Origin of the sequence: Streptomyces sp. NPDC060031 (assembly GCF_042736805.1) — a bacterium.
GTDB lineage: Bacteria > Actinomycetota > Actinomycetes > Streptomycetales > Streptomycetaceae > Streptomyces.
Map to the genome: position 1 here is coordinate 1 of NZ_JBHWVM010000031.1, position 57,671 is coordinate 57,671.

The 57,671-nt window shown below is 72.5% G+C and carries 42 protein-coding genes and 2 pseudogenes (1 of these 44 running past the window's edge); 24 read left to right on the forward strand and 20 right to left on the reverse strand.

From position 1 onward, the window contains the following. The 9 genes and pseudogenes from ACFWB8_RS16255 to ACFWB8_RS16295 all read left to right on the forward strand — a co-directional run. A pseudogene (locus ACFWB8_RS16255) lies at positions 1–760 on the forward strand (hypothetical protein); the annotation flags it as partial. Positions 761–922: 162 nt separating this feature from the next. Further along, complete coding sequence (locus tag ACFWB8_RS16260) at positions 923–1,765, forward strand: nitrilase-related carbon-nitrogen hydrolase (protein ID WP_385226484.1); 843 nt, start codon at positions 923–925, stop codon at positions 1,763–1,765. Further along, positions 1,762–3,057 carry an aspartate aminotransferase family protein gene (locus ACFWB8_RS16265; protein ID WP_385226486.1) on the forward strand — a complete coding sequence of 432 codons (1,296 nt, stop codon included), beginning with the start codon at positions 1,762–1,764 and terminating at the stop codon, positions 3,055–3,057. The genes ACFWB8_RS16260 and ACFWB8_RS16265 overlap by 4 nt, the downstream gene beginning before the upstream one ends. Before the next feature lie 17 nt (positions 3,058–3,074). Beyond that, complete coding sequence (gene hydA, locus ACFWB8_RS16270) at positions 3,075–4,475, forward strand: dihydropyrimidinase (RefSeq protein ID WP_385226488.1); 1,401 nt, start codon at positions 3,075–3,077, stop codon at positions 4,473–4,475. 24 nt (positions 4,476–4,499) lie between these two features. Then, the gene (locus ACFWB8_RS16275) at positions 4,500–5,501 is read left to right on the forward strand and encodes a TIGR03842 family LLM class F420-dependent oxidoreductase (protein ID WP_385226490.1); all 1,002 of its coding nucleotides are present in this window, start codon (positions 4,500–4,502) and stop codon (positions 5,499–5,501) included. 173 nt (positions 5,502–5,674) lie between these two features. After that, a complete protein-coding gene (locus tag ACFWB8_RS16280; protein WP_385226492.1) occupies positions 5,675–6,499 on the forward strand; it encodes an inositol monophosphatase family protein in 825 nt (274 codons plus the stop codon). A gap of 101 nt (positions 6,500–6,600) precedes the next feature. Further along, on the forward strand, positions 6,601–8,016 hold the full coding sequence (locus ACFWB8_RS16285) for a phytoene desaturase family protein (protein ID WP_385226494.1): 1,416 nt from the start codon (positions 6,601–6,603) through the stop codon (positions 8,014–8,016). A gap of 54 nt (positions 8,017–8,070) precedes the next feature. Then, positions 8,071–11,304: a DUF3376 domain-containing protein gene (locus ACFWB8_RS16290; protein ID WP_385226496.1), complete on the forward strand. Its 3,234-nt coding sequence runs from the start codon at positions 8,071–8,073 to the stop codon at positions 11,302–11,304. A 79-nt stretch (positions 11,305–11,383) separates the two neighbouring features. Next, positions 11,384–13,414, forward strand: coding sequence for a SpoIIE family protein phosphatase (locus ACFWB8_RS16295; RefSeq protein WP_385226498.1), 2,031 nt, complete (start codon positions 11,384–11,386; stop codon positions 13,412–13,414). 33 nt (positions 13,415–13,447) lie between these two features. Here ACFWB8_RS16295 and ACFWB8_RS16300 read toward each other — a convergent pair whose 3' ends face one another. Further along, positions 13,448–16,204 carry a SpoIIE family protein phosphatase gene (locus tag ACFWB8_RS16300; RefSeq protein ID WP_385226500.1) on the reverse strand — a complete coding sequence of 919 codons (2,757 nt, stop codon included), beginning with the start codon at positions 16,202–16,204 and terminating at the stop codon, positions 13,448–13,450. Further along, positions 16,201–17,184, reverse strand: a complete 984-nt coding sequence (locus ACFWB8_RS16305) for a GlxA family transcriptional regulator (protein WP_385226502.1) — start codon at positions 17,182–17,184, stop codon at positions 16,201–16,203. Before ACFWB8_RS16305 ends, ACFWB8_RS16300 begins: the two co-directional genes overlap by 4 nt. 111 nt (positions 17,185–17,295) lie before the next feature. Here ACFWB8_RS16305 and ACFWB8_RS16310 point away from each other — a divergent pair, with 111 nt between their 5' ends. Then, positions 17,296–17,901, forward strand: a complete 606-nt coding sequence (locus tag ACFWB8_RS16310) for a cysteine hydrolase family protein (protein WP_385226504.1) — start codon at positions 17,296–17,298, stop codon at positions 17,899–17,901. Positions 17,902–18,625: 724 nt separating this feature from the next. Here the strand turns inward: ACFWB8_RS16310 and ACFWB8_RS16315 are convergent. Next, on the reverse strand, positions 18,626–19,774 hold the full coding sequence (locus tag ACFWB8_RS16315) for a glycerate kinase (protein ID WP_385226506.1): 1,149 nt from the start codon (positions 19,772–19,774) through the stop codon (positions 18,626–18,628). A 143-nt stretch (positions 19,775–19,917) separates the two neighbouring features. Between ACFWB8_RS16315 and ACFWB8_RS16320 the strand changes: the two genes are divergently transcribed. From ACFWB8_RS16320 to ACFWB8_RS16330, 3 genes are all read left to right on the forward strand, one after another. Beyond that, on the forward strand, positions 19,918–21,648 hold the full coding sequence (locus ACFWB8_RS16320; RefSeq protein ID WP_385226508.1) for a BCCT family transporter: 1,731 nt from the start codon (positions 19,918–19,920) through the stop codon (positions 21,646–21,648). 37 nt (positions 21,649–21,685) lie between these two features. Then, positions 21,686–22,186, forward strand: a complete 501-nt coding sequence (locus tag ACFWB8_RS16325; protein WP_385226510.1) for an NUDIX domain-containing protein — start codon at positions 21,686–21,688, stop codon at positions 22,184–22,186. Between the two features lie 88 nt (positions 22,187–22,274). Next, complete coding sequence (locus ACFWB8_RS16330; protein WP_385226511.1) at positions 22,275–22,703, forward strand: hypothetical protein; 429 nt, start codon at positions 22,275–22,277, stop codon at positions 22,701–22,703. A 6-nt stretch (positions 22,704–22,709) separates the two neighbouring features. Here ACFWB8_RS16330 and ACFWB8_RS16335 read toward each other — a convergent pair whose 3' ends face one another. From ACFWB8_RS16335 to ACFWB8_RS16385, 11 genes are all read right to left on the reverse strand, one after another. Next, positions 22,710–23,210: a methylated-DNA--[protein]-cysteine S-methyltransferase gene (locus ACFWB8_RS16335; RefSeq protein ID WP_385226513.1), complete on the reverse strand. Its 501-nt coding sequence runs from the start codon at positions 23,208–23,210 to the stop codon at positions 22,710–22,712. A 15-nt stretch (positions 23,211–23,225) separates the two neighbouring features. Next, positions 23,226–24,707, reverse strand: coding sequence for an AlkA N-terminal domain-containing protein (locus tag ACFWB8_RS16340; RefSeq protein ID WP_385226515.1), 1,482 nt, complete (start codon positions 24,705–24,707; stop codon positions 23,226–23,228). 244 nt (positions 24,708–24,951) lie between these two features. Further along, complete coding sequence (gene pssA, locus ACFWB8_RS16345) at positions 24,952–25,773, reverse strand: CDP-diacylglycerol--serine O-phosphatidyltransferase (protein WP_385226595.1); 822 nt, start codon at positions 25,771–25,773, stop codon at positions 24,952–24,954. Positions 25,774–25,798: 25 nt separating this feature from the next. Continuing rightward, positions 25,799–26,455 (reverse strand): phosphatidylserine decarboxylase, encoded by a 657-nt coding sequence (locus ACFWB8_RS16350; RefSeq protein ID WP_030010161.1) that lies wholly within the window; start codon positions 26,453–26,455, stop codon positions 25,799–25,801. A 185-nt stretch (positions 26,456–26,640) separates the two neighbouring features. After that, on the reverse strand, positions 26,641–27,846 hold the full coding sequence (locus tag ACFWB8_RS16355) for an acyl-CoA dehydrogenase family protein (protein WP_385226517.1): 1,206 nt from the start codon (positions 27,844–27,846) through the stop codon (positions 26,641–26,643). 2 nt (positions 27,847–27,848) lie between these two features. Next, entirely contained in the window at positions 27,849–28,361 is a 513-nt protein-coding gene (locus tag ACFWB8_RS16360) for a MaoC family dehydratase (RefSeq protein WP_112450492.1), read from the reverse strand. A 5-nt stretch (positions 28,362–28,366) separates the two neighbouring features. Beyond that, positions 28,367–29,341, reverse strand: a complete 975-nt coding sequence (locus ACFWB8_RS16365; RefSeq protein WP_385226520.1) for an HpcH/HpaI aldolase/citrate lyase family protein — start codon at positions 29,339–29,341, stop codon at positions 28,367–28,369. Then, the gene (locus ACFWB8_RS16370) at positions 29,338–31,416 is read right to left on the reverse strand and encodes a protein meaA (protein ID WP_385226522.1); all 2,079 of its coding nucleotides are present in this window, start codon (positions 31,414–31,416) and stop codon (positions 29,338–29,340) included. The genes ACFWB8_RS16365 and ACFWB8_RS16370 overlap by 4 nt, the downstream gene beginning before the upstream one ends. 40 nt (positions 31,417–31,456) lie before the next feature. After that, positions 31,457–32,794: a crotonyl-CoA carboxylase/reductase gene (gene ccrA / locus ACFWB8_RS16375; protein WP_385226523.1), complete on the reverse strand. Its 1,338-nt coding sequence runs from the start codon at positions 32,792–32,794 to the stop codon at positions 31,457–31,459. A 381-nt stretch (positions 32,795–33,175) separates the two neighbouring features. Continuing rightward, on the reverse strand, positions 33,176–33,988 hold the full coding sequence (locus ACFWB8_RS16380; RefSeq protein ID WP_385226525.1) for a TetR family transcriptional regulator: 813 nt from the start codon (positions 33,986–33,988) through the stop codon (positions 33,176–33,178). A gap of 163 nt (positions 33,989–34,151) precedes the next feature. Further along, on the reverse strand, positions 34,152–35,954 hold the full coding sequence (locus tag ACFWB8_RS16385; protein ID WP_385226527.1) for a 3-hydroxyacyl-CoA dehydrogenase family protein: 1,803 nt from the start codon (positions 35,952–35,954) through the stop codon (positions 34,152–34,154). A gap of 388 nt (positions 35,955–36,342) precedes the next feature. Here ACFWB8_RS16385 and ACFWB8_RS16390 point away from each other — a divergent pair, with 388 nt between their 5' ends. Then, entirely contained in the window at positions 36,343–36,900 is a 558-nt protein-coding gene (locus ACFWB8_RS16390) for an adenylosuccinate lyase (RefSeq protein ID WP_385226529.1), read from the forward strand. A 311-nt stretch (positions 36,901–37,211) separates the two neighbouring features. On the opposite strand, the gene ACFWB8_RS16395 is transcribed toward ACFWB8_RS16390, so the two are convergent. Then, positions 37,212–41,180 (reverse strand): polymorphic toxin-type HINT domain-containing protein, encoded by a 3,969-nt coding sequence (locus ACFWB8_RS16395; RefSeq protein WP_385226531.1) that lies wholly within the window; start codon positions 41,178–41,180, stop codon positions 37,212–37,214. 565 nt (positions 41,181–41,745) lie between these two features. On the opposite strand from ACFWB8_RS16395, the gene ACFWB8_RS16400 reads away from it, so the two are divergent. The 3 genes from ACFWB8_RS16400 (at position 41,746) to ACFWB8_RS16410 (ending at position 45,608) form a co-directional block, all read left to right on the forward strand. Further along, complete coding sequence (locus tag ACFWB8_RS16400) at positions 41,746–42,258, forward strand: hypothetical protein (protein ID WP_385226533.1); 513 nt, start codon at positions 41,746–41,748, stop codon at positions 42,256–42,258. Between the two features lie 51 nt (positions 42,259–42,309). Continuing rightward, entirely contained in the window at positions 42,310–43,875 is a 1,566-nt protein-coding gene (locus tag ACFWB8_RS16405; RefSeq protein WP_385226535.1) for an FG-GAP-like repeat-containing protein, read from the forward strand. 173 nt (positions 43,876–44,048) lie between these two features. Beyond that, entirely contained in the window at positions 44,049–45,608 is a 1,560-nt protein-coding gene (locus tag ACFWB8_RS16410; RefSeq protein ID WP_385226537.1) for an FG-GAP-like repeat-containing protein, read from the forward strand. Here ACFWB8_RS16410 and ACFWB8_RS16415 read toward each other — a convergent pair. From ACFWB8_RS16415 to ACFWB8_RS16425, 3 genes and pseudogenes are all read right to left on the reverse strand, one after another. Then, complete coding sequence (locus ACFWB8_RS16415) at positions 45,605–46,036, reverse strand: RidA family protein (RefSeq protein ID WP_385226539.1); 432 nt, start codon at positions 46,034–46,036, stop codon at positions 45,605–45,607. The genes ACFWB8_RS16410 and ACFWB8_RS16415 overlap by 4 nt on opposite strands. Positions 46,037–46,060: 24 nt before the next feature. Then, on the reverse strand, positions 46,061–47,650 hold the full coding sequence (locus ACFWB8_RS16420; protein WP_385226541.1) for an alpha/beta hydrolase: 1,590 nt from the start codon (positions 47,648–47,650) through the stop codon (positions 46,061–46,063). A 115-nt stretch (positions 47,651–47,765) separates the two neighbouring features. Next, positions 47,766–48,080, reverse strand: a pseudogene (locus ACFWB8_RS16425) (radical SAM protein); the annotation flags it as partial. A gap of 357 nt (positions 48,081–48,437) precedes the next feature. Here ACFWB8_RS16425 and ACFWB8_RS16430 point away from each other — a divergent pair. The 4 genes from ACFWB8_RS16430 to ACFWB8_RS16445 all read left to right on the forward strand — a co-directional run bounded on the left by ACFWB8_RS16430 (position 48,438) and on the right by ACFWB8_RS16445 (position 53,313). Further along, positions 48,438–48,881, forward strand: coding sequence for an SRPBCC family protein (locus ACFWB8_RS16430; RefSeq protein ID WP_385226544.1), 444 nt, complete (start codon positions 48,438–48,440; stop codon positions 48,879–48,881). A 194-nt stretch (positions 48,882–49,075) separates the two neighbouring features. Further along, positions 49,076–49,909 (forward strand): M55 family metallopeptidase, encoded by an 834-nt coding sequence (locus tag ACFWB8_RS16435; RefSeq protein ID WP_385226546.1) that lies wholly within the window; start codon positions 49,076–49,078, stop codon positions 49,907–49,909. After that, on the forward strand, positions 49,902–51,245 hold the full coding sequence (locus tag ACFWB8_RS16440) for a M20/M25/M40 family metallo-hydrolase (RefSeq protein WP_385226548.1): 1,344 nt from the start codon (positions 49,902–49,904) through the stop codon (positions 51,243–51,245). The genes ACFWB8_RS16435 and ACFWB8_RS16440 overlap by 8 nt, the downstream gene beginning before the upstream one ends. A 10-nt stretch (positions 51,246–51,255) precedes the next feature. After that, the gene (locus tag ACFWB8_RS16445) at positions 51,256–53,313 is read left to right on the forward strand and encodes a prolyl oligopeptidase family serine peptidase (RefSeq protein WP_385226550.1); all 2,058 of its coding nucleotides are present in this window, start codon (positions 51,256–51,258) and stop codon (positions 53,311–53,313) included. 30 nt (positions 53,314–53,343) lie between these two features. Here ACFWB8_RS16445 and ACFWB8_RS16450 read toward each other — a convergent pair whose 3' ends face one another. Beyond that, a complete protein-coding gene (locus ACFWB8_RS16450) occupies positions 53,344–54,060 on the reverse strand; it encodes a hypothetical protein (protein WP_385226551.1) in 717 nt (238 codons plus the stop codon). Positions 54,061–54,093: 33 nt separating this feature from the next. Between ACFWB8_RS16450 and ACFWB8_RS16455 the strand changes: the two genes are divergently transcribed. Together ACFWB8_RS16455 and ACFWB8_RS16460 are read left to right on the forward strand one after the other, a co-directional pair. Beyond that, positions 54,094–54,651, forward strand: a complete 558-nt coding sequence (locus tag ACFWB8_RS16455) for a GNAT family N-acetyltransferase (protein WP_385226553.1) — start codon at positions 54,094–54,096, stop codon at positions 54,649–54,651. Positions 54,652–54,696: 45 nt separating this feature from the next. Continuing rightward, positions 54,697–55,596 (forward strand): arginase family protein, encoded by a 900-nt coding sequence (locus tag ACFWB8_RS16460; protein ID WP_385226555.1) that lies wholly within the window; start codon positions 54,697–54,699, stop codon positions 55,594–55,596. Here ACFWB8_RS16460 and ACFWB8_RS16465 read toward each other — a convergent pair. Then, on the reverse strand, positions 55,489–56,034 hold the full coding sequence (locus ACFWB8_RS16465; protein ID WP_385226557.1) for a DUF664 domain-containing protein: 546 nt from the start codon (positions 56,032–56,034) through the stop codon (positions 55,489–55,491). The two genes, ACFWB8_RS16460 and ACFWB8_RS16465, sit on opposite strands and share 108 nt — an antisense overlap. Positions 56,035–56,127: 93 nt before the next feature. Between ACFWB8_RS16465 and ACFWB8_RS16470 the strand changes: the two genes are divergently transcribed. Then, positions 56,128–57,671 carry the 5' portion of a DUF5107 domain-containing protein gene (locus ACFWB8_RS16470; protein ID WP_385226559.1) on the forward strand. 424 nt of this gene lie beyond the right edge of the window, so only the first 1,544 of its 1,968 coding nucleotides appear in the window; it begins with the start codon at positions 56,128–56,130; the stop codon falls past the right edge of the window.

A 57,671-nucleotide genomic window follows, 5' to 3' on the forward strand; every position in this document is an offset into this window, starting at 1 on the left:
GCTGCGTGGGGCGCGGCGGGCCGGCGGCGCCCGGGATGCGGGAGCAGCGGCGCCGGCTCGGACCCCGCCGCGGGGCGGAGGCGCCCGGTACGCGGGAGCGGCGGTGCCCCAGGCTCCGGCCGAGACCGTGCCGCCGGGCCACCCGGACGGTGACCCCGCCCCGCGCGGGGCCCGCTTCGGCCGGCCCCGGCCGGAGCCCGAGGCCGCACCCGTCGCGCCGGAGGCACCCGCGCCGCGCGCCGCCGTCGGGGAGTTCATCGCCCGGCTGATCACGCTGCGGGCCCAGGGACGCGGCGGCGAGGCGCACGCGCTGCTCTGCGAGGCGGCCGCCTGGCCCGCGGCCCGACTGCCGGCCCTGGCCGGGGAGCTGGGCCGCGCCGGGCTCGCGGCCGACTGGGCCACCCTGCTCTGGGAGGCGGCCTCGCTGCCGCCCGAGCGGCTCGCCGCGGCCGCCGCCGCGCTCGGGGAGGCGGGCCGCGCCGCCGACTGCGAGACCCTGCTGCGCCAGGGCGCGGCCCGCCCCGCCGCCGAGATCGCCGAAGCCGCCCTCGCGCTCGGTGCGGCCGGCCGCACCCGGGAGGCCGACGCCCTGCTCGGCGCCTTCGTCCGGCTGCGCACCGCCGAGGAGTCCGCCCGCCTCGCCCGCCGCGACCCGCAGTGGTTCGGGCCCCGGCTGCTGCGGGCCGCCGAAGCGCTCTCGAGCACGCACCACCGGGACCTGGTGCACGCCCTGCGGGTCGCGAAACCGCCCGCCTCCTGACCGGAAACGACCACGTTCCGACGTAACGCAGTCGTATCTTGATCGACTACTCCAACCGCGCAAGGCGCTCTTGCCCCAGGCGTTGACGCGGCCTACGTTCTACTCCCTACGCACACCATCTACGTGCGTAGAAGTCGGCGTTCCCGTCGCGAGGAGCAGCTCATGGCCCATGTCGTCCGCGCCGCACTCGTCCAGGCCACCTGGACCGGAGACACCGAGTCGATGATCGCCAAACACGAGGAGCACGCCCGCCGGGCGGCCGCCCAGGGCGCGAAGATCATCGGTTTCCAGGAGGTGTTCAACGCCCCCTACTTCTGCCAGGTCCAGGAGCCCGAGCACTACCGCTGGGCCGAGGCCGTCCCCGACGGCCCCACCGTCCGGCGGATGCAGGAACTGGCCCGCGAGACCGGCATGGTGATCGTCGTCCCGGTCTTCGAGCTGGAGTCCGAGGGCTTCTACTACAACACCGCCGCCGTCATCGACGCCGACGGCAGCTACCTCGGCAAGTACCGCAAGCACCACATCCCCCAGGTCAAGGGGTTCTGGGAGAAGTACTACTTCCGCCCCGGCAACCTCGGCTGGCCCGTCTTCGACACCGCCGTCGGCCGGATCGGCGTGTACATCTGCTACGACCGCCACTTCCCCGAGGGATGGCGCCAGCTGGGCCTGGCCGGAGCCCAGCTCGTCTACAACCCCTCCGCCACGCACCGCGGCCTCTCCGCCTACCTCTGGCAGCTGGAACAGCCCGCCGCGGCCGTCGCCAACGAGTACTTCATCGCCGCCATCAACCGCATCGGCCAGGAGGAGTACGGCGACAACGACTTCTACGGGACGAGCTACTTCGTGGACCCGCGGGGCCGGTTCGTCGGGGAGACCGCCAGCGACAAGGAGGAGGAACTCCTCGTCCGCGACCTCGACTTCGACCTGATCAAGGAGGTCCGCGACCAGTGGGCCTTCTACCGCGACCGCCGCCCCGACGCCTACGGAGGGCTCGTACAGCCGTGACCAACCCGACCCCCCTGCACAGCCGCCACCACAGCGTCCTGCCCGACTGGCTCGCGCTCTACTACGACCGTCCCATCGAGCTCACCCACGGCGAGGGCCGCCACGTGTGGGACGCCGACGGCAACCGCTACCTCGACTTCTTCGGCGGCATCCTCACCACGATGACCGCGCACGCGCTGCCCGAGGTCACCAAGGCCGTCTCCGAGCAGGCCGGCCGGATCATCCACTCCTCGACCCTCTACCTCAACCGGCCGATGATCGAGCTGGCCGAGCGGGTCGCCGCGCTGTCCGGGATCCCGGACGCCCGGGTCTTCTTCACCACCTCCGGCACCGAGGCGAACGACACCGCCCTGCTGCTCGCGACGACGTACCGCCGCTCCAACCAGATCCTGGCGATGCGCAACAGCTACCACGGCCGCTCCTTCTCCACCGTCTCCGTCACCGGCAACCGCGGTTGGTCCCCGACGAGCCTCTCGCCGCTGCAGACGTACTACGTCCACGGCGCGGTGCGCAGCCGCGGCCCCTTCGCGCACCTGTCCGACGCGGACTTCACCGCCGCCGCCGTCGAGGACCTCCAGGACGTCCTCGGCCAGGCCCGCGGCGGGGTCGCCGCGCTGATCGCCGAGCCGATCCAGGGCGTCGGCGGCTTCACCGCGCCGCCCGACGGGCTGTACGGCGCCTTCCGCGAGGTGCTCGACCGGCACGGCATCCTCTGGATCAGCGACGAGGTGCAGACCGGCTGGGGACGTACGGGGGAGCACTTCTGGGGCTGGCAGGCGCACGCCCAGAACGGCCCGCCGGACATCCTCACCTTCGCCAAGGGCATCGGCAACGGCATGTCCGTCGGCGGGGTCGTGGCCCGCGCCGACGTGATGAACTGCCTGGACTCCAACTCCATCTCCACCTTCGGCGGCTCCCCGGTCACCATGGCGGCCGGCGTCGCGAACCTGGCGTACCTGCTGGAGCACGACCTCCAGGGCAACGCGCGCCGCGTCGGCGGCCTGCTCCTGGAGCGGCTGCGCGCGATCGCCGTGCACGTGCCCGCCGTACGGGAGGTCCGCGGCCGGGGCCTGATGGCCGGACTGGAGCTGGTCAGGCCCGGCACCGACCAGGCCGACCCGGACGCGGCCGCCGCCGTCCTGGAGGCCGCCCGCGAGGGCGGCCTGCTGCTCGGCAAGGGCGGCGGCCACAACACCAGCGTGCTGCGCATCGCGCCGCCGCTCTCCCTCACCGTCGCCGAGGCGGAAGAGGGCGCCGAAATCCTCGAACAGGCCCTGCGCGTCCTCAACTAGTCCCGAGGGAGCCGTACATGAGCATCCGCACCCTGATCAGCGGCGGCCTCGTCATCACCGCCGCCGACGAACTGCACGCCGACGTCCTGATCGAGGACGGCCGCGTGGCCGCCCTCGCCGCACACGGCTCGGCCGCCGCCGAGGCCTGGACGGCCGACCGCACGATCGACGCGAGCGGGAAGTACGTCATCCCCGGCGGGGTCGACGCGCACACCCACATGGAGCTCCCCTTCGGGGGCACCGCCGCCTCGGACACCTTCGAGACGGGCACCCGGGCCGCCGCCTGGGGCGGCACCACCACCATCGTGGACTTCGCCGTGCAGAGCGTGGGCCGCTCGCTGCGCGAGGGACTCGACACCTGGTACGACAAGGCCGACGGCAAGTGCGCCGTCGACTACGCCTTCCACATGATCCTCTCCGACGTCAACGAGGGCACCCTCAAGGAGATGGACCACCTGGTGGGGGAGGGGGTCACCTCCTTCAAGCTGTTCATGGCCTACCCCGGCGTCTTCTACAGCGACGACGGCCAGATCCTGCGCGCCATGCAGCGGGCCTCCGGCAACGGCGGGCTGATCATGATGCACGCGGAGAACGGCATCGCGATCGACGTCCTCGTCGAACAGGCCCTGGCGCGCGGGGAGACCGACCCCCGCCACCACGGCGAGGTGCGCAAGGTCCTCCTCGAAGCCGAGGCGACCCACCGGGCGATCCAGCTCGCGCGGGTGGCCGGCTCCCCGCTGTACGTGGTCCACGTCTCGGCCGAGGAAGCGGTGGCAGAGCTGGCGGCCGCCCGGGACAAGGGACTGCCCGTCTTCGGGGAGACCTGCCCGCAGTACCTGTTCCTGTCCACCGACAACCTGGCGGAGCCCGACTTCCAGGGCGCCAAGTACGTCTGCTCCACTCCGCTGCGGCCCCGCGAGCACCAGGAGGCGCTCTGGCGGGGGCTGCGGACCAATGACCTCCAGGTGGTCTCCACCGACCACTGCCCGTTCTGCTTCCGCGGCCAGAAGGAGCTCGGCCGCGGCGACTTCTCGAAGATCCCGAACGGGCTGCCGGGAGTGGAGAACCGGATGGACCTCCTCCACCAGGCCGTCCTGGACGGGCACATCACCCGCCGCCGCTGGATCGAGATCGCCTGCGCGAGCCCGGCCCGGATGTTCGGCCTCTACCCGCAGAAGGGCACCATCGCGCCGGGCTCCGACGCCGACATCGTCCTCTACGATCCGCACGCCGAGCAGGTCATCTCCGCCGAGACGCACCACATGAACGTGGACTACTCGGCGTACGAGGGCAAGCGGATCACCGGACGCGTCGACACCGTGCTCTCACGCGGCGAGCTCGTCATCGACCGGCTCGAATACACCGGCCGGGCCGGCCACGGGGCCTTCATCCACCGCTCCACCTGCCAGTACCTGTAAGCGCCCCGCGTAAGGAGCAGCCCCATGGACTTCGGCCTCGTCCTGCAGACCGACCCGCCCGCCTCGGCGGTCGTCAGCCTCATGAAGCGCGCCGAACGCAACGGCTTCCGCTACGGCTGGACCTTCGACTCGGCCGTGCTGTGGCAGGAGCCGTTCGTCATCTACAGCCAGATCCTGGCCAACACGCAGAAACTGCACATCGGCCCGATGGTCACCAACCCCGGCACCCGCACCTGGGAGGTGACCGCCTCCACCTTCGCCACGCTCAACGACATGTACGGCAACCGGACCGTGTGCGGGATCGGGCGCGGGGACTCCGCGATGAGGGTGGCCGGACGGGCGCCGAACACCCTGGCCCGGCTCGGCGAGGCCATCGACGTCATCCGCGACCTCGCGGAGGGCCGCGAGGCGGAGGTGGACGGCAACCCGATCCGCATCCCCTGGATCAGGGACGGGAAGCTCCCCGTCTGGATGGCCGCGTACGGGCCGAAGGCGCTGGCCCTGGCCGGACAGAAGGCGGACGGCTTCATCCTCCAGCTCGCCGACCTCTACCTCACGGAGTGGATGGTCAAGTCGGTCCGGGAGGCCGCGGAGGCGGCCGGCCGCGACCCGGCTTCGATCACCATCTGCGTGGCGGCTCCCGCGTACGTGGGCGAGGACCTCGCCCACGCCCGCGACCAGTGCCGGTGGTTCGGCGGCATGGTCGGCAACCACGTCGCCGACCTGGTCGGCCGTTACGGAGAGCACTCCTCGCTGGTCCCGGACGAGCTCACCGAGTACGTCAAGGCCCGCCAGGGCTACGACTACAGTCACCACGGCCGCGCCGGGAACCCGTCCGCGGACTTCGTCCCGGACGAGATCGTGGACCGGTTCTGCCTGCTGGGCCCGCCGGAGGCCCACATCGCGAAACTGCGGGCGCTGCGCGACCTGGGAGTGGACCAGTTCGCGGTCTACGACATGCACGACGCCCAGGAGGCCACGATCGACGCGTACGGCCAGCACGTCATCCCGGCGCTGAACGGCTGAACGGCTGAACGGCTGAACGGGTGACCTCGTGATCCCTTGCCGGGGGCGGGGCCGGGCTGACAGCCTGCCCCGGTACCGACCCCGGCATCGGTTCACCGGGAGTGCATCCGGTGGCCGAGCACAGGACGCGACGGACGGTGGGGTTTGTCAGTCGGTCGTGCTTTGCTGGGGGCATGATCGATGACTTTCTCGCCAGTGACCTGTCCGCCGTCGAAGAGGCCGTCCGCAAGGCCGCGGCGGTGGAGATCATGCCGAGATTCCGCCAGCTCGCCGACCACGAGGTGGTCGAGAAGAACGGCCCGCACGACCTGGTGACCGTCGCCGACCGCAAGGCCGAGGAGCACCTCACCGCCGCCCTCACCCGCCTGCTGCCCGGCTCGGCCGTGGTCGGCGAGGAAGCGGTGCACGCCGATCCCACCGTGTACGGGGCCCTGCGCGCCGACGCGCCGGTGTGGATCGTGGACCCGGTCGACGGCACCCGCCAGTTCGTGGAGGGCGACCCCAATTTCTGCACCCTGGTGGCGCTGGCCCACCGCGGGGAGATCCTCGCGTCCTGGACCTTCGCCCCGGCGCTGGAAGAGATCGCGACCGCCGTGCGCGGGCAGGGCGCCTTCGTCAACGGCGAGCGCATATCCAGCGGTGCGCCTGAGCCGGGCGCCGAGCTCCGGGTGGCCACCGCCCACCCGCTCTACACCTCCGAGCAGGACAAGCGGGCCCTGGCCCGGCTGGACGTGCCGGGGGTCGCCGCCCGGGCGTGCGGGTCGGCGGGCCTGGAGTACCTGAAGGTGGCCCGCGGCGAAATGGACGCCCTGGCCTTCACCTGGCCCTCCGCCTGGGACCACGCGGCGGGGCTGCTGCTGGTCGCCGAGGCGGGCGGCGCGCAGAGCACGGTCGACGGTGTCCCCTTCCGGGTGGACCGGGACAATGCGCTGCCGTTCGCCGTGGGCCGCGACGAGGCCACGGCGGTACGGATCCGCGAGCTGCTGCGGGGGGAGTGAGGGGCGCGAGGGACGCGGGCGTGCGAGCCCGCGTGTAGACGGGCGCAATAGGCTGGGGGCGGCGCCGTCGCCGGAGCCGTCGCCGGACTAAGGAGTCACAAGTGCCGTCGATTCTCGATGCGGTCGTGGTGGGGGCGGGGCCCAACGGGCTGACGGCCGCCGTCGAGCTGGCCCGGCGCGGTTTCTCGGTGGCCGTCTTCGAGGCCGCCGACACCGTAGGCGGCGGGGCGCGGACCGAGGAGCTCACCCTCCCGGGCTTCCGGCACGACCCCTGCTCGGCCGTGCACCCGCTCGGCATCGGCTCGCCGGTCTTCGCCACCATGCCGCTCAAGCGGTACGGACTGCAGTGGCTGCACGCCCCGCTGCCCATGGCGCACCCCTTCGACGACGGCACGGCCGCCGTGCTCTCCCGGTCGGTCGCGGAGACGGCCGCGTCCTTCGGGCCGCGCGACGCGGGCGCGTACCGGCGGCTGGTGAAGCCGTTCCTCGGCAGATGGGACACCCTGGTCCGGGACTTCATGTCGCTGCCGTCGACGGCGCTGCCCCGGGACCCGCTCACCCTGGCCCGGTTCGGCCTCGCCGGGCTTCCGCCGTCGACCTGGCTGCTGCGCCGCTTCCGGGACGACCGCGCGCGCTCCCTCTTCGCGGGGCTCGTCGCGCACGTCATCGCGCCCCTGAACGGGATCGCCACCGGCGCCGTCGGGCTGGTCTTCGCCCTCGCCGCGCACGCGGGAGGCTGGCCCATGCCGCGCGGCGGCTCGCAGTCCATCTCCGACGCGCTCGCCGCGTACCTGTGGGACCTCGGCGGCACCATCCACACCGGCTTCGAGGTCAAGCGGCTCGACGACCTCCCGCCGGCCCGGGCGTACGTGTTCGACACCTCGCCGACCGCGCTGGCCCGCATCGCCCGGCTGGGCCACGCGTACGACAACTACAAGTACGGCGCCGCCGTGTTCAAGATCGACTACGCGCTCTCCGGCCCCGTGCCCTGGACCGCCGAGGCGCCGCGCCGCGCCGGCACCGTCCAGATCGGCCCGACCACCCGCGACATCGACGCCGCCCTGCAACTCGCCTCCGGCGGCCGCGCCCCCCGCAACCCCTTCCTCATCACCGCACAGCCCAGCCTCGTCGACCCCGGCCGGGCGCCCGAGGGCAAGCACGTGTTCTGGGCGTACGGGCACGTCCCCGCGGGCTGGCGCGGCGACCTCACCGACGCCGTCGAGCGCCAACTGGAGCGCTTCGCACCCGGCTTCCGCGACCTGGTCCTCGCCCGCGCCACGGCCGGGCCGCCGGAGCTCGCCGCCCGCAACGCCAACTACGTCGGCGGCGACATCGCCTGCGGCGCGGCATCGGGAATCCAACTCCTGCTGCGCCCCAAGCTCTCCCTCTCCCCGTACACGACGGCCCACCCGGCGGTCTTCCTGTGCTCCTCCGCCACCCCGCCGGGCCCGGGCGTCCACGGCATGTCGGGCCACAACGCGGCCAAGGCCGTCTGGCGCCACCTGCGCCACGCGTAGCCCGGCGGGCGGGCGCGGGGTGCGGGACGGCTGATTCGGGGTGAAGCTGGAGGCATGAGCAGCTCCGAGCTGCGGCTGGCCCTCGCCATGCGGGGTGGCGTGAGCCTTGCCGTCTGGATGGGCGGGGCCTGTTGTGAGACGGCCCGGCTCCGGGAGGCGGCGCCGGACGCGGCCGATCCGCCGACCGCCCCGGTGACCCCCGTCTACCGCGAACTGCTGGACTGCTGCGGCTACCGGACCGTCGGCATCGACGTCCTCGCGGGGACCAGCGCCGGCGGACTGAACGGCGTACTCCTCGCCTGCCACCTCGTGTACGGGATGCCCTTCGGCGACGGGGTCCGCAACGTGTGGCTGCACCTCGGCGACGTGGAAGGGCTGTTGCGCCGCCGACAGCTCTTCCAGGTGCCGAACTCGCTGATGCGCGGCGACGAGGTCTTCTACGGGGAACTGCGCGAGGCACTGCGCACCCTCATCGAGCAGGCCCCGGAGGGCCGCCGGCCCGTGGAGTCGCTGCGGCTGATCCTGACGGCGACCAGGCTGCGGCCCCGCCGGGACTGGGTGCGGCCCACGCTCGGTCAGCCACTGCTGGTCGGCCGCTCCAACGCGTACTTCCGCTTCCGTCACCGCGGCGGCTTCACCGACTTCCCGCCGGCCGGCGAGGACCGGGAAGCCGCCCTGGACCGGCTCGCCTACGCGGCACGCACCACGTCCTCCTTCCCCGGAGCCTTCGAACCCGGCCGCCTGTTCGTCGGGAACGAGACTCCGCAGCCGGTGGAGGACCCGCCGCGGGTGAACATGCGCGGGGTGAGCAGCGAGACCGGCTACCCGGACGAGAACCAGGACGGCTGCGCCGAGTTCATCGACGGCGGGCTGCTCGACAACATCCCGGTGGCCTGGGCGGTCCGCGCCATCGCCGGGGTCCCGGTGATCCGCAAGGTCGACCGGTGGCTGCTGTTCCTCCAGCCCGTGCCGCCCCTGCAGCCCGAACCCGAGCCCGAGCCCATCGGCAGGCGCCGCGTCACCCGGCTCGTGGGCATCGCCACGAAGTCCCTGGCCGTGAAGTCGGGTTCGGAGTCCCTGCGCGACGACGCCCTCGAACTGCGCGACGCCGACGCCGCCACCCAGCTCAAACAGGGCATCAGCGGCGTACTGCCCTCGAAGTTCGCCACCCTGCGGGGCACGGCGCGGGACCGCGAGGACCCGTACCCCCGGACCGTCCGGTACTCCCGGACCGTCGGCCTGGCGGAAGCCACGCGGCTCATCCGGCTGCTGGCCGACCCGGCGGACGTCACCGGCCCCGACCCGCTCCCGCTGCCCTCCGGCCCCGGCCCGCTCGAGCCGCTCGACGAGGGCCGCGGGGAGGCCTCGGCCCTCTTCGCGCAGCTCCGCGACTGCGCCGAGCGGCTGGCGCCCACCCCGAAGAGCTCGCCGCTGGCCCTGGCCCGCGCGGTACGGCTGCTGATGGACTGGCTGTGGGCCTACGAGGACAGCCGCGCGGCCCACGACAACGCACAACTCGTAGCGGACTGCCGGGAACTGCTGTACGCCTGCCGGCTCGCCGTCTCCACCCTCATCGCCGCCCGGGACCGGATGCTCCTCGACGCGTACCGCACCTCGCTCGCCGACGGCGGCATCCCCACCGACGCCGTCCGCCCGCTCGCCACGGCCAACGGCCGCCTGCGCGACGCCCTGCCCGCGGTACCCCCCGCCGGGGCGGAGGTGACCGCCTGGCACCGCTGGTCGGTGGACCTCGCCGCCGAGGTCGCCCAACCGCCCTGGCCGTCCACCGCCGTCGACGCGTCCGAACCCCTCTACGCGGACCTCTGGGACCGGCTCGCCGTACTCGGCCGCCACATCGGGCGGGTCCTGCAGCCGCCCCCGGCCGGCTACACGGCCCTGGGCGAGGCCGCGCTCCTCGGCAAGGCCGCGATGCTCGAGGCGCTGGTCGCCGCCGAGGTGCTGCTCGGCCCGCTGCGCCCCGACCCGCTGGCCGAGGCCACCGACATCAAGTTCCACACCGTTTCCGCCGCCAACGGCAGTTGGGCCACCGACCGGGTGCTGGGCAGGGGGCGCACCCCGGAGGCGATGGTCGAGGCCAAGCTCAGCGGCAACCAGCTGAGCAACTTCGCCGCCTTCCTCAGTGTCCGCTGGCGGCTCGGAGACTGGACCTGGGGCCGGCTCGACGCGGCCGCTTCCCTCGTCGCCGTGGCCGCCACCGACGAACGCCTGTCCGCCAAGTTCGGGCACGTCAGGGGCCATCCGGCGCTCGGGCAGCTGGTCGCCGCCGAGATGCACCTCGGACCGCGCTTCACCGAGTACTGGAACCAGGACCTGGAGAACGAGCCGAACCGGGACCGCTGGGACCGGGTGCGGTACGTACTCACCGCCGTGCGCCAGCGCGAGATCCTCGACGAGGAACTCCCGCTGATCGCCGCGATGCACAAGGACGGCATCGTGTCCGGGAACCGGCCCCAGGAGATCCCCGCGCGGACGCCGAACCTGGACCTGAACGCACCCGAAGTCTTCGACGGGGCCGTGGAGTCCTTCGCCCAGATCGGCGCCGAAGGCGTCAACCAACTGGTCCGCGCCCCCGATCCGCGCCGCGCGGCCCTCCGTACGGGACTGGTCGCCTGGCCCGCGATCCAGCCCTCCGGACGGCTCTGGGCCCGCCCGGTACGGGTGCTGATGGACGCGGTGGCGCCGCTGTTCTGGCTTCCGACGCTGGCCGCCCTCCTGGCGCCCGCGACGGCCCTGATCGCGTTCGTGCTGATGTGGATCGGGGTCGCCTTCGCCAGCGACCACTGGTCCTCGCTGCTCGCCCACATCCCCCTGTGCTGCTACGCCATGATCGCCCTGGGAGCGGGCATCCGGCAGCAGAGCCGCCTCGGCTGGCTGAGAGTGCCGCTGTACCTCCTCGTGCTCGGTCCGCCCGTCGCCCTCTGGCAGCTGCGCGGACTGCACCCGACGGACGACGACACCAGCTCCTGGGAACGCACCCTGGTCGTCGCGGCCGCCTTCGCGATCGCCGCCGCGGCCCTGCTCTACCTCGGCTCGAACCGCTGGTGGCAGGTGCTCTGCGCGTTCCTGGCCGCCGGCCTCATCGCCGGCCTCGTCGTCGGAGTCCTCCAGTACCTGGGCGGCGAGCCCAGCGGCTGGTGGGGAGCCCTGGTCCTGTACGCCGTCCTCGCCTGGACCAGCTGGATCCTGCCCTGGCTCTACCCCAGGCCGCGGAGGGGAGACGCCGGCAGCCCGACGCAGCGCCCTGCGCCGAGCCCTCGGCTAGGGTGAATCGGTAGGAATCAGCCCCCCGGGGTGAGGTCGTGCGTTGGACACTTACCAGGAGACGAGCGAGGTACCGGATCAGCCGATGGCGGCTGTCGGGTACGCGGGCGTGCTCCGCGAGCTGCTGCCGATCGCCCTGTGGCGGGAGGACGCCGAAGGCCGCGTCGTGGAGTGGTCGCTGGCTGCCCAGGACCTGCTCGGACACCGGCCCGAGGACATCCTCGGCCGCCCCGGCACCTCCGTGCTCGTCCCCGGCGCCAACCGCGAGCTCGCCGACGACCTGACCCGCCGCGTCCAGGCCGGCGAGACCGTCGTCGGCACCCTGCCCGTACGGCACCGCGACGGCCACACCCTCCCGATGGAGATGTGGATCGTCCCGGCCGCCGACCCCCAGGGGCGCACGGGCGCCTTGCTGATCGCCGTGGAGACCTCCGAGGTCCTGCGCATGCGGGACTCCCTCGCCGCGCTCCAGAGCCTCTTCACGCAGTCGCCCATCGGCCTCGGCACCCTCGGCCCCGACCTGCGCTTCCTGCGCGTCAACGACGCACTGGCCCGGATGAACGGCGTCAGCGCCGCCGAGCACATCGGCAAACGGCTCACCGAGGTCGTGCCCGGGGTCAATGCCGACGCGCTGGAGCGTTTGATGCAGCAGGTCCTGGACCGGGGCACCGCCGTCGTCGACGTCCGCCGCACCGGGCGGACCGCCTCCGACCCGGAGAACGACCGGACCTGGTCCTGCTCATACGCCCCGCTGCTCGACGGCTCCGGCCGGCCGCTCGGCCTGATCGCCTCCCTCATCGACATCACCGACGGGCAGCGGGCGCAGGCCGAGGCCGAGCGGGCCCGGCGCCGCTTCGCCCTGCTCGCCGAGGCCGGCACCCGGATCGGTACGACCCTGGACCTGCGGCAGACCGCCCAGGAGATCGTGGAGGTGCTGGTACCGCAGCTCGCGGACTCGGCCGACGTACAGCTGCTCGCGGCGGTGCTGGAACCCGACGACGCCGGAGCCTCCACGCGCGGGGTGCTGCGGCGCCTCGCGGCCGTCTTCCCGGACCCGGGGGCGCCCACCGCCAAACTGGTCGCGGGACAGACCTTCCAGATCCCCGAGGGCACCGTCTACGAGCGGGTCATCGCCGACGGGCGGCCCCTGAACCTGTACGTGTCCGACATCCCGGCGCTGATCACGGAGCCGGGGGCGAGCGCCGAGGCGCTGCGCGCCTACCTCGCCACCCTCGGCTCCGCCCGCATGGTCCCGCTCGTCGCGCGCGGCCGGGTGCTCGGCGCGGTCGTGGTGACCCGGGTGAAGGGGCGCGAGCCCTTCGACGAGCAGGACTGCGTCCTCGTGGACGAACTGGCCGCCCGGGCGGCGCTCAACATCGACAACGCCCGGTTGTACACCACCCAGCGCGCGGCGGCGCTGACCCTGCAGCGCAGCCTCACCAACAGCGAGCTGCCCGAGGTCGCCGGACTGGAGCTGACCGGCCGCTACCTGCCCGCCAGCGACCACGACGTGGGCGGCGACTGGTTCGACGCCATCCAGCTGTCCGGCGGCCGGACCGGCCTGGTCATCGGGGACGTGATGGGGCACGGGATCCACGCGGCCGCCGTCATGGGGCAGCTGCGCACGGCCGTACGGACCCTCGCGCGGCACGACGTGCCCCCGGCGCGGATGCTGCGCTCGCTGGACGCGGTGGTGGCCGACCTGGGCGAGGACGAGATGGCGACCTGCGTGTACGCCGTCCACGACCCGGCGACGGGCAGCTGCGTGATCGCCCGCGCGGGGCACCCGCCGCCGGCCGTCGTGGGCGCCGACGGGTCGATCACCTTCCTCGACGGGCCGCCCGGGACCCCGCTCGGCACCGGCGGACACGATTTCCGTACCGAGGAGGTACAGCTGCCGCCGGGGAGCCTGCTCGTGCTCTACACCGACGGCCTGATCGAGGCCCGCGACCGGGACCTGGACCAGGGCATGGCCGAGCTGGCCGGGGCGCTGCGGGGGGCCGGGCAGCCGCTGGAGAGGCTGTGCGACGGCATCCTGGCCCGGCTGCTGCCGGGTGATCCCCAGGACGACGTGGCGGTGCTGCTGGCCCGCACGGTGGCGCCGCAGACGCCGTAGACGCCGCCCTCGGGCCCCGGGGGCCAGGGCGTATCACCAGGCCAGGTCCTCCAGCGCGTCCAGGTCCGGCACGGTCTCCGACGGCTCCTCGCCGCCGGTCAGCGCAAGCTCGGCCCAGATCACCTTGCCGCGCTCGGTGTAGCGGGTGCCCCACCGTTCGGCGTACTGCGCGACCAGGAACAGTCCGCGCCCTCCCTCGTCGGTGGTGGCCGCGTACCGCAGGTGCGGCGAGGTGCTGCTGCCGTCGGAGACCTCGCAGATCAGGCTGCGGTCGCGCAGCAGCCGGACCCGGATGGGCGCGGTCCCGTACCGGATGGCGTTGGTGATCAGCTCGCTGAGGATGAGCTCGGCGGTGAAGGAGATGTTCCCCAGCCCCCAGTCGGCCAGCTGTGCCGCGCCGGCGCCCCGCACCCGCGAGACGGCCGCCGGATCGGCGGGCACGTCCCATTCGGCGATGTGGCCCCGGTCCAGGCGGCGGGTGTCGGCGATCAGCAGCGCGATGTCATCGCTCGGCGACGGGAACAGCAGAGCGGCCAGGACGTCGGCGCAGGCCTGCTCCGGGCTGCGGCCCGGTCTGGACAGGGTGTCGCTCAGCATCTCCAGGCCGGTGTCGAAGTCCCGGTCGCGGTCTTCGAGCAGGCCGTCGGTGAACAGGACGAGCCGGCTCGCCTCCGGCAGGTGCAGCTCGGCGGCCTCGAAGGGCATGCCGCCGACGCCCAGCGGCAGCCCCACCGGCAGCTCGGGGTACTCCACGCGCCCGTCGGGGCCGACCAGCGCGGGTCCGGGGTGTCCGGCGCTGGCCATCGAGCAGCGCCCGGAGACGGGGTCGTAGACCGCGTACAGGCAGGTGGCGCCGGTGACGCCGGCGGACTCGGAGGCTCCGGGCCCGCCCGCCCCGGTGTCCGGGTCGGCGCCGGACTCGTCCTGGTCGATCCGGTTGATCAGCTCGTCCAGGTGTCCCAGCAGCTCGTCGGGCGGCAGGTCCAGGGTGGAGAAGTTGTGCACGGCCGTCCGCAGCCGGCCCATCGTGGCCGCCGCGTGCACGCCGTGACCGACGACGTCGCCGACGACCAGGGCGACCCGCGCGCCCGGCAGCGGGATCACGTCGAACCAGTCGCCGCCCACCCCGGCCTTCGCGGGCAGATAGCGGAAGGCGACGTCCACGGCGCTCAGGTCGGGCAGCACCCGCGGCAGCAGGCTGCGCTGGAGGGTCACGGCCACCGCGTGCTCGCGGGTGAAGCGGCGGGCGTTGTCGATGGAGACGGCGGCCCGTGTCGCCAGCTCCTCGGCGAAGGACAGGTCCTCCTCGCCGAAGGCCTCGGGGGTGTCCGCCCGCCAGAAGTTCGCCATGCCCAGGACCACGCCACGGGCCTGGAGCGGTACGGAGATCAGCGAGTGCAGCCCGTAATCCAGGGCCACCCGGGTCCCCTCGTTGTCCTGCGCCCGCCAGCCGAAGGCGGCGTTCAGATCCGCGGCGAGCACCGCCCGCCCGGCGTCCAGCGCGGCCGCCATCGGCGCCGTCGGCACGATGAACCGGATGATGTCGCCGACCGGCTGCAGCGGCTGGTCGGTGCGGATCCCGCTCATGGCCGCCCGGCGCATCTCGGTGTACGCGCCGGACACGACCGAGGGCTCCTCGCCGCGCAGCACCGGCTCCAGCAGCTCGACGGTGACGAAGTCGGCGAAGCGCGGGACCGCCACCTCCGACAGCTCCTCGGCGGTGCGCACCACGTCCAGGGTGGTGCCGATCCGCACGCCCGCGTCGTAGAGCAGCTGCAGGCGGCTGCGGGCGACCTCGGCCCGGCCCGACAGCGCGGCGAGCTCGGTGGAGTCGCGCAGCGTCATGACGGTGCCCGAGGGCCGGCCCGCGTAGGTCTTGGTCGGCCGCACGTTGACGGCGAGCAGCCGGTCGCCCGCCAGGTGGACCTCGTCGGTCGCGACCCGCCCGGAGGAGAGCAGGGCGGCGGTGCGCGGGTCGAGGCCCAGATCGCCTACGTGCCGCTGCTCGGCATCGGGCGGCAGGTCCAGGAGGCGGCGGGCCTCGTCATTGGCGAGGACGAGCCGGCCGTCGGAGCCGATGATGAGCACACCCTCGCGGACCGCGTGCAGAACGGCCTCGTGGTGCTCGTTCATCCGGGTCATCTCGTCCTCGCCGAGACCGCGGGTCTGGCGCCGCAGCCGGCGGCTGACCAGCGCGGCGCCGCCGGTGCCGAGCAGCAGGGCGCCGACCGCGGCGCCGAGGAGCAGGGGGAGCTGGCCCTCGACCGCGTCGCCCACGTCGGCGACGTCGATGCCGGTGGAGACCAGTCCGACGACGGCGCCCGTGGAGTCCTGTACGGGCACGACGGAGCGGACCACGTCGCTGGGCTGCCCCGTGAAGGTCTCGGTGAAGGCCTGGCCGGCCCTGGCGCGCGAGAGGTCGCCGGTGGCGCGCTTGCCGATCAGCTCGGGGCGGGAATCGGTGTACCGGACGCCGTCGGTGCTCAGGACGGCGATGAAGTCCACCCCGGAGGCCCTCCGGGCGCCCTCGGCCAGCGGCTGGAGCTCGGCGCCGGGGTCGGGGGACTTCAAAGAGGCCGGGAGGCCCGGCGCGTGCGCGAAGGCCTCCGCGGCCGCGAGCGAGCGGTGGCGGGCGTCGCGCTCGCTGTCGTAGCGGGACTGGAACACCAGGGCCAGGGCCGCAGCCGTGATCAGCAGCAGCACGAGCACGGCCTGGAGGGCGAAGACCTGACCGGCGACGCTGCGGGCACCCAGGGGCTTGCCCCTGGGTCGGCCAAAGCGTCCGGTCATGAGCCCTTTCTAACACTGTCGTCCCGGTTGCGGGGGGCGGCGGCCGCCCGGTAGGCGCGCGGGCTGACGCCGACGTACGAGGTGAAGTGCTGGCGGAAGGTGACCTCGCTGGCGAATCCGGCCCGCCGGGCCACCTCGGGGACGGGGTGGTCGGTGCGCTCCAGGAGTTTGCGGGCCTCGTCGAGGCGGTGGCCGAGCAGCCATTTGTGCGGGGTGGTGCCGGTGGCCGCGACGAAGTGCCGGGCGAAGGTGCGCGGCGACATGCCGGCCCAGCGGGCCAGGGTGGCCACGTCAGGCGGCTCGTGCAGCCGGCGCAGGGCCCGCTCCCGTACGGCGGCCAGCGCTTCGGCCGTCCGGTCGGCGGCGGGCGTCGGGCGGTCCAGGTACTGGGCGTGGTCGCCGGTGCGGAAGGGGCCCGTCACCATCGAACGGGCGATGGCGGCGGCGGCCTCGGCGCCGTGGGCCTCGCGGACCAGGTGGAGGCACAGGTCGATCCCGGAGGCGACCCCGGCGGAGGTCCACAGCCCGGAGTCGGCCACGTAGAGGAGGTCCTCCTCGACCAGGATTCCGGGGTGGCGCGCGGCGAGCTGCGGGGCCAGCCACCAGTGGGTCACCGCCCGGCGGCCCTCCAGCAGCCCGGCCTCGGCGAGGATGAACGCCCCGGCGCACAGGGCGGCCACCGGGACCCCGCGGGCGTGCGCCTCCCGCAGGGCGGCGAGGAGCGGCTCGGGCGACGGGTCGCAGGGCTCGGCCAGCGCCGGTACGACGACCAGGTCGGCTTCGGCGAGCCAGTCCAGCGCGCGGTCGGGGACCAGGGTCAGACCGCCGGGGAGCGGGATGGGGCCCTGGTCCAGGGCGCACCGGCGCAGCTCGAAGGGCGGCACCCCCAGGCGGCTGCGGTCGGGACCCCAGACCTCGGTGATGACGGCGAGGTCGAAGGCGCGGATGCCGGGCTGGACGACGATCGCGACGCGGTGCATGGCGGTGAGTCTGCCACGGGCGCCGTCATCCCTGCCAAGCTGGCAGGATCCCATCGGTTCGGGTCCCCGGAGCCGCTGTCGCGGGCCGTGGCCGCCGCCGAGGATGGAGCCATGACGAACACCGAGATCGACATTGCCGCGAACAGTGCCCTGCTGGTCATCGACGTGCAGAAGGGCTTCGACGACGCCTCCTTCTGGGGGCCGCGCAACAACCCGGCCGCCGAGGCGAACATCGCCGCGCTGATGGACGCCTGGCAGGAGACCGGCCGCCCGGTGGTGCTCGTGCGGCACGCCTCGCGCCCCGGCTCCGTACTCGCCCCGGACCAGCCGGGACACGCCTTCAAGGACCTCGTCGCCGAGCGGGCGGGCCGGGAGTCCCTGCTGATCACGAAGACGGTGAACTCCGCCTTCTACGGCACCCCGGACCTGGCCGACTGGCTCACCGCCCAGGACGTCCGCCAGCTGGTGGTCGTGGGGATCCAGACCAACATGTGCGTGGAGACCACCGCCCGGATGGGCGGAAACCTCGGCTACGAAGTCCTCGTACCCCTGGACGCCACCCACACCTTCGACCTGGCCGGCCCGGACGGACTGCACCTGACGGCCGACCAGCTCGCCACCGCCACCGCCGTCAACCTCCAGGGCGGCAGCTTCGCCCGCGTGGTCACCACGGACGCGCTGCTGGCGGCGGCCGGGGCGGCCGGGGCGGCCGGGTAGGTCCGCCGGGACGGCCGCGGCGACCGGCTCGCGCACACCCGTCACAAGGTGCACCCGTACGGGTGACAGGATTTTCGGCCAGCGCACCCCGGGCGGGGTGCTCCTGATGGGGGCGGCCGGGGCCCCGATGCCCGACGGACTGCGGCGGCTGAGCGAGGACCGGGTCCTGGAACGGCTGGAGCCGGCGCCGTTCACCCCGGCCGAGACGGCCGGGCTGCTGGGCGCGGCGCTGGGCGCGGCGTCCGAGCGGGCGGCCGCCCGGCTGTACGAGCGCTCCCGGGGGAACCCGCTGTTGCGGGAGTTGGTGCCCACCGCCGTCGACAGCGGCGAACTGCGCCTGGACGACGGCCTGTGGGGGACGGCTCCCGGGATCCCGCCGGGCCCCGCGGGTCGCGGACCGGATGGCCGACCTGGTGGAGAACCGCATCGGCGGCTACGGGCAGGACCGGCCGGAACCGCGCGAGGTGCTGGAACTCGACGCCCTGGGCCAGCCGTTGGCGTTCTCGCTGCGGCGACGGGCGCACTCCCGGCGGCGGGCCGCCGGACGGCCCGCGGCTGCACCGCCCCGGCCGGCAGAACCGCTCCCCGGGCTCACGGCGGGTGCCGCACACCCTGCGGTTGGTCACCCGGCCGTGCTCGCCACCACCCGGCCGCGGACCAACCCCCGCCGGGGCACCCGCCCGGAACCCCGATCGGGGGTTCCGGGCCTCGCTGTGCGTACGGCTCAGAGCGCGTCGGCGGCGATGTTCGCCGCGACCTGCTCCAGCAGGGGGCCGGCATGGGCGATGCACTTCGCCGTGTCCGGCTCGATCTCCGTCAGCGGGTACGCCCGGCGGATCCCGGCGGCCTGGAGGGCCTCCTGGGTCAGCAGCAGGCGGCCGCAGACCGCGACGACCTCCTTGCCCGCCGCGCGGGCCGCGGCCGCGACACCGGCCGGGGCCTTGCCGTGCAGGGTCTGCTCGTCCAGCGAGCCCTCACCGGTGATGACCAGCGTCGCCCGCTCCAGCGCCGGCGCGAAGCCCAGCACCTCCAGCATCAGCTCGATGCCGGGCCGGAACGTCGCGCCGAGGAGCAGCGCCCCGTACCCGATGCCGCCCGCGCCACCGGCGCCGGGCGCCAGCGCGCACTCGGCCGCCTTCGCGCCGATCGACTTCTCCAGCACCACCGCGAAGTGCGCGAGCGCCGCGTCCAGCGTCGCCACGTCCTCGGGCGACGCCCCCTTCTGAGGGCCGTAGACCGCCGGAGCGCCCTTCGGGCCCGTCAGCGGGTTGTCCACGTCGCTCGCCAGGACGAACTCCACCTCCGCGAAGCGGGGGTCGATCCCGGAGAGGTCGGCCGACGCCAGCCCGGCCAGGGCGCCGCCGCCCGGACCGACCGGTTCACCGTTCGCATCCAGGAACACCGCGCCCAGCGCGGCCAGCATGCCCGCGCCGCCGTCGGTGGTGGCGCTGCCGCCCACACCGAAGACGATCGAGCGCGCGCCCGCGTCCAGGGCGGCCTTCAGCAGCTCGCCGGAGCCGTAGGTGGTCGCCGTCAGCGGGGCGAAGACACCCGCCGGCAGCAGCTGCAGCCCGGAGGCCTCCGCCATCTCGACCACCGCGGTGCCCTCGCGCAGGGCGAAGGCGGCCGTGACCTGCTCGCCGAGGGGTCCGGTGACCCGTACCTCCCGGCGTTCGAACCCGGCCGCCACGGCGGCCGCGACCGTACCGTCACCGCCGTCCGCGACGGGGAGGGTCTCGATCTCCACGCCCGGTACGGCCCTGCGAAGGCCGGCCGTCACCCGCTCCGCGACCTGCACGGCCGTGAGTGAGCCCTTGAATTTGTCCGCGGCGATGAGCACGCGCGCGGTCTCAGTTACTGCTCCGTCCGTCACCTTGCTAATCCCTTGCTTTCGAACAGTGCAGTCGCGCCCCCATGAGCCTATCCGGAGGATCCTCCTATGCCCATGGGTGGCCTGGGTCACACCCGGCGCGGCATGCCCATAAATGGGGAGATAAGCCCGCATAGTGTGGCCGCATGGGCACGGATTCACTGGAACAGGCACGTCCGGATCCCCCCGGCGGGGGGCCTGAAGGAGCCGCCGAGGGCACTCCCGACCTCAGCGTCGTCCTCATCGGAGTGATCGCCGTGCTGGCCGTCGTCGCCTGGGCGGCCCTCGCCAAGGGTTCCTTCGACACGGCGTCGAGCACCGCCCTGGCCTGGGTGCTGAACAACTTCGCCTGGTTGTTCGTGATCGCCGCCGACGTCTTCCTCGTCATGTGCGTCGTGCTCGCGATCAGCCGCTTCGGCCGCATCCGCCTGGGCGCGGACGACTCGGAACCGGAGTTCACCAACCTCGCGTGGATCGCGATGATGTTCAGCGCGGGCATGGGCATCGGCCTGATGTTCTTCGGGGTGGGCGAGCCGCTGACCCACTACCTGAACCCGCCGCCCGCCTCCGGCGCGGCCCCCGGCACCGGGGACGCCGCGCGCGCCGCCCTGGACTACTCGTTCTTCCACTGGACGCTCACGCCCTGGGCGATCTACGGCATCGCCGGCCTGGCCCTCGCCTACGCGACCTTCCGCAAGGGCCGCGGCAACCGGCTCAGCTCCGCCTTCGTCCCGCTGATGGGCGAGGAGCGGGCCAACGGCCGGCCCGGCAAGGCCATCGACCTGCTCGCCGTCTTCGCGACCGTCTTCGGCACGGCCACCAGCCTCGGGCTCGGCGCGCTCCAGGTCGCCAAAGGCCTGAACATCACCACCGGCATCGAGGACTCCACCACCGTCGAGCTGGTCATCATCGCCTCGCTGTCGGCGGCCTTCGTGCTCTCCGCCTTCTCCGGCCTGAACAAGGGCGTCAAATGGCTGAGCACGATCAACGTCGTGCTCGCCGCGGTGCTGATGCTCTTCGTCTTCGTGCTCGGCCCGACCGTCTACGTCCTCGACGTGATCCCGGCGAGCGTCGGCAGCTACCTGCACAACCTGCTCCCCATGGCCACCAGCACCGGGGCGTTCACCGACAGCAAGTGGCTCGGCGCGTGGACGATCTTCTACTGGGCGTGGTGGCTGTCCTGGGCGCCGTTCGTCGGCACCTTCATCGCCCGCATCTCGCACGGCCGCACCATCCGCGAGTTCCTGATCGGCGTACTGCTGGTGCCCAGCGGCGCCACCGTCGTCTGGTTCTGCGTGATGGGCGGCACCGCCATCCGCCTCGATTCCACCGGCGCCGTCGACTTCGCCCCCAAGATCAAGGACGGCACCGAGGCCTCGCTCTTCGCGATGCTCGACGCGCTGCCGCTCAGCACGGTCACCTCCTGGGTGGCCATGGCCCTGGTGATGACGTACTTCGTCACCAGCGCCGACTCGGCGTCCCTCGTCATGGGCTCGCTCACCAGCCGCGGCTCGCTGCACCCGCCCACCTGGCTCGTCGTCACCTGGGGCGTGCTGATGGCCGCCGTGGCCGCCGTCCTGCTCGTCGCGGGCGGCCTGAAGTCCCTCCAGACCGCCACCATCCTGGTCGCGCTGCCCTTCGTGCTCGTGATGCTGCTGCTCTGCTGGGCCCTGGTGAAGGAGCTGCGTGAGGACCCCGGCGCGGGCCCGGCCCGCCACCACGCCCTGCACGGGATGCGGGACGCGGTCAAGGCGATGGTCGGCGACGCCGTCACCGAGCAGGGACCGGCGCGCCACCCCAGGCTGCGTCGGCTCGCCGAGTCCAAGGGCCGGGGCCGCGAGGACGGCGGCGCCGGCGGGGGCGGGCCCGAGGCGTGATCCCCGGCCGCCCCGGCCGTCTGGGTAGGGTTGCCGCGTGACCACCACGGATGACTACGCCACGTACATCGCGAGCCTGCCCCGGGTGCTGGCCGGCGCCGCCGCCCTCTACCGGGACGCCGAGGGCCGGGTGCTGCTCGTCGAGCCCAACTACCGCGAGGGCTGGGCCCTGCCGGGCGGCACCATCGAGTCGGACGAGGGCGAGTCCCCGCGTACGGCCGCCCGCCGCGAGAGCGCCGAGGAGATCGGCATCGACGTACCGCTCGGCCGGCTGCTCGCCGTCGACTGGACGCTGGGCTCCGCCCGGCCCCCGCTGGTCGCCTACGTCTACGACGGCGGCGTACTCGACGCGGCGCAGCTCGCCGCCGTAGAGCTCCAGGAGGAGGAGCTGATCTCGTGGCGGCTCGTCGAGCCGGCCGAGCTCACCGCCTACCTCCCCGGCTCCCTCGGCCTGCGCACCGTGGAGGCGTACCGGGTCCTGCAGTCCGGCGAGGGCACGGCGGAACTGGAGAACGGGCGACGCCCGGCAGGGCTCTGAGGCCCTGCGGAAGACCCTGCCGGGACCCGGACCCTGTCAGGCCCCCCGATTATCCGGCGCCTACATCGAGCAGGACAGAATTCAGCAGATGATCACGATGTACGCCTGGCCCAGCACCGCCGACGGGCCCGACGCCCTCCCGATGGTCCACTTCACCACCGAACAGCAGGCCGGCGGCGAGGTGACCCCCGACGGAGTGCCGGTCTGGCTGTTCGACACCGCGATACGCGACGGCGGCTGGGCCCAGTTCACCGACTTCGACGGCTGGTCCGTGCCCGCGGCCGGCTGGCAGGCCTTCTACCGCCGCGAGGACGACCTCCTCGCCGTCACCGGCCCCGGTTCCTGTGAAGGCTGGTACCAGGGCACCCTCGGCGCCGACGGCGACTGGGTGGCGGCGGCCGCCACCCAGCAGAGCGTGGTCCTGCTCGCCGCCCCCGTCCAGCACCCGTCCCTGTTCGGCTACGCCGTGGAGGCCGGCGCCGCCTTCGCCCTGCTGGTGCCGCTGATGGTGGTCTGACGGGTATCAGCGCCGCCCGACGGCCTCGAAGGCCAGCAGCCGCACCTTTCGCTCCACGCCGCCGCCGTAGCCGGTCATGCCGCCCGAGGCCCCGATCACCCGGTGGCACGGCACGATGATGCCGACCGGGTTCTTCCCGTTGGCCAGGCCCACCGCGCGGGAGGCGCTCGGCTTGCCCAGCTTCGCGGCGAGCTCCCCGTACGACCACGTCTGCCCGTACGGGATCCGTACGAGCTGCTCCCACACGCTGCGCTGGAACTCGGTGCCCTCCAGCCGGACCGGCAGGTCGAACTCGGTGAGCTCCCCAGCGAAGTACGCGGCCAGCTGCCGCGCCACTTCGGGGAACGGCGCCTCGCCGACGGCGACCCGCTCGCCGAAGGACTCCTCGGCGGGGCGGTGGCGCTGCCCGGTCATGTACAGGCCGCTGAGGACGCCGTCGTGGGCGACCAGGGTGAGCGGACCGTAGGGGCTGTCGACGACGGTGTGCTGCTTGCTGCTGCTGTTCATGGTCTCGTGCGCCTCTCAGACGGGCAGGTGGTTGATGGCGTGGTCGTCGGTGGCCCACAGGTACTGGACGGCGTACGCGCGCCACGGCCGCCAGCCGGCCGCCCGGGCCGTCAGCGCCGCGGGCGTGGACGGCAGCCCGAGCTCCTTGGCGGCCCGCCGGACCCCCAGATCGGACGGCAGGAACGCGTCGGGGTCGCCCAGTGCCCGCATCGCGATCACCTCGGTGGTCCACGGCCCGAAGCCGGGCAGCGCGTTCAGCCGCGCACGGGCGGCCTCCCAGTCGCTGTCGATGCCGAGCGGGAGCGAGCCGTCGGCCAGCGCCGAGACCAGCGTGGTCAGGGTGGTCCGCCGGGTGCGGGGCAGGGCCAGGGACTGCGGGTCCAGCCCGGCCAGCGCCTGCGGGGACGGGAACAGGTGCGTCAGACCGCCCTCCGGGTCCGGATCGGCGACGGGTTCGCCGTGGGCCGTGACCAGCCGGGCCGCGTGGGTGCGTGCGGCGGCGGTGGACACCTGCTGGCCGAGGACGGCGCGTACGGCGAACTCCGCCGCGTCGACGGTACGGGGTACCCGGCGCCCCGGGGCCTTGTTCACGAGCGGGGCCAGCAGTGGGTCGCTGCGCAGCTGCTCGTCGACCGCCTCGGGGTCGGCGTCGAGGTCGAGCATCCAGCGGCAGCGGCTGATGGCGATGGTGAGGTCCCGCAGATCGGTCAGCGCGAGCTGGCAGCCGATGTGGTCGGGCTGCGGCGTGAGCGAGACGACGCCGGTGCCGTACGGGAGCCTCAGCGTCCGGCGGTACGCCCCGGCCCGCCACTCCTCGACGCCGGGCACGGCCGTGGCGGCGAGGTGCCCGAAGAGGTTGTCGGGGTTGAGCGGGGCCCGGTAGGGCAGCCGGAGCGCGATCGTTCCGGGGACCTTGGGGTGGTGGCGGCCCGCCTTCTCGGCCCGTTGCCGGAGCTCGCCGGGGGCGAGGGCGAAGACCTCGCGGACGGTGTCGTTGAAGGTGCGGATGGAGGAGAACCCGGCGGCGAAGGCCACGTCGCCCATGGGCAGCTCGGAGGTCTCGATGAGCAGCCGGGCGGTCTGCGCGCGCTGCGCCCGGGCGAGGGCGAGGGGGCCGGCTCCGAGCTCCGCGTTGAGCTGCCGCTCCACCTGGCGGGTGGAGTACCCGAGCCGGGCGGCCAGCCCGGGTACGCCCTCGCGGTCGACGACGCCGTCCTGGATGAGCCGCATGGCGCGTGCCACGGCGTCGGCCCGTGCGTTCCACTCGGGCGAACCGGGACTGGTGTCGGGCCGGCACCGTTTGCAGGCCCGGAACCCGGCCTGCTGACAGGCGGCGGCGCTGGGCAGGAAGGTCATGTTCTCGACCTTGGGCGGTACGGCGGGGCAGCTGGGCCGGCAGTAGATCCGCGTGGTCAGCACGGCGGTGAAGAACCACCCGTCGAAGCGGGCGTCCTTCGACTGCACGGCTCTGACGCAGCGATCGGTGTCGGTGTACATGGCTCCAGCATCCCGGCCGCCGTGCCCCCGGGCTGGCGGTTTTCCGACATCAAGGCTACCGCCGGGGGACCTGCGAGGCGGCGCGGCGTCAGCCGAGATCCCGCCCCGCCGGCGTTCGAGGCTCGGGTCTGGGCGGAGCCCCAGGAGGCCCGGCACGACCGAATGGCCCCGCGGACGCGAAAGGGCCCCCGCGCCTGAGCGGCGGCGGGGGCCCTTCGTAATACGGCTACGGCTACGGCTAGGGCTACGGGACCTGCGTGGCCCGCGCCTCACGACGGTTGTGGCGGAACGTGTTCGCCCGGCGCGTCGTGGCGAACAGCGGAATCGTCGCCGCCAGAGCGATCTGTAGCGCACAGCCCGTCTGGAGCAGCAGCTGACCACCGGGCGCGTCGAACGCCCAGGCCGCCAGCAGCCCCATCGCCCCGACGATCCAGCTCAGCATCGCCACCGCGAGGACACCCCGCGGCTTGGGGTACTCGACCCGGCTCACCATCAGCCACGCCACCCCGATGATCGCCAGCAGCGTCGGGACGAACGGCAGCTCCAGCAGCACGATCGAGACGACCGTCAGCGCGCCGAAGGGGCTCGGCATGCCCTGGAACATGCCGTCCTTCATCGTCACGCAGCTGAATCTCGCCAGCCTGAGCACGACCGCGAGCAGCACCACGATCGCCGCCAGCGCCGACATCTTCTGGTGCGCGTCCACGGCGACCATGCCGTAGACGAGCACGAAGTACGCCGGGGCGAGCCCGAAGCTGATCAGGTCGGACAGGTTGTCCAGCTCCGCGCCCATCGGCGAGCTGCGCAGCTTGCGGGCCACGATGCCGTCGAAGAGGTCGAAGACCGCGGCGAGCAGCATCAGTATCACGGCCGTCGCGGCGCTGCTGCGGGCCATGCCCGACTCGCCGCTGCCGGTGAGGTGCGGGATGAGGATCCCGGTGGTGGTGAAGTACACCGCCATGAATCCGCACGTCGCGTTGCCGAGCGTGAGGGTGTCCGCTATCGACAGCCGCAGTGACAGCGGCATGTCGTCCTCGGCGGACTCCTCCTGCGATGCCTCGGGCACCCAGCCCGCTGCGGGAGTCTCAGGGTCAGTCACGGTCAATTCGGGTCACCCCCGCGGTGGTGGCCTGACCGACCTCGACCGCGACCTCGACGCCCTCCGGGAGGTAGATGTCGACGCGCGAGCCGAATCGGATCAGACCGATGCGTTCGCCCTGCTCCACCTTGGTGCCGGCCGGCAGGTACGGGACGATCCGGCGCGCCACGGCGCCGGCGATCTGCACCATCTCGATGTCGCCGAGCTCGGTGTCGAAGTGCCAGACGACGCGCTCGTTGTTCTCGCTCTCCTTGTTGAACGCCGGGACGAACCCGCCGGGGATGTGCTCCACGGACGTCACCGTGCCCGCGAGGGGCGCGCGGTTGACGTGGACGTTCAACGGGCTCATGAAGATCGCGACCCGGGTCCGCCCGTCCTTCCACGGCATGATGCTCTGCACCACTCCGTCGGCGGGCGAGATGACACGGCCCTGAGCGATCTCGCGCTCGGGGTCGCGGAAGAACCACAGCATGCCCGCCGCGAGCGCGGTGGCGGGCACGGCCGCCGCGGCCCAGCGTCCGGACTTGCGGGCCCGGGTGAGGCTGAGCGCCGCGGTGGCGACGGTCGGCAGGAGCCACGGCGATGCTCCGCGCGCGAGGCGTACGCCAAGGAGGCTGTCGCGAGGTGCAGAGGTTTGGCTGTGGGGCATGGATGACCTTCGTAGCGGGTGATGCCGCGCCGTAAACGGGGGGACGGGACGGCGGCTTTACTGGAATGCTATCGGTTGCGCGCAACAACTGGGCAAGCCAGAAGCCGAGTCGATGACCTCCGACCAGTGACTGCTAGTCACTCTTTTGCGGAAAATCACTGGAGGATTCGCCGCAAAAGGGACTTTCAGCCCTGGAGACGGTACTCCTCGAGCAAGCGTCGCCCAATGATCATTTTCTGGATCTCGGCGGTACCTTCACCGATCAGCAGCATCGGGGCCTCCCGGTAGAGGCGCTCGATCTCGTACTCCTTCGAGAAGCCGTAGCCACCGTGGATACGGAAGGCGTCCTCCACCACCTCCTTGCAGTACTCGGAGGCGAGGTACTTCGCCATCCCTGCTTCGAGGTCGTTTCGTTCCCCGGAGTCCTTTTTGCGTGCTGCATTGACCATCATCGCATGGGCCGCTTCGACCTTGGTAGCCATTTCGGCCAGCTTGAACTGGATCGCCTGGTGCTCGGCGATGGCCTTGCCGAAAGTGTGACGTTGCTGGGCATAAGAGACACCCAGCTCAAAGGCACGCTGTGCGACGCCGCAGCCACGGGCCGCCACGTTGACGCGGCCGACCTCGACCCCGTCCATCATTTGGTAAAACCCTCGGCCTGTCTGGCCGCCGAGCACCCGATCGGCCGGAATGCGCAGTCCGTCCATGATCAGCTCGGTCGTGTCGACGCCCTTGTAGCCCATCTTGTCGATCTTGCCCGGGATCGTAAGGCCCGGACGGACCTCACCGAAGCCCGGCTCCTTCTCGACGAGGAAGGTCGTCATCGACTTGTGCGGGGCCGTGCCCTCCGGGTGTCCTTCGTCACTGCGGACGAGGACGGCCACCAGGGTGGAGGTGCCGCCGTTGGTCAGCCACATCTTCTGGCCGTTCAGGACGTACTCGTCCCCGTCCTTCACCGCCTTGGACGTGATGGCCGACACGTCGGAGCCCAGACCCGGCTCGGACATCGAGAACGCGCCGCGCACCTCGCCCAGCGCCATGCGCGGGAGGAAGTAGTCCTTCTGCTCCTGCGTTCCGTGCTGCTTGAGCATGTACGCCACGATGAAGTGGGTGTTGATGATGCCCGAGACGGACATCCAGCCACGCGCTATCTCCTCGACGCACAGCGCGTAGGTGAGCAGCGACTCACCCAGGCCGCCGTACTCCTCCGGGATCATCAGCCCGAAGAGGCCGAGCTCCTTGAGCCCGTCGACGATCTCCTGCGGGTACTCGTCGCGGTGCTCCAGCTGGGTCGCGACCGGGATGATCTCCTTGTCGACGAACTCCCGGACGGTCTTGAGGATCTCCCGCTGGACTTCGTTGAGCCCGGCGGTCTGGGCGAGTCGGGCCATGGCTACTTCCCCTGTTCCTTCAGCGTGGGCCGGCCGGGCTGCTCGCCGCCGCGCTCCTTGATGTACGTCTCGGTCGGGACCATCACCTTGCGCCGGAAGACGCAGACGAGGGTGCCGTCCTGCTTGTAGCCCTTGGTCTCCACGTACACGATCCCGCGGTCGTTCTTCGACTTCGACGGGGTCTTGTCGAGGACCGTGGTCTCGCCGTAGAGGGTGTCGCCGTGGAAGGTGGGCGCCACGTGCCGCAGGGACTCGATCTCCAGGTTGGCGATGGCCTTCCCGGAGACGTCCGGGACGGACATGCCCAGCAGCAGCGAGTAGATGTAGTTGCCCACGACCACGTTCTTGCCGAAGTCGGTCGTGTTCTCGGCGTAGTTGCTGTCCATGTGCAGCGGGTGGTGGTTCATGGTCAGCAGACAGAAGAGGTGGTCGTCGTACTCCGTGACCGTCTTCCCGGGCCAGTGCTTGTAGACCGCGCCGACCTCGAACTCTTCGTACGTGCGTCCGAACTGCATCGGGATCAGGCCTCCGGGATTTCGAACTTGGTGGTGCGCTCCATGCCCGCGGCGCGGCCCTTGCCCGCGATGACCAGGGCCATCTTGCGGCTGGCCTCGTCGATCATCTCGTCGCCGAGCATTGCGGAGCCCTTCTTGCCGCCGGCCTCCGAGGTGCACCAGTCGTACGCGTCGAGGATGAGCTCGGCGTGGTCGTAGTCCTCCTGGGAGGGGGAGAAGACCTCGTTGGCCGCGTCGACCTGGCCGGGGTGCAGGACCCACTTGCCGTCGAAGCCGAGGGCGGCGGCGCGGCCGGCCACCTCGCGGTACGCGTCCACGTCGCGGATCTGGAGGAAGGGGCCGTCGATGGCCTGGAGGTTGTGCGTACGGGCCGCCATCAGGATCCGCATCAGGATGTAGTGGTAGGCGTCCGCGCCGTAGCCGGGCGGCTGCATGCCCACGACCAGCGTCTTCATGTTGATCGAGGCCATGAAGTCGGCCGGCCCGAAGATGATCGTCTCCAGGCGGGGCGAGGCGGCGGCGATCTCGTCGACGTTCACCAGGCCCTTGGCGTTCTCGATCTGCGCCTCGATGCCGATCTTGCCGACCTCGAAGCCCATGGTCTTCTCGATCTGGGTCAGGAGGAGGTCCAGGGCCACGACCTGCTGGGCGTCCTGGACCTTCGGCAGCATGATGCAGTCGAGGTTCTGGCCGGCGCCCTCGACGACCGTGATGACGTCGCGGTACGTCCAGTGGGTGGTCCAGTCGTTGACGCGCACCACGCGGGTCTTGCCGGTCCAGTCGCCGTTGTTCAGCGCGTCCACGATGGTGTGGCGGGCGCCTTCCTTGGCGAGCGGCGCGCAGGCGTCCTCCAGGTCGAGGAAGACCTGGTCGGCCGGCAGGCCCTGGGCCTTCTCCAGGAAGCGCGGGTTGGAACCCGGCACCGCGAGGCAGGAGCGACGCGGGCGAAGACGGTTGACCGGGTGGACGGGCGTGGTCATGCGGGGACCTCCGTGCTTGCAAGGTTTGCGGTGTCGTGAAGGGGGTGGAGCTTGTTCGCTTTGCGGATCTCGTCGACGATACGGCCGATGATCTCGGTGATGCCGAAGTCCTTGGGGGTGAAGACGGCGGCGACTCCGGCCGCCTTGAGTGTGACGGCGTCCGCGTTCGGAATGATGCCGCCGACGATGACGGGAATGTCACCCGCCCCCGCCGCACGGAGGCGTTCCAGGACATCCGGGACGAGCGCACTGTGCGAACCGGACAGGATGGACAGTCCCACGCAGTGCACGTCCTCGGCCAGCGCCGCCGACGAGATCTCCTCCGGAGTCAGCCGGATGCCCTGGTAGACCACCTCGAAGCCCGCGTCTCGGGCCCGTACGGCGATCTGCTCTGCGCCGTTGGAGTGCCCGTCCAGGCCGGGCTTGCCGACCAGCAGGCGCAGCCGGCCCGAGCCGAGCTCGTCGGCCGTACGGGCGACCTTCTCGCGGACCTCGTGCATCGGCGTACCGGGCTCGGCGGTGACGGCCACCGGGGCGGAGGAGACCCCGGTCGGGGCGCGGAACTCGCCGAAGACCTCGCGGAGCGCGGTCGCCCACTCGCCGGTGGTGACGCCGGCGCGGGCGCACTCCAGGGTGGCCTCCATCAGGTTCTCGGTGCCGGCCGCCGCCTCCTTGAGACGGTCCAGGGCCTGCCGGGCGGTGGGGAAGACGAAGGGATCGCCGTTGCCCTGCCGGTCCGAGGACTCTTCGCGCTCGGCGCGCCAGCGGCCGATGCGCTCCACGGTCAGCGCTTCCACCGCCCCGTCCACCGTCATGATCGCGCCGTCCAGGTCGGCGGTGAGCGGGTTCTCCTCGGTCTGCTGGAAGCAGTTGACGCCGACGATCTTGTCCTCGCCGGATTCGATCCGGGCCCGCCGCTCGGCGTGCGAGGAGACCAGCTGGGACTTGAGGTAGCCGGACTCGACGGCCGCCATCGCGCCGCCCATCTCCTGGATCCGGTCGATCTCGGCGAGGCACTCGGCGACCAGGGACTCGACCTTGGCCTCGATCACGTGCGAGCCCGCGAAGATGTCGTCGTACTCCAGCAGGTCGCTCTCGAGCGCGAGCACCTGCTGGATGCGCAGTGACCACTGCTGGTCCCAGGGCCGGGGCAGGCCCAGCGCCTCGTTCCAGGCCGGCAGCTGCACGGCGCGGGCGCGGGCGTCCTTGGAGAGGGTGACCGCCAGCATCTCCAGGACGATGCGCTGGACGTTGTTCTCCGGCTGCGCCTCGGTCAGGCCGAGGGAGTTGACCTGCACGCCGTAGCGGAAGCGGCGCTGCTTGTCGTTCTCGATGCCGTACCGCTCGCGGGTGACCTTGTCCCAGATGCGGCCGAAGGCGCGCATCTTGCACATCTCCTCGATGAAGCGGACGCCCGCGTTCACGAAGAAGGAGATACGGGCGACCACCTCGCCGAAGCGCTCCTCGGGCACCTGGCCCGAGTCGCGCACCGAGTCCAGCACGGCGATCGCGGTGGACATCGCGTACGAGATCTCCTGGACCGGGGTGGCCCCCGCCTCCTGGAGGTGGTACGAGCAGATGTTGATCGGGTTCCACTTCGGGATGTGGTTGACCGTGTACGCGATCATGTCCGTCGTCAGGCGGAGCGAGGGTCCCGGCGGGAAGACGTGCGTCCCGCGCGAGAGGTACTCCTTGACGATGTCGTTCTGAGTGGTGCCCTGGAGCTGCGAGATGTCCGCACCCTGCTCCTCGGCGGCCACCTGGTAGAGCGCCAGCAGCCACATGGCGGTGGCGTTGATCGTCATCGAGGTGTTCATCTGCTCCAGGGGGATGTCCTGGAACAGCCGCCGCATGTCGCCCAGATGGGAGACCGGGACCCCGACCCGGCCCACCTCGCCGCGGGCGAGGACGTGGTCCGGGTCGTAGCCGGTCTGCGTCGGCAGGTCGAAGGCGACCGACAGGCCGGTCTGGCCCTTGGCGAGGTTGCGGCGGTACAGCTCGTTGGACGCCTCGGCCGTGGAGTGGCCGGCGTACGTCCGCATGAGCCACGGACGGTCTTTCTGGCGCTCTGTCATCTCAGGCTGTCCCTTTGGCCTTTGAACGGTCTCAGACGATTCAGACGTTGCGGAAGCGGTTGATCGCGTCGAGGTGCGTGGCGCGCATCTCGTGGTCGCGGACGCCCAGGCCCTCCTCGGGGGCCAGCGCGAGGACGCCGACCTTGCCCTGGTGGAGGTTGCGGTGGACGTCGTACGCGGCCTGGCCGGTCTCCTCCAGGGAGTAGACCTTCGAGAGGGTGGGGTGGATCTTGCCCTTGGCCACCAGGCGGTTGGCCTCCCACGCCTCGCGGTAGTTCGCGAAGTGCGAGCCCACGATCTTCTTCAGGGACATCCACAGGTAGCGGTTGTCGTACTCGTGGTTGTAGCCCGAGGTCGAGGCGCAGGTGACGATGGTGCCGCCCTTGCGGGTGACGTACACGGAGGCGCCGAAGGTCTCGCGGCCCGGGTGCTCGAAGACGATGTCCACGTCCTCGCCGCCGGTCAGCTCGCGGATGCGCTTGCCGAGGCGCTTCCACTCCTTGGGGTCCTGGGTGTGCTCGTCCTTCCAGAACTTGTAGCCCTCGGCGCTGCGGTCGATGATCGCGGTCGCGCCCATCGCGCGGCAGATGTCCGCCTTCTGCGCGCTGGAGACGACACAGATCGGGTTGGCGCCGCCGGCCAGCGCGAACTGGGTGGCGTAGGAGCCGAGGCCGCCGCTCGCGCCCCAGATCAGGACGTTGTCGCCCTGCTTCATGCCGGCGCCGTTGCGGGAGACCAGCTGGCGGTAGGCGGTGGAGTTGACCAGGCCGGGGGAGGCGGCCTCCTCCCAGCTGAGGTGGTCCGGCTTGGGCATCAGCTGGTTCGACTTGACGAGTGCGATCTCCGCCAGGCCGCCGAAGTTGGTCTCGAAGCCCCAGATGCGCTGCTCGGGGTCGAGCATCGTGTCGTTGTGGCCATCGGAGGACTCCAGCTCGACCGACAGGCAGTGCGCGACGACCTCGTCGCCGGGCTGCCAGGCGTTGACGCCGGGGCCGGTGCGCAGCACGACGCCCGCGAGGTCGGAGCCGATGATGTGGTACGGGAGGTCGTGGCGCTTGGTGAGCTCCGACAGGCGCCCGTAGCGCTCCAGGAAGCTGAAGGTGGACACCGGCTCGAAGATCGAGGTCCACACGGAGTTGTAGTTGACCGAGGAGGCCATGACGGCCACCAGGGCCTCGCCCGGGCCGAGTTCCGGCACCGGGACCTGGTCGAGGTGCAGCGACTTGCGCGGGTCCTTCTCGCGCGTCGTGAGCCCCGCGAACATCTCCGTCTCGTCCTTGTGCACGGTGATCGCGCGGTACGAGTCGGGCAGCGGCAGGGCCGCGTAGTCTGCGGCGGTGGCGGACTGCGACTGAATCGCGTCCAGGATGTCCTTCACGGTAGAGCCTCCGGCTTAGCGCTGATGAGGGTGCGCTGAGGGGTACGCGGGTGCGTGGAGCGGGTGTGGTGTGTGTGCCGTCGGTTCGGCAGAGCGGTGGTGCTGGCGCGCCTGTGGTGGGGCGAGCGGGAGCCTGGTGACGCAGGCATCCGGGGCGCGTTCCGAGCCGAGTGGGCGAGGGCCGCGGGGACATCCGGACAGATTCAACGTATGGCACCCCGTGTCACCCGGCAAGGCACCGCGTGCCAAAAGTTTCTCTCATTTGCCGATTGACCTGCGCACATGAGCGATGATCGATCAGAGTTACCCGCGAGTAGGGGCAAGCCGGACAAACAAAGAAGGCCGCCCCCGAAACGGGGGCGGCCTCTGTGACGAGGATCGCTACTTGTTGCGCAGTGCCTCTTCGATGGTCCGCATGACCTCGTCGAGCGGGGCGTCGGTGCGAGCCACCGCGACCAGCACCTCGCCCTGGGTGCGGACCGCGGCCGGCGCGGCCGGCGCGGTGGTCAGGGTGCGGCCCGCGCCGATCCCCGAACCGAAGGTCTTGCGCACGATCGAGAAGGCGTGGTCCAGCTGGGCCTCCACGTCCCCCTGGCCGCCCGCCCGCAGCCAGCGCCGCAGCACGTGGTTGTGGGCGGTCACCACCGCGGAGGCGGCCACCTCGGCCAGCAGCGGGTCGTCGTTGCCGTCGTGGTGGTCCTGCTCGTCGAAGTGGGCGAGCAGGTAGCGCGTGAAGAGCCGCTCGTACCGGGCCACCGAGGCGATCTCCCGCTCCCGCAGCGCCGGCACCTCGCGGGTCAGCCGGTAGCGCTCCACCGACACCGCGGGCGAGGCGGCGTACATCTTCATGACTTCCTTGATCCCCCGGCACACCGTGTCGAGCGGGTGCTCGTGCGCCGGGGCCACGTCGAGGACGGCCTCGGCGCGGGTCAGGGTGTCGTCGTGGTCCGGGAAGATCGCCTCTTCCTTGGACCGGAAGTGCCGGAAGAAGGTCCGCCGGGCCACGCCCGCGGTCGCGGCGATCTCGTCGACCGTCGTCGCCTCGTACCCCTTGGTCGCGAACAGCTCCATCGCGGCCGCCGCGAGCTCGCGGCGCATCTTGAGCCGCTGCGCGGCCGCCTTGGTGCCGGCCGGGGTCTCCGGGGCGTCGGAGGACGAGGAGGCGCGGGGCGAGGTCTTGGCGGGCTGGGACATAGAGCGAAAGTACTTCATTCGCGCAGGAGAGCGCGCCTGAGGGGGGTGGGAGGGGGATGGATGCGGGGGAGAGCCCGCACTGGGCTCGGGAGGGTCAGTCCGCCGTGAGGGTCCGGCGGACCCGAGCAGCCCTCCCCACGCATCCGGCTCTGGGGCCCGCGGCTTACCGACGGGCGTACTCACGGAATCCGCGGCCGGTCTTCCGGCCGAGGCAGCCCGCCGCCACCAGGTGCTCCAGCAGCGGGGAGGGGGCCAGGCCCGGGTCGCGGAACTCCTTGTGGAGGACCTGCTCGATGGCCAGCGAGACGTCCAGGCCGACCACGTCGAGGAGCTCGAAGGGCCCCATCGGGTAGCCGCCGCCCAGCTTCATCGCCGCGTCGATCTGGTCGAGGCTGGCGTAGTGCTGCTCGACCATCTTGATCGCGTTGTTGAGGTACGGGAACAGCAGCGCGTTCACGATGAAGCCCGCCCGGTCCCCGCAGTCCACCGGGTGCTTGCGCACCTTCGAGCAGATCCCGCGGACCGTCGCGTGCACGTCGTCGGCTGTCAGCACGGTGCGGACCACCTCGACCAGCTTCATCGCCGGGGCCGGGTTGAAGAAGTGCATGCCGATCACGTCCTGCGGACGCGACGTGGCACGGGCGATCGCGATCACCGGCAGCGAGGACGTGGTCGTCGCCAGCACCGCGCCGGGCTTGCAGACCTTGTCCAGGGACGCGAACAGCTCCTGCTTGACCGCCAGGTTCTCGGCGACCGCCTCGACCGCCAGGTCCACCTCCGCGAAGGCGTCCAGCGAACCGGCCGGGGTGACCCTCCCCAGGGTCAGGTCCGCCGCCTCCTGGGTCAGCCGGCCCTTGGCCACCGCACGGCCGAGCGACTTGGCGATCGCGGCCTTCGCCGCGTCCGCCTTCTCCTGGCTGCGCGCGGCCAGCACCACGTCGAAGCCCGACTGCGCGAAGACCTGCGCGATACCGCTGGCCATGGTGCCCGAGCCGGCCACGCCGACCGAGGTGACCGGGCGGCCCGCGCCGAGGCCGGCGTCGGCCGCCGGGGTCAGGGCGTCGGCGACGATCGCCGAGCTGCCGGCCTGTGCGTACGTGTAGAACCCGCGGCCCGACTTCTGCCCGGTCAGGCCGGCCTCGGCGAGGTGGCCGAGGATCGGGGCCGGGGCGTGCAGCCGGTCGCCGGAGGAGGCGTACATGGCCTCCAGGACGGTCCGCGCGGTGTCCACGCCGATCAGGTCCAGCAGCGCCAGCGGCCCCATCGGCAGACCGCAGCCCAGCCGCATCGCCGCGTCGATGTCCTCGCGGGAGGCGTACTTCGACTCGTACATCGCGGCGGCCTGGTTCAGGTAGCCGAAGAGCAGGCCGTCGGCGACGAAGCCGGGCCGGTCGCCGACGGCGACCGGCTCCTTGCCGAGCTCGCGGGCCAGCGCGGTGACGGCCTCGACGGCGGACGGGGCGGTCAGCACGCAGGAGACCACCTCGACCAGCTTCATCGCCGGGGCCGGGTTGAAGAAGTGCAGGCCGAGCACGCGCTCGGGGCGCTGGGACTCGGCGGCCATGCGGGTCACGGAGAGGGCGTTGGTGCCGGTGGCCAGGATCGTGTCGGGCCGCACGACCGCGTCGAGCTCGCGGAAGACCTGCTGCTTGAGCTCGTAGGACTCGGGGACGACCTCGATGACGAGGTCGGCGTCGGCGGCCGCGCTCAGCTCGGAGTAGGTACGGAACCGGGCGAGCACGTCCGCGCGCTCCTGCTCGCTGAGCAGCTCCCGGGTCACGGAACGCGCCGTGGAGGCCGCGAGGGCGGCGGTGGCCCGGGCGGCGGCGGTGTCGCTGACGTCGATGCCGATGACCTCGCGGCCGGACCGGGCGAGCACCTCGGCGATGCCGGTGCCCATCGTGCCGAGGCCGACGACGGCGATGGTCTGGAGGGTGGACTGACTGGACGTGGACGGACGGTCCATCGCGGGACTCCAGTGGAAGAAGGTGACGACTGAGGGTGGCCCGGCGCGCGGCGCACAGTTCGCGGCCGGCAGGCTGATGCGGAAGATCGCACGCAATGCCCGAAGGGGCGGAGAGCGGCGGACCCTGTCCCGGGGCCACGCCGTGGGTGGTGCACGTACGCCGTGTAATACGTCGTACGTCGTACTTCATTCAGAACCGACTGGCACGAGGCGGCTGCGTCACCAGGCCGTCCCCGTACGTGTTGGAGCGACAGTAACCCGCCGGTAACTGGTGCGCCAGAGTGCGGAGATGTGACCTGTACCGCCCAAATGTACCGATCATCGATCATCGATCATCAATCACTGCGAACGGGCCGTGGCGGCGGCCGCACGCGCCTAGGGTGGCCGGGTGAACGACGTGCTGGAGCGCCTGCGGGCGGAGGCCGGGCAGTCGGCCAAGGCGGAGTACGAGGTGCTGCTGGCGGCGGCGCCGGACGCCCTGGCGGCCTCCCTGACTTCGGCCGGGCTGCCCCTGTGGGCGCGCGAACTGGCCGCGTACCGGCTTGGCCTGGGCGGCGACGCCCGCGCCTTCGAGCCGCTGGTGCTGCTGCTCAACCACCGCGACCCGCCGCGCTGCGCGGCCGCCGCCGAGGCGCTGGCCGTGCTGGGCGACCCGCGCACCGCCCGCGCGGCGGCGGCCCTGGCGACCAACGGGCTCCGCACCGCCTACGCCCTGCAGCCGGTCCGGCTGCTCACCGCGCTGCGGGCCCCGGAATCGGCCCCGGCCCTGATCAGCACCCTGTCGCGACTCCTCGCGCCGAACGACCCGTACTGGCGCGTCGCCCTGGCCTGCGTGGAGGGCCTGGGCGCCCTGGCCGACCCCCGCGCCCGCGAGGCCCTGACCCGCGCCCAGTCCCACCCCCGCCTGGCCCTGGCGGCGACGAAGGCCCTGCGGGCCCTGCCCTGACGCCCGCTGCGGCCGGGCCGGTACGCCAAAGCGGCGGGCACTCCTCGAAGTGAGGGAGTACCCGCCGCTCGGCTGTCCGTTGGACGGATCTAGCCCTCGAGCTCCACGAGATTCGACCAGAGCTGACTCTTCCCGAATCTGGCCATGTACTCCTCGAGAATGACGTAAGGAGCCTTGGCTACGGGATTTCCGTCCTCCCACACCGTGTCGCACTCCTTGCACACCAGGAAGGTGTCATCCCTTCCCTTGACGCGGGCGGCGATGACCCATCCCTGGTCGCATCGAGGACACCAGATCAATTTGCGTTCTCCTTAGAACATGGGGTGGGCGGTGATGACCTTGGTGGTCCCGGGGACCACCACGATCTTGAGCTTCTTCTCGCCCAACGTTCCGACTTCCCTGCCCATGTCGATGACGTACTTCGCCGGGTCGCTCGGGTCCGGAACGCCGCGCTTGGCCCATCCCTCGTCGAGCAGCCCGGTGATGCTACCGAGGTCGGGGTCCTTGAAGACGCTGTGCGCGGTCTTCGACGGGTCGGGCTTGGCGTGTTCCATCACGTGGTCCAAGCGGTGGCCGTGCGCGGAACCGGGCCCGTATTCCAGGCCGCCGGGCGACTTGAACTTGTTGCCGCCGAGGTTCGTGAAACCGGTCGGGCACGTCGCGTTGTGCACGAGCACCGGAGTGTTCGCGGCAAGGACGTAGTAGGTGTGCAGCTGGTTGACGGTCAGGTTGTACGCGGGCTGGAGGGTCTTCCAGTGGCGTACGTCGCTGATGCGAGCGGCCTTGCCCTCGGGGGTGCGGAGGGTTTCCCCGGCGGCGAGATCGGAGGCGTTCTTCCAACCGCGCGCGCTCTCGGACCAGAAGGGGTGGTGGTCGGTCGACGTCAGGCGGCCGGAGCCGCTCGCGGCGTCCAGGGTGATGTCGGTGAAGTCGCGGTCGTCGGGGGTGTAGATCGTGTCCTCGACGCGGCGCGGACCGGTGGTGCCGGTTTCCGGGTCGGTGGCGAGGACCTCGTCGCCGACGGCGACCTGCTCGATCGGGCGAGCCGTGCCGTCACCCATCAGTACGCGAGTGCCGGCCGGGAAGCTGTTGGGCTTGAAGCACTCGAGGAACTTGCTGAGCTTCTTCGCGTCAATCGCGGCCTCGACGCCTTCAGACCCCCACTTGACGACCTTGAGGGCCTTGCCGGCCGGGATGACCCCGGCGACGGCCATGGCGCAGCCGCCCCAGGAGGGCTCCTCGATGCAGCGCTGGATGTCGGCGCCGCCCGAGAGCTCCCAGCCGACCTTGAGGAGGATCTTGGCCAGTTCCGGGTCGGGGCTGGCGAAGATGACCTGGTCGGGGTCGGCGCCCATCATGCAGGGGGGCAGGCTGTCCCGGTTGAAGGGGACGACGCACTTGGGCTTCTTCGACTTCTTCTCGGCCTCGGCCTGCCGCTTGCGCTCTTCTTCCGCGAGCCGTCGTGCTTCGGCCTGTTCGGCTTCGAGCTTCTTCTTGACCTCGGTCCAGGCCTGGGAGGCGAGGGCGTTGGCCTCGTCCTTGCTCTTGCCGGCGGCGATCGCCGATTCCCGGGCGTCGGCCGCGGAGGCGTTCGCCTTGTCTGCCGAGTCGCGGGCGTACTGCGCGGAGAAGGCGGCCTGGGCGGCGGACTCCTCGGCGGCGGCGGCGTCGCGGTCGGCGGCGGCTGCCGCGTTGCGCGCGGTGGCCGCGGACTTCTTGGCCGCGCTGGCGCTGGCCTCGGCGGCGGTCGCGGACTTGTTGGCGTCGTCCGCGGACTTGGCGGCGGCGGTCGCGGACTTCTGCGCCTCGGCCGCTGCGATGTCCGCCTCGTTCTTGGCAGCGGCGGCCTTGGCGGCCGCTTCCGCGGCGCGCCAGCGGTTCTGGTTGGCCTTCGCGGCGATGCCGGAGGCCTCGGCGAGCAGCCGGTCGACCTGGTTCTTGTGGTGCTCGGCGAGCCTGTCCTTGTGGGCGGCCATGTGCTGGCCGACGGCGACGAAGTCGTGGAGCTGGTCGGCCGGAGCAGCCAGGGCGATCTTGGCCGCTGCCTTGACCTCGGGACCGCCCTCGTTGACCAGCTTGGAGGCGATGACCTCGTCGTCGCTGTTGCGCGCCGAGTACTGGCCGACGGCGAGGAACGTGGCGAGCGCCTTGCCGCTGCCGTCCGCGAGGGCCTTCTTCGTGGCGTCCTTGACGCTCGGGCCGCCGAAGTTGTTGAACTTCGAGACCTCGACCGCCAGGTCGTCGGTGCCGGCCGTGTACTGGCCGTTGCTGTAGAAGTCGGTGACCTGCTGGTCGTTGCCCGTCAGGGCACCGCTCGCTGCCGTGCGCACCGATGGATAGGGACTCTGTCCGCTCAGCTGGAACACGCGCTCGCGGATCTCGTCGCGCCCGGCCTGCTTCCAGCCGGTGCGCAGGTACTGCAGGACTTCGGTGTCGGTGCCGGCCAGCGCGGTGGCCGCGGCTCCCTGGCTCCAGGGACCGCGCAGCTTCATCGCCTTCATGGCGAGGGCGCGGCCCTTGGCGGCGGTGGCCTTGACGTCCACGGTCGGCTTGGCCGCCTCGGCGGCCAGCTCGGTCGCGGTGGTGTCGAGCTTGACGCCCTCGACCTGCTGGGCTGCTACGGCCGAGACGTAGGCGTCGGTCTGCGCCTTGCGGGACTTGGCCCGCTCGATCGCACCCTCGGTACGCGTGACGAGGTCCGCGGCCTCGGTCTCACGGGCGATCGCGACGACCTTCTTGGCCGTTGTCACGGCGGCGTCGGCGGTCTCGGCGGCCACCTTGGCCGCGTCGGCGTGCTTCTTCGACTCGGCAGCGGCGTTCGCGGCCTCACCCGCGTGGGCGGCAGCCGCGTCGGCCGCGTCCGCCGCCTTGCGGGCGTGCGTGGCCGCGGATCGGGCTGCGTCGCGCGCCTCGAAGGCCGCGTTGGCGGAGCGCTGCGCGAGGCCGGAGGCCTGGTCGGCGGCGCGGTTGGCGGCGTTGGCGTGGCGGCGGGCGTCGGCCGCGGCCTGGCGGGCCTCGGCGGAGGAGTTGCCGGCCGCGTCCGCGTAGTTGTTGGCCTGGTCGGCGGCATCGGCTGCCGCGTTGGCGTTGTCGCCGGCGCTCTGCGAGGCCTTGGCCGCGAGTCCGGCGGCCTGGGAGGCCTTGCCGGCCATCTCGGCCGCCAGCGCGGAGGTGTCGACCAGGCTGGCCGCCATACGGGCGATACCGGCGAGGTCCTTGGCGCGCGAGGCCTGGGTGGCGTCGTTGCCGGCGGCGATGGCCGCGTTGTACGCGTCGTTCGCCGCGTTCGCGGCGGCGGCGGCAGCGTTCGCGGTCTGGGCGGCCGCGAGCGCGGCGATCCGCGCGGCGCGGCTGGCCGCGTTCGCCGAGCTGATCGCCTGCTGAGCGGCGGCAGCCGCGGCGCGGGCCGCGTCGGCGGCCTGCTTGGCCTTGACCGCGGCGCGCGTGGCGTCGTTCTTCGCCAGGTTCGCCTCGTGGGCGGCCTTCTGCGCGGCCTCCTTCGCCTTGTTCGACGCGTCGATGGCGCGGGCCGAGGCTTCCTCGGACGCCTTCATGGCGTCCTCGGCCCGGATGCCTGCCTGCTTGGCGTCCTCCGTCAGCTGCGCGACGGTGGCGTACTCCTGGTCCCGGTTGCGCGCCGTGAACTGGCCGATCTCCAGGAACTCGACCATGTCATCAGGCGTGCCGCGCAGGGCGATCTTCGCGGCCGCCTTCACGTTCGGACCGCCGCTGCCGGCCAGCTTCGAGACCGCGACCTCGTTGTCCGCCTCGCGCGCCGAGTACTGGCCCTCGCTGAGGAACTTGACGACGTCTTGCGCAGTGCCCTTGAGGGCGGCCTTGCCGGCCTCCTTGACCCCGGTACCGCCCGTGTTGATGACCCGCGAGACCTCGACCTGGCGGTCCTCGTTCAGCGGACCCTGCCAACCCGAGTTCAGGAAGGTGTTCAGCTGCGCGGGCGTGCCCTTGAGCGCCTGGTTGGCTGCCGCCCGAACGGCCGGACCACCCGCGTTGAACATGCGGCTGACCCGAACGGAGTCGTCGTCGTACTGAAGGGCCGACGCCTCGTCGAGGAACTTCTTGATGTCCGCGTCCGACCCGAGGAGCGCCCGCTCGGCCGCTTCCTTGACGCCGGCTCCGCCCGAAGCCCAGTAGTCGACGGCGACCTGTCGCGCGTAGGCCGGAGGTTCCGTCACCTCCGCGGCCGTGGCGGGTGACTGGCCCAGCAGACCCATGATCAGTGCTGCGGGCAGCACTGATCCGAGGGTGGTGCGCAGTGCCACGGGGGAGGCGAGGCTACGGCGGCCCGTCTTGAGGCGTTGTGCCCCGCTGAAAAGTGTTCGCCGTCTCATGCGGCAGGTCCCCCAACGTTGGTGCGTGGCAGAGCCGTCTGTGTGCGGGTGCCTGGTCGAGCGCCCCGCAGATCGACTCCGCACGACATCACCGGTGCGGCATGGAAGACCGGCACCGCCGCGGGCGACCCCGCCGATGTCTCTCCCGTTGCCATCGGTGAGGTCGCCGGGTTGCCCCGTACGACGGTGTCGTCCAGGGGCGCGGCGGCGCGGCCGGGCATGACGTTCGCCCGGCCTGCCAGACCGTATGTCTTGACCTGGCAAAAATCAATTACAGTTGAACAGTGCTCAGCCGTGGTTGAGCTACCCGGGGTTCGGGCGCTACCGTCTGCTCCGGAACAGGCTCGTCGGGGGCCGCATCGGGGGGATGCGCGGCGGTCCGTGCGGCTGTCAGCGCCGTGGGCCGAGGTCTGGCCAAGGTCTGTCGGATGACCCTTCCGAACGTTCATTTCGTGACTCAGGGGCCGCGCGCGCGGCCCGTATCAGGGGGAAACTCATGGCGATATCCCGTGCCCGCAAGGCACTGTTCACCGGTCTCGTCGGCACCGCCACCGCGCTCGCCGCGGCGGCCACGCTCGGTGTCGCGTACGCCGGACCGCAGTCCGCCGCCGCAGCCGCGGCGGCCGGCACCGAAATGCCCACCGCCGTCGAGGACTTCGCGTACCCGAACGCCGCGAAGATCCAGGCCGAGCAGCAGATCGTCCTCAAGCGCGGTGACGGCCACATCACCCTCACCACCTGCGACGGGACCCCCGACATCACCATCAAGTCCCGCACCGGGCAGAAGCTGTACTGCTTCGACGTCAACGCCGCCAAGGGCTACGTGACCCTCGAACTCCCCGACGCCTTCGGCATCTGGACCGAGGCGTTCCCCGTCAAGGCCACCATCACCGCCAACGGCACCGACAAGACCGTCATCGACGCCCCCGCCAACGACTACAAGCCCTTCGGCGAGGCCGGCGACACCGGCGAGCGCTCCATCCTCCTCGAACTCCGCGTCACCGGCTGACCACCGGTTCCCCACCCCAACGCCGACCCACGTTCGTAAGGAAGCTCACCCATGTCTGCACTCCGTCCCCGCGCCAAGCGGATGACCGGCCTGATCGTCACCGCCACCGCGGTCACCACGGCCCTCGTCTCCGCCGGCTCCGCCCAGGCCCTCACCGGCCCCGAGGCCCCCGCCGGCCAGTACGCCTACGTCGCGAAGCTGAACGTCGGTGACGAGGCCAACTCCCGCGCCTGCACCGCGGCCCTGGTCGACGAGTGGTGGGTGGCCACCGCCGCCTCCTGCTTCGCCACCACGCCCGGTGAGCAGGTCCCGGCCGGCAAGCCCGCGCTGAAGGCCACCGCCACCCTGAGCAACGGTACGGCCGTGGAAGTCACCGAGCTCGCCCCGCGCGCCGACCGCGACCTGGTCCTGGCCCGCCTCGCGGCGCCGGCCAAGGGCCTGGCCACGGTCAAGGCCGCGCCCGCCGCGCCCGCCGCCGGCGTCGACCTGACGGCGGCCGGGTTCGGGCGTACGAAGACCGAGTGGGTCCCGGGCAAGCTGCACACCGGCACCTTCACCACCAACACCACCGACGCCACCACCCTCGCCCTCACCGGCAAGGGCACCGACGTCCTCTGCAAGGGCGACACCGGCGGCCCGCTGCTGAACGCCAAGGGCGAGCTCGTCGGCATCAACGCCAAGTCCTGGCAGGGTGGTTGCCTCGCGACCGACGCCGCCGAGACCCGCACCGGGGCGATCTCCACGCGGGTCGACGACCTCGCCGCGTGGGTGGCGAAGACCACCGAGCCGCGGCGCTCCGCCGCCTCCAACGAGGCCGGCGGCACCGACCGCGTGCGCTGGGCCGACTTCGACGGCGACCGCAGGCCCGACTACGTCAGCATCGCCGACAACGGCGCGGTCAAGGTGTGGCTGAACCACGGCGGCGACCCCGCCGGCGTGAACGGATGGGAGACCCTGGGCGAGGTCGCCGCCGGCACGACCACCGACCGCGCCCGCGTACGCCTCGCGGACTTCGACGGTGACGGCAAGTTCGACTACATCGTCGTCAACGCCAACGGGTCGGTCAACGTGTGGCTCAACCGCGGCGGCGACGGCCACGGCAGCTGGCAGTCCATCGGCCAGGTCGCGTCCGGCGTCACCAACGACGCGAGCAAGGTCCGCTTCGCGGACTGGGACGGCGACGGCAAGACCGACTACCTCGTCTTCAACGACGGCGGTGCCGTGGAGGTCTACCTCAACCGCGGTGGCGACCAGGTGGCTCCGTGGCAGCACATCGGCCGCGTGGCCACCGGTATGACCAGCGACCGCAACCGGACCCGCTTCGCGGACGCCGACGGTGACGGCAAGGCCGACTACTACGTCATCAAGCCGGACGGCAAGGTCGACCTCTACGTCAACCGCGGCGGCGATGTGGGCAACGGCTGGCAGGTCGTCGGCCAGATCGCGACCGGTCTGACCACCGACCACACCAAGGTCCAGTTCGTCGACTTCTCCGCGGACACCCACGCCGACTACGTCCTCGCCGGCGTCGGCGGCAGCGCCTCCGTCTTCGCCTGGAACGGCGGCGACCCGGGCAACGGCTGGGTCGACCTCGGCAAGGTCGCCAGCGGCACCTGAGCCCCGTGCGACCTTGCTTGACCTTGCTTGACACCGCTTGACACCGCTTGACCCCGTTCGACCCGCCTGACCCCGCACGCCGCATCCGCCCACCCCGGTCGTCCCCTCAAGGAGAGCGAGGTGGGCGGATGCGTAGGCGGGGCCGCTCCGCACACCCCTAAGGCATCGCACGCATGATGAAACGCACCGTCGCCCTCAGCCTCACGCTGCTCGCGGCCATCGCCGCCGTGGGGCTCGGCGCCACGACCGCCACCGCCGCCGCGCAGCCCGCCCCGCCCCTCGTACGGATCATGCCGCTCGGTGACTCGATCACCGCCGGCTCCAACAGCTCCAACGGCGCCGGATACCGGGCGCCCCTCTGGGACCTGATGGCCGGCCAGTCCCGCTACACCCCCGACTTCGTCGGCTCCGGTTCCTTCGGCGCCGTCGCGGACGGGGACAATGAGGGCCACAGCGGCTGGACCATCGACGACGTCCGACGCAACATCGACGGCTGGCAGGCCGCGGCCGACCCGGACGTGGTCCTGCTGCACCTGGGCATCAACGACCTCCACAACAACCACGCCGAGCCCGAGGAAGCGGCCCGCCGGCTGTCCTCCCTCATCGACCGCGTACTGGCGAACCGGCCCGGCGTGAGCGTCATCGTCCAGGGCCTGCTCACCGACACCACCGGATTCGAGCAGCAGACCCGGGTCTTCAACGCCGTCATCCAGGGCGAGGAGAGCGCCCGGCGCAGCCGCGGCGAGCGATTCCGCTACGTCGAGCCGCCCCGCCTGGACGTCGCGACCGAGCTGCCCGACCACCTCCACCCCAATGACGCGGGCTACCGCAAGATGGCCCTGACCTTCCACGACGGCCTCGAGCAGGCCGTCGCCGACGGCTGGGGCGTACGGCCGCGCGCGCCGCGTGCGGGGAACGAGGCCGGCGGAGCCGGCGCCGTCCGCTGGGCCGACTTCGACGGGGACGGCCGCCCCGACTACCTGACGATCGCCGCCGACGGCGAGGTCAAGGCGTGGCTCAACCGGGGCGGCGACGGCGGGGGCGGCTGGGAGGCCCTCGGCCGGGTCGCCACCGGGACCACCACCGATCGCGCGCGGGTGCGCCTCGCCGACTTCGACGGTGACGGCCGCGCCGACTACTGGACGATCAGCGCCGACGGCGCCGTCAACGTCCATCTCAACCGGGGCGGCGACGTCGGCGGCGGCTGGAAGGACCTCGGCAGGGTCGCCACCGGCACCACCAACCGCAGCGAACAGGTCCGCCTCGCGGACTGGGACGGCGACGGCAGGGCCGACTACCTCACCATCGCCGACAACGGCGCGGTCACCGCCTTCCTGAACCGCGGCGGCGACGGCCGCGGCGACTGGCGTTCCCTCGGGCAGATCGCCACGGGGACGACCACCGATCGCGGCCGGGTGCGTCTCGCCGACTACGACGGTGACGGCCGGGCCGACTACTGGATGATCAGCCCCGGCGGCGCCGTCACCACCTACGTCAACCGGGGCGGCGACGGGCACGGCGGCTGGCAGGTGCTCGGCCGGACCGCCACCGGTGTGACCACCGACCACACCCGGGTCCAGCTCGTCGACTTCAACGCCGACAGCCATGCGGACTACCTGCTCACCGGCGGCGGGTCCGACGCCGGCGTCAGCGCCTACCTCTTCGACGGCGGCGACCCCTCGGGCCCGCACGGCTGGAACCCCGTCGGCACGGTCATCACCCCACAGCCCTAGCAGGGCTGGGGGACGATCGCGAAGGCCTCCACCTCCACCAGGAGTTCGGGGTGGAACAGGGCGCTGACCTGGACCGCGGAGGAGGCCGGGAGGCGGTCCGGGGCGATCACCTCGTCGCGGGCCGCCCGGAGGGCCGGGAGGTGGGTGACGTCCGTGACGAAGTAGGTCAGCTTCACCACGTCGTCGAAGGCCGCCCCGGCCGCCGCCAGGCACCGGCGCAGGTTCTCGAACACCTGCCGGGACTGGGCGGCGGCGTCGCCCACGCCCACCACCTCGCCCTTCTCGTCCAGGGCGCACTGCCCGGAGACGGCGACGAACCGCCCCGTACCCCAGACGACATGGCTGTAGTTGACCCCCGGACTGACGCCCTCCGGAGCGGCGATCCGGGTGAGGTGGCTACGGGCGGGCGAAGGATCAGAAGCGGTCATGCCCCTGATCCTGCCCGCTGGAGATCATCCCCGGAAGCCCAGCAGCCCGTGCAGGGCGGCGCCGCCCGCCGAGGGCGGGACCACCCGGGTCGCCGTCGCCGGCTTGGGAGCCGGCTGCGCGGGGCAGGTGGCGTCCGCGGCCTTGCCCGTGATCAGGTACGCGGACAGTTTCTCGTCCAGACACTTGTTGCCGCTCAGCGAGATGCCGTGGTTGCCGCCGCCCTCCTCGACCACCAGGGCCGCGCCCGCCAGCTTGTCGCGCATGCTCACCGCGCCCTCGTACGGGGTCGCCGCGTCGGCCGTCGCCTGGAAGAGGAGCGCCTGCGGAAGGTCGGCGTTGGTCACGTCCGGGGCCCGGAGCGGTTCTCCCGGCCAGAACGCGCACGGGGCGTTGTACCAGGCGTTGTTCCACGTCATGAACGGCGCCTTGGCATGCGTGCGCCACATGTCCGTACGCCACTCGTTCCAGTCCTTCGGCCACGCCGAGTCCCGGCACTGCACCGCCGTGTACACGCTGTAGCTGTTGCCCGCGGAGGGCTCCACCGCGCCGAACCGCTGGTACGCCGCCACCAGAGGTTTGGGGTCCTTGCCCACCGCGTACGCCGAGAAGGCCTCGGCGAGGTGCGGCCAGTAGCCGTTGAAGTAGCCGCCCGGAAGGAAGGTGTCCTCCAGCTCGGCCGGGCCCACCTTGCCGCCCGCCGGCGTCCCGCGCAGCGAATCCCGCATCGCGTACCAGCTCCGCTCGACCGCCGCCGGGTCGCTGCCGAGCCGGTACTTGTCGTCGTACTGCGCGACCCAGGCCAGGAAGGCCTTGTGGCGGGCGTCGAAGGCCTCGTCCTGGGCGAGGTTGTCCTCGTACCAGACGCCGCTCGGGTCCACGACGGAGTCCAGGACGAGACGGTGCACCCGCTCCGGGTGGAGCTTGGCGTACACCGCGCCCAGGTACGTCCCGTAGGAGTAGCCGAAGTAGCTGATCTTCTGCGCGCCGAGGGCGATGCGCACCGCCTCGATGTCGCGGGCCGCCGAGACCGTGCCGATGTAGGGGAGCACGTCCGCGTGCTTGGTCTGGCAGGACTCGGCGAAATTCCTGACCCGCTCCAGGTTGGCCCGCTCGGTCTGTTCGTCCAGCGGTACCGAGTCCGGGCGTACGGGGGAGAAGTACCCGGAACCGCAGTCCAGGGCCGGCTCGCTCTTGCCCACGCCGCGGGGGTCGAAGCCGATCACGTCGTACTGGGCGGCCACGTCCTTGGGGAGCGCGCTGGCGACGTACCCGGCCAGGGTGCGGCCGCTGCCGCCGGGGCCGCCGGGGTTGACCAGCAGCGGGCCCTGGGACGTGGCGGCGGTGTGCGGGACCCGGGTCAGGGCCAGCGAGATCATGCGCCCGCCCGGCCGGTCGTGGTCGAGCGGGACCCGCAGGGAGGTGCACTGGAGGGTGGGGTACCGCGGGGTCGAGCAGCCGGCCCACTTCAGTGCGGCGGCAGCGGCCCCGACCGGCGCGGGCGCGACGGGGGCTGCCGTGACCGGGCCCGCCAGGGCGGCGGTCACGGTGGAGATCGACAGCAGGACTGCGGCGCGCCTCTTCAGGGTCGAGGGGCGGATCGAGGGTCGGAGCATGGGGCCTCCCAGCCGAGGGTTCTGGGCGGAATCGTCCCGGAACCCGCGCCCGGAAGGCGGGATTGTGCAGCCTATTGGCCCGATGTGATGACTCTTCAGGCGGCGTGTCGGGCCGTCACAGCAGGGTCAGCTGGGTGGGCCGGACCGCGACGGGGGCCTCGGCCCCCTCCGGCCGCTCGGGGACGAGGGCCCGCCGCGCGGCGCCGCACCCGCCCGGGCCGATGCCGAATTCCGCCGCGAGCTGGTGGACTTGGCGGGTGATCTGCCGCTGGTACCGGGTGGGCGCGTACGAGCCGCCCGCGTACATCCGCGCGTACCGCTCCACGAGGCGGGGGTGGTGCTCGCCCGGCCGGGCCGTGAACCACTCGCGCGCGCCGGGCCGCAGATGGAGTACGAGGGGTGTCACGGCCACCGCCCCGGCCTCCGCGAGGGGAGGCGCCGGGGACCCGGTTGAGCAGGTATTTTGCCCGTACCTCGTGGAAGGTGATCCCGCGGAACTCGGGGGTGTCGAAGGTACGGGTGACGACGCCGTCGGTCCCGAAGAGCGCGGCGGGGCCGGTGAGCGCGGCCCCGTCGGCGGTGTCCCCGGTGTCCCCGGTGTTGCCGGTGTCCTCGGTCAGATTGTCCCGGCGCATGGTGCGCCTCCCTCGGTAGCTCTTCTCCGAGAAGAGAACAAACGTTCCCGTGATCGTGCGGAGCGGTTTTCGGCGCCCCCGGATTTGGGCGGCCGCCCCGGAGGTGGTTGGCTTCGCGGTGACGAGCGATCACAACTGCTGGAGGAACAGCTATGGCGCAGGTCGAGGCCACCACGGAGCGGATCATCGCGGCCGACGCGGAGACCGTGTTCGACGCGCTGGCGGACTACACCGGGACCCGGGGCAAGCTCCTGCCCGAGCACTTCAGCGAGTACGAGGTGCGCGAGGGCGGCGACGGCGAGGGCACCCTCGTCCACTGGAAGCTCCAGGCCACCAGCAAGCGGGTACGCGACTGCCTGCTGGAGGTCACCGAGCCCACCGACGGGCAGCTGGTCGAGAAGGACCGCAACTCCTCCATGGTCACCACCTGGACGGTCACCCCGGCGGGCGAGGGCAAGTCGAAGGCCGTGATCACCACCGTGTGGAACGGCGCCGGCGGCATCGGCGGCTTCTTCGAGCGGACCTTCGCGCCCAAGGGCCTGACCCGCATCTACGACACCGTGCTGGCCAATCTGGCGGCCGAAGTCAAGGGCTGAGCGCGGTCGTTGACGGTGGGGCCGGGGTGCGGCCTCACCGGATCGGGTGAACCGGCCGCCCCGGGGGGCGGCGGCCGCCCCCCGGCGGGACCGACCGGCTGAAGCCCGCCGCGGCGGGGCGTGGCCCCGAGGTCCCGAGGGGGACGGGCGGCTAGGGTGGGGGAGCTGAGCGCAGCCGACCGCCCGGGGGCCCGATGAAGATCCTCATCTCCGCCGACATGGAGGGCGCCACCGGCGTCACCTGGCCCGCCGACGTGCTGCCCGGCACTCCGCAATGGGAGCGCTGCCGGTCGCTGTTCACCTCCGACGTGAACGCCGCCGTACTCGGCTTCTACGACGGCGGCGCCGACCAGGTCCTCGTCAACGAGGCCCACTGGACCATGCGCAACCTGCTGCTGGAGCGCCTCGACGCGCGGGCCGAGATGCTCACCGGCCGCCACAAGACCCTCTCCATGGTCGAGGGTGTCCAGCACGGGGACGTCGACGGCATCGCCTTCGTCGGCTACCACACCGGCGCCGGCTCCGAGGGGGTCCTCGCCCACACCTACCTCGCCAACTCCATCACCGGGGTCTGGGTCAACGGGGTCCGCGCGAGCGAGGGACTGCTCAACGCCCACGTCGTCGCCGAGTACGGGGTACCGGTCGTCCTCGTCACCGGGGACGACCTGACCTGCGTCGACGCGGCCGGCTACGCCCCGGGCGCGGTGACCGTGGCGGTGAAGGACCACGTGTCGCGGTACGCGGCCGTCTGCCGCACCCCCGCCCGCACCGCCGCCGACATCCGCGCCGCCGCCAAGGAAGCCACGGCGCTCGCGGTCCGGCGCGAACCCGTACGCGGCGGTCCGTTCACGGTGGAGCTGGAATTCGACGCCGAGCACCTGGCGATGGCGGCCACGCTCGTCCCCGGCATCACGCGGTCGGGGGAACGCCGGGTCGCCTACACCAGCGGGACGATGTACGAGGGGATCCGGACCTTCAAGGCGGTCACGACAGTCGTCTCGGCGGCTGTGGAGGAGCAGTATGGCTGACATGTACGACCTGAATCCCTGCGTCGACCGGACGGCGCTCGACGAGGCGGTCGAGTTCACCTCCGGTCTGATCCGCATCGACACGACCAACCGCGGCGGCGGCGACTGCCGCGAGCGACCCGCCGCCGAGTACGTCGCCGAGCGGATCGCGGCCATCGGCCTGGAGCCGGCGATGCTGGAACGCACCCCCGGCCGCACCAACGTGGTGACCAGGATCGAGGGCTCCGACCCCACCGCTCCCGCCCTCCTCGTCCACGGCCACCTCGACGTGGTCCCCGCCGAGGCCGCCGAGTGGAGCGGGGACCCCTTCTCCGGCGAGATCCGCGACGGAGTGGTCTGGGGCCGCGGCGCGGTCGACATGAAGAACATGGACGCCATGGTGCTCGCCGTCGTACGCGCCTGGGCGCGCGCGGGCGTCAGGCCCCGCCGGGACATCGTGATCGCCTACACCGCCGACGAGGAGGACAGCGCCGTCGACGGCTCCGGCTTCCTCACCGACCGCCACCCCCACCTCTTCGAGGGCTGTACCGAAGGCATCAGCGAGTCCGGTGCCTTCACCGTCCACACCGGGTCCGGTCAGGCCCTCTACCCGATCGCGGCAGGTGAACGCGGCACCGCCTGGCTGAAGTTGACCGCCCGCGGCACCACCGGGCACGGCTCCAAGCCCAACCGGGCCAATGCCGTCAGCCGGCTGGCCGCCGCGGTGGCCCGGATCGGCGAGTACGAGTGGCCCGTGCGGCTCACCGACACCGTCGCCGCCTGCATCACCCAACTCGCCGCCTTGCAGGGCTTCTCGGTCGACCCGCGCAGCCGCGACTTCGACCTCGAGCGGGTCCTCGGCAAGCTGGGTCCGGCGGCCGCGCTGGTGGAGGCGACCGTGCGCAACAGCGCCAACCCGACGATGCTCAGCGCCGGTTACAAGCTGAACGTGATCCCCGGCCAGGCCACCGCGTACGTGGACGGCCGGATGCTGCCCGGCGGCGAGGCCGAGTTCATCGCCACCCTCGACGCGCTCACGGGCCCCGAGGTGCACTGGGAGTTCCACCACCGCGAGGTGGCGCTCGAAGCCCCCGTGGACGGGCGGACGTTCGGGATCCTGCGCGAGTCCATCGAGCACTTCGACCCCGAGGGGAACGTGATCCCCTTCTGCATGGCGGGCGGCACCGACGCCAAGCAGTTTTCCCGGCTCGGTGTCACCGGCTACGGCTTCTCCCCGCTCAAGCTGCCGCCCGGATTCGACTACTGGTCCCTCTTCCACGGGGTGGACGAGCGGGTGCCGGTCGATGCGCTGCACTTCGGTGTCCGCGTCCTCGACCGCGCGCTGCGGACGCTGTGAGGGGGACCGGGTGAGGGTGGAGCCGACCAGGGCCGGGGATGGGGATGGGGCCGGGGCCGGGGCCTACGGCAGTTGGCCCTCGCCCATCGACGCCGCGCTCGCCGCGTCGCTCGACGGCCGGCCCGAGTACGTGGGCACGGTCGGTGCCGAGGTGTGGTGGACCGAGCCCCGGCCGCGGGAGGGCGGCCGCCGCACGCTGGTACGCCGGCCCGCGGACGGCGGTCCCGAGGCCGCGGCGCTGCCCGCGCCGTGGAACGTGCGCAGCCGGGTCACGGAGTACGGCGGAGCGCCCTGGGCGGGCGTCGAACGCCTGGAGGGCGGGCCCCTGTTGGTCTTCGTCCACTTCGCCGACCAGCGGCTGTACGCGTACGAACCCGACGCGCCCGGAGCCCCGGACGGATCGCGGCCGCGCCCCCTCACGCCCGTCTCCTCGATGGGTGGCGGGCTGCGCTGGGCCGACCCGGTGCTGCGCGGCGGCGAGGTCTGGTGCGTGCTGGAGGAGTTCACCGGGCCCGCGCCGACCGACGTGCGCCGCGTGCTGGCCGCCGTACCACTGGACGGATCGGCCGCCGAGGACCGGTCCCTCGTGCGGGAGTTGACCGACGACCGGTACCGGTTCACCACCGGGCCGCGGCTGTCGCCGGACGGGCTCAGCGCCGCCTGGCTGGTCTGGGACCACCCCCGAATGCCGTGGGACGGGACCGAGTTGAGGCTCGCCGAGGTCACGCTGGACGGCCGGCTCGCGCAGGCCCGTACCGTGCTCGGCGGCCCGGACGAGGCCGTGGCCCAGGTGGAGTGGACCCCCGGCGGCACCCTCCTCGCGGTGAGCGACCGCGGCGGCTGGTGGAACCCGTACCGGGTGGATCCCGTGTCGGGAGAGGCCGTCAACCTGTGCCCGAGGGAAGAGGAGTTCGGCGGCCCCCTGTGGAAACCGGGGCTGCGGTGGCTCGCCCCGCTGCCAGGGGGTACCTCCCGGGCCGACGGCTCAGGGGGAGGGCTCGTCGCCGTCCTGCACGGGCAGGGCTCCTCCGTGCTCGGCGTTCTCGACCCGGAGAGCGGTGACCTGGTGGACGCGGCCGGGCCGTGGACGGCCTGGCAGCCCACCCTCGCCGTCAGCGGCAGCCGGGTCTACGGGGTCGCCGCGAGCCCCCGCAGCGCGTACGAGGTGGTGGAGCTGGACACCGCCACCGGCCATGCCCGGGTGATCGGCTCGGCGGGGGTGGACCCCGTGGACCCGGCGTACTACCCGGAGCCGCAGAGCCGGACCTTCCTCGGCCCCGCCGGCCGGGAGATCCACGCGCACGTCTACCCGCCGCACCACCCGGCCCGCCGGGCCCCGGCCGACGAGCTGCCCCCGTACGTGGTGTGGGCGCACGGTGGCCCCACCGACCACGTGCCGCCCGTACTGGACCTGCACATCGCGTACTTCACCTCGCGCGGCATCGGTGTGGTCGAGGTGAACTACGGCGGCTCCACCGGCTACGGGCGCGCCTACCGGGAACGGCTGCGCGAGCAATGGGGCGTGGTCGACGTCGAGGACTGCGCGGCCGTCGCCCGGGCCCTGGCCGCCGAGGGCACCGCCGACCCCGACCGGCTCGCCATCCGGGGCGCCAGCGCGGGCGGTTGGACGGCGGCGGCCTCACTGGCCGCCACCGACCTGTACGCCTGCGCGGCGATCATCTACCCGGTGCTGGACCTGCTCGGCTTCGCCGAGGAGACCCATGACCTGGAGTCCCGCTACATCGACGGCCTGGCCGGGCCGCCGCAGGCGCTGGCGAGGCGCTGCCGCGAGCGCTCGCCGGTGGCCCGCGCGGACCGGATCACGGCCCCGTTCGTGCTGCTCCAGGGCCTGGACGACCCAGTCTGCCCGCCGGCCCAGGCAGAGCGCCTCCTGGCCGCCATGCGCGGCCGCCCGGTGCCGCACGCGTACGTCGCTTTCGAGGGCGAGGGCCACGGTTTCAGGCGGGCGGAGACGATGGTCCGGGCGCTGGAGGCCGAACTGTCGCTGTACGCCCAGGTGTTCGGGATCGAGCGGACGGACATCCCACGGCTGGAGCTGCGCGCCTGACGGCCCGCGGCCTGACGGCCGGGACGCGCGTCAGGCCGTGTGCACCCAGATGCGGAGCGGGCCGAGCGAGGTGAACCCGGCGCGGACGGCGGCGTCCAGGTCGGCCCCGTGCTCGTAGCCGACGACGTCCAGGTCCGGCCAGCGGGCGGCGATCCGGGCCAGGACGCCCGCCCAGGCGGCGTCGGTGTCGGCCTCGTCCCGGGTGAACAGGTTGGACACGCCCACCACGCCACCGCCGGTGCTCGCGACGGCGCCGGCGACGATCCGGCCCCCGGCGCGGCCCGCCAGGAAGACGATGCCCTCGCCGAGCAGGGACGGGCGGAAGAGCCCGGTGCTCTCCTCGCCGTCCCAGGCGGCCTCCCAGGCCTCCAGTTCCCCGGCGTCCCCGACCTCGGACCACTCCAGGCGCGAGTCCGCCGCGCCCGCGGCCCCGGCCGGGCGGTGGATCCACTGCGCCTCGAAGAGCACTTCGAAGCCGGCCGGGACCAGGTCGAGCGTGGCGAAGCTGTCCTTCACCGAGCAGCCGGGCGCGTCGGTGTCGATCGCGGCCGCGATCGTGTCCGCCGAGGCCTCCGGGGTGAGGGAGACGGCGTCGGGGTACATCGGCGGGGTGCGCAGCGAGCTGGTCCAGGCGTCCGCGGCGAACTCGGGCCGCAGTCCGTGGCCGCGGCAGACCGCGTCGCACCAGTCGGCGTTGTTGCGCGCCGCCGCGAGCAGAAGTGCAGGGGTGTCGTGGGTGATGATCACACCGGGATCCTGCCACAGCACTAGCCTGGGCGGATGACCTTTTCCACGTACCTCGCCGAGGGGGAGCGGGTCGGGCTGCGCCCCTACCGGCTGGCAGACGGAGCCGAGTTCACCGCCCGCGTGCGCGAGAGCCGCGAGCTGCACCGGCCGTGGCTGTTCCCGCCCGCGACCGTCGAGGAGTACGAGCCGTACGCGGCCCGGCTGATCGACGCCGACGGGGACGCCGACGGCGGCGGCCGGGCCGGGTTCCTCGTCTGTGAGCGGGAGACCGGGGCCATCGCGGGCTTCGTCAACATCAACAACATCGTGCGCGGCGCCTTCCGGTGCGGTGCGCTCGGCTACGGGGCCTTCGCGCACGCCGCCGGCCGGGGGCTGCTGGGCGAGGCGCTGGACCTGGTCCTCGCCCACGCATTCGGCGCCCTCGGGCTGCACCGCCTGGAGGCGAACGTCCAGCCGGGCAACACCTCCTCGATCGCCCTGGTCAGGGGGCGGGGCTTCCGGCTGGAGGGGTTCTCCCCGGACTTCCTGCACGTCGACGGCGCCTGGCGGGACCACGAGCGCTGGGCCCTCACGGCCACTGTGCCGTCATGACGCAAATGCGGCGCCCGTGGCACGGACATCGCCCAGGATGAGGGCATGAGAAGCCTCGTACTCCTCGACGCCCCGTCCAACCTCGGCCTGCGGCCGCCCGCCCCCGGCGCCGTGCCCGGCGTGTACAAGCTGGCCGGCGCCCTGCGCGAACAGGGCCTGCTGGCCCGGCTCGGTGCACGCGAGGGCGGTGTCGTCGTCCCGCCGCGCTACGACCGCGGCGACTGGCAGGAGGGCGACGGGGTCTTCCACGCTGGCGCCCTCGCCGCGTACACGGTCACCCTCGCCGACCGGATCGAGCAGCACCTGCGGGCCGGTGAGTTCCCCGTCGTACTGGGCGGGGACTGCTCGATCCAGCTCGGCGCGGCCCTCGCCATGCGGCGGCTCGGGCGGTACGGACTGGCCGCGATCGACGGCTCCGCCGACTTCCGCCACCCCGGGAACACCGAGGTGAACGGGCCCGTCGGCGCGGCCGGCGGCGAGGAGCTCGCCCTGTCCACCGGGCGCGGCCAGGCCGATCTCGCCGACCTGGAGGGGCTCCGCCCGTACCTGCGGGACGAGGACGTGCGGCTCTTCGGACTGCGGGACGGGGACCCGGACCTCAAGGAGCTGCGCGCGGCCGGGTTCTTCGCCGCCACGGTCGGCGCGATCCGCGACCGAGGCGCCGGGCCGGTGGCGCGCACGGCCCTGGAGGGGCTGCACCCGCCGGTGACCTCCGGGTTCTGGGTCCACCTGGACGCGGACGCCCTGGACCCGAGCGTGATGCCGGCCGTGGACAGCCCGGACCCCGGCGGCCTGATCCCGGACGAACTCGCCGAGCTGCTGGGTGTGTTGGTGCGCTCACCGCGCTGCGTGGGGCTCAACGTCACCATCTACGACCCGGACCTGGACCCGGACGGGCGGGCGGGGGCGCTCCTCGCGGACCTGGTGGCGGGGGCGTTCACGTAGGGCCGTGAGTCGTGAACCGCGAACCGCGAACCGGGGGTAGGCCACTTCGGCCCGCCGGGCCTCCCAGGACCCGGTGATGACTCCCGGGGCGTCCGCGGCGCCGTCGAAATCGCCGTCCGGGTCGTCCTGCGAGGAGAACAGCGCCGGCGCGTCCTCCTTGGCCAGCACCCGCCGGAACCAGCGTCGTTCCACGTCGGCGAGGCGGCGGACCAGTCCGAGCAGCGAGAGGGTGGAAGGACTGACCGGCCGCAGGGACAACTCCGGTCCCAGAGCTGAACACTTGAGCAGTAGCGTCGTGCGCTGGGCCGCCAGCATGTCGGTGATCATGCGGCGCTCGTCGCCGGTCGCGGGGCCGTCGAACCGGCGCTCGGATTCGGCCCTGGGGGAAAGGCCGGCTCTTCGGCTCGGACCGGGGTCGGGGCTCGTCCTGCTGGTCACGTCCGCCATGATGAGGCATCTTTGCGTAATCCTGACCGGTGGTGATCCGCGAAACCCCTGTGCACCGGCCGCCGCTGCGTGTTCCATGCCCTCATGGCCACCACCGTCCGACGTGCCCTGCTGACCCTTCCCGCGGCCCCGTTGGGGCACGAGAACCCGCTGCCCGCCCTCCGTGCGCCCGACGGCGTGCACGTACTGGACGAGCGCTCGCGCGACGGGCTGCCGCGCGACATGGCGCGCCAGATCGGGTACGAGCCACTGCGCTCGGTGCTGCCCGTCCGGCTCCTCGACGGGTACCAACGGCAGCGGCAAGAGCGGGAGTTCGAGTCGGTCGTCATCGAGAACGAGCACCTGCGGGTCACCGTGCTGCCGGGCCTCGGCGGCCGGATCCACTCCCTCGTCCACCCGCCGTCCGGTCGTGAACTGCTGTACCGCAACCCGGTGTTCCAACCCGCCAACTTCGCGCTCAACGGCGCCTGGTTCTCCGGCGGCATCGAGTGGAACATCGGCGCGACCGGGCACACCACCCTCTCCTGCGCCCCCGTGCACGCCGCGCTCGTCCCGGCGCCCGACGGGGGCGTGATGGTGCGGCTGTGGGAGTGGGAGCGGCTGCGCGACCTGCCGTTCCAGGTGGACCTGTGGCTGCCGGAGGACTCGGAGTTCCTGTACGTCGGCGTCCGCGTGCGCAATCCGCACGAGCGCCCGGCGCCCGTGTACTGGTGGTCCAACATCGCCGTACCGGAAGACGAGGGCACCCGGGTGCTGGCCCCGGCCGAGGAGGCCTGGCACTTCGGGTACGAGCGCTCGCTGCGGCGCATCCCCGTACCGCAGTGGGAGGGCGCGGACCGCACGTACCCGCTGCGCAGCGAGTACCCGGCCGACTTCTTTTACGAGGTCCGGGACGGGGAGCGGCCCTGGATCGCCTCGCTGGACGCCGAGGGCCGCGGTCTCGTGCAGACCTCGACGGCGCGGCTGCGCGGGCGCAAGCTCTTCGTGTGGGGCGCGGGCGGTGGCGGGCGGCGCTGGCAGGAGTGGCTGACGCAGCCGGGTACGGGCGGCTACGCGGAGATCCAGGCGGGGCTGGCCCGGACCCAGCTGGAGCACGTACGGCTGGAAGCCGGGGCGGAGTTCAGCTGGCTGGAGGCGTACGGGGCGCTGTCGGCCGACGCTTCGGCGGTGCACGGCGGCGACTGGGCGGCGGCGCGCGCCTCGGCGGAGGCGGCGCTGGCGGCGGCCCTGCCGCGGGAGCGGGTCGAGGCGGCGTACGAGGCGTGGCGCGCCGACGCCGACACCGAACCGGGGGAGAGGCTGGCGGTCGGCTCGGGGTGGGGCGCGCTGGAGGTGCTCTGCGGGGGCTTCAAACTGCCGGGCACGCCCTTCGCCGAGTCCTCGCTGGGCGAGGCGCAGGCCCCTTGGCTGGAGCTGTGGCGCACCGGCGTCTTCCCGGCCCCGCGGCGGGTGGCGCCGCCGGGGCCGAGCCTGGTGGCCCCGCACTGGCGGGACATGCTGGAGACCGCCCCGGCGGACCCGCTGACCGAGTACCACCTCGGTGTCGCGCAGTGGCACGCCGGTGATGTGGCGCAGGCGGTGCGGAGCTGGGAGCGCGGGCTGGCGTTGGCCCCGTCGCGGTGGCCGCT

What these genes read in the sequence shown, in the direction of transcription:
- ACFWB8_RS16410 (WP_385226537.1), top strand. Translation starts at nt 44,049, where the DNA reads ATGATGAAACGCACCGTCGCCCTCAGCCTCACGCTGCTCGCGGCCATC.
- ACFWB8_RS16290 (WP_385226496.1), top strand. Translation starts at nt 8,071, where the DNA reads ATGAGCAGCTCCGAGCTGCGGCTGGCCCTCGCCATGCGGGGTGGCGTG.
- ACFWB8_RS16400 (WP_385226533.1), top strand. Translation starts at nt 41,746, where the DNA reads ATGGCGATATCCCGTGCCCGCAAGGCACTGTTCACCGGTCTCGTCGGC.
- ACFWB8_RS16435 (WP_385226546.1), top strand. Translation starts at nt 49,076, where the DNA reads ATGAAGATCCTCATCTCCGCCGACATGGAGGGCGCCACCGGCGTCACC.
- ACFWB8_RS16420 (WP_385226541.1), bottom strand. Translation starts at nt 47,650, where the DNA reads ATGCTCCGACCCTCGATCCGCCCCTCGACCCTGAAGAGGCGCGCCGCA.
- ACFWB8_RS16405 (WP_385226535.1), top strand. Translation starts at nt 42,310, where the DNA reads ATGTCTGCACTCCGTCCCCGCGCCAAGCGGATGACCGGCCTGATCGTC.
- hydA (WP_385226488.1), top strand. Translation starts at nt 3,075, where the DNA reads ATGAGCATCCGCACCCTGATCAGCGGCGGCCTCGTCATCACCGCCGCC.
- ACFWB8_RS16365 (WP_385226520.1), bottom strand. Translation starts at nt 29,341, where the DNA reads ATGACCACGCCCGTCCACCCGGTCAACCGTCTTCGCCCGCGTCGCTCC.
- ACFWB8_RS16275 (WP_385226490.1), top strand. Translation starts at nt 4,500, where the DNA reads ATGGACTTCGGCCTCGTCCTGCAGACCGACCCGCCCGCCTCGGCGGTC.
- ACFWB8_RS16295 (WP_385226498.1), top strand. Translation starts at nt 11,384, where the DNA reads ATGGCGGCTGTCGGGTACGCGGGCGTGCTCCGCGAGCTGCTGCCGATC.
- ACFWB8_RS16300 (WP_385226500.1), bottom strand. Translation starts at nt 16,204, where the DNA reads ATGACCGGACGCTTTGGCCGACCCAGGGGCAAGCCCCTGGGTGCCCGC.
- ACFWB8_RS16415 (WP_385226539.1), bottom strand. Translation starts at nt 46,036, where the DNA reads ATGACCGCTTCTGATCCTTCGCCCGCCCGTAGCCACCTCACCCGGATC.
- ACFWB8_RS16260 (WP_385226484.1), top strand. Translation starts at nt 923, where the DNA reads ATGGCCCATGTCGTCCGCGCCGCACTCGTCCAGGCCACCTGGACCGGA.
- ACFWB8_RS16305 (WP_385226502.1), bottom strand. Translation starts at nt 17,184, where the DNA reads ATGCACCGCGTCGCGATCGTCGTCCAGCCCGGCATCCGCGCCTTCGAC.
- ACFWB8_RS16320 (WP_385226508.1), top strand. Translation starts at nt 19,918, where the DNA reads ATGGGCACGGATTCACTGGAACAGGCACGTCCGGATCCCCCCGGCGGG.
- ACFWB8_RS16440 (WP_385226548.1), top strand. Translation starts at nt 49,902, where the DNA reads ATGGCTGACATGTACGACCTGAATCCCTGCGTCGACCGGACGGCGCTC.
- ACFWB8_RS16330 (WP_385226511.1), top strand. Translation starts at nt 22,275, where the DNA reads ATGATCACGATGTACGCCTGGCCCAGCACCGCCGACGGGCCCGACGCC.
- ACFWB8_RS16335 (WP_385226513.1), bottom strand. Translation starts at nt 23,210, where the DNA reads ATGAACAGCAGCAGCAAGCAGCACACCGTCGTCGACAGCCCCTACGGT.
- ACFWB8_RS16350 (WP_030010161.1), bottom strand. Translation starts at nt 26,455, where the DNA reads ATGCCCCACAGCCAAACCTCTGCACCTCGCGACAGCCTCCTTGGCGTA.
- ACFWB8_RS16360 (WP_112450492.1), bottom strand. Translation starts at nt 28,361, where the DNA reads ATGCAGTTCGGACGCACGTACGAAGAGTTCGAGGTCGGCGCGGTCTAC.
- ACFWB8_RS16280 (WP_385226492.1), top strand. Translation starts at nt 5,675, where the DNA reads ATGATCGATGACTTTCTCGCCAGTGACCTGTCCGCCGTCGAAGAGGCC.
- ACFWB8_RS16310 (WP_385226504.1), top strand. Translation starts at nt 17,296, where the DNA reads ATGACGAACACCGAGATCGACATTGCCGCGAACAGTGCCCTGCTGGTC.
- ACFWB8_RS16340 (WP_385226515.1), bottom strand. Translation starts at nt 24,707, where the DNA reads ATGTACACCGACACCGATCGCTGCGTCAGAGCCGTGCAGTCGAAGGAC.
- ACFWB8_RS16355 (WP_385226517.1), bottom strand. Translation starts at nt 27,846, where the DNA reads ATGGCCCGACTCGCCCAGACCGCCGGGCTCAACGAAGTCCAGCGGGAG.
- ACFWB8_RS16455 (WP_385226553.1), top strand. Translation starts at nt 54,094, where the DNA reads ATGACCTTTTCCACGTACCTCGCCGAGGGGGAGCGGGTCGGGCTGCGC.
- ACFWB8_RS16430 (WP_385226544.1), top strand. Translation starts at nt 48,438, where the DNA reads ATGGCGCAGGTCGAGGCCACCACGGAGCGGATCATCGCGGCCGACGCG.
- ACFWB8_RS16460 (WP_385226555.1), top strand. Translation starts at nt 54,697, where the DNA reads ATGAGAAGCCTCGTACTCCTCGACGCCCCGTCCAACCTCGGCCTGCGG.
- ACFWB8_RS16380 (WP_385226525.1), bottom strand. Translation starts at nt 33,988, where the DNA reads ATGTCCCAGCCCGCCAAGACCTCGCCCCGCGCCTCCTCGTCCTCCGAC.
- ACFWB8_RS16370 (WP_385226522.1), bottom strand. Translation starts at nt 31,416, where the DNA reads ATGACAGAGCGCCAGAAAGACCGTCCGTGGCTCATGCGGACGTACGCC.
- ACFWB8_RS16385 (WP_385226527.1), bottom strand. Translation starts at nt 35,954, where the DNA reads ATGGACCGTCCGTCCACGTCCAGTCAGTCCACCCTCCAGACCATCGCC.